This window comes from Chromobacterium fluminis (assembly GCF_011602385.1).
In the GTDB taxonomy this organism is placed as follows: Bacteria; Pseudomonadota; Gammaproteobacteria; order Burkholderiales; family Chromobacteriaceae; genus Chromobacterium; species Chromobacterium fluminis.
On the sequence record NZ_JAAOMA010000033.1, the window covers coordinates 1 to 57,671 of the forward strand.

Consider the following 57,671-nt stretch of genomic DNA (forward strand, 5'->3'; position numbering starts at 1 on the left):
TTCTGGCACGCAAGATCAAAGAAACATCAAGATATCTCTCGTCTTGCAGTGCAAGTGTTTGGTCATCGACCGAGCACTTACACCTATCGGTTATTCGTTTTGTTAAAGAGCGGTGCAGATCGCTGCGCTTCGTTTCCGCCGCTGCGTTGTCTGCTGAGGAGGCGAACTATACGTCACGCCCCTAAACCCGTCAACACCTTTTGCGAGAAAAACCTCAACAAAAGCGGGCCTCATAGGGCAAACCCTTGATGCGAAAACGAATATCCACAAAGGGTATTCACCGACACCCCATCCTCGCCCCGCCGAACCATGAAAAACGGGCCGGCGAAACGCCGGCCCGTACCGTTCCAGAGGCCTGAAATCGCTTATTCCTTCCTCACATCCAGCAGTTCTTGCAGCTGATTCAGCGTGGAGTCGTCCTTGACCACATGCAGCAGCCATTCTTCCAGGCTCATCTCGGCCCAGCGCGCCGCGCGTTCGGCCAATAAGGCCACCGGGCTATGCGGTTCGTTGCTGCGGAAGTAACGGGCAACTTCACTCAACATCTGCACCGCTTCCTGGCGGCTGCGGATCTGGCCGTTGAAAGCAACGGGCGCCGTCGACGCGGCGGCGGGGGTGGGCGCGCTATAACTTTGGGTCACGGCTTTTCTTTCCACGACGGGTCCGACGGGAGCCGGCGTAACGCCGGCCGGCGCGGTTTGTTGACGGTAACGCAATACCAGGTCTTGGCAGGCGTAAATGCCGTTGCGGATATCCGCCAGGCTGGGCGCTTCTCCGCCGAAGCGCTGGTCCACTTGCTCGTCCAATGCTTCATAGCGGCCCAATGCCAGCACCAGGGCTTCCGCCTGGCTCTGGAACCAGGCGTGACCGGACAGGGTGGCGCTCTTTTCAAACTCGTCGCCGGAGAGCTTGCCCTCGGCGATGGCGGCGGCTTTGGATTCGGCGTCTTTCAAACCCAGGTTTTCCACGTCGCGTGATTGCTGCCAGTCGTTCCAGCCGTAAGCGCCGAACTCCGGTTTCAGCAGCGGCACATTGCGGATGGCCAGGCCCAGTTGCTGATTCAGCCACTCCAGCTTGCCGACGCGTTCGTCCAGGTCGTGCGGGTCCAGCTCCGGATAACCGCTCTCCCAGTATTGGCGCAGCCAGCCGTCCAGCGCGGCCAGGCCCAGAGCCAAGCCGGGGATCCCGTTGGCCTGGACTTGGGCTTCCGCGTACCAGACCAGCAATTGCAGGTCTTTGCTGTTTTGACTCAGCGCGTCCTCGCACAAGCGAATGACTTTGGGCCATTCCGCCGTTTTGAGGGTTTGTTCCCAGTCGCCTTGCGACAAACCAGGGTCGTCGCTACGGCGGGCTTCGCGAATCTGGTCGAAAAGCGTGGAGTAAGCCAGGTCCTCCCCCGCCGGCCAGCCGCCGGGGATGGGGACTAGCAATTGCTCCACTGTTTGCTCGATGTTTTCCATGCTTTGTGGCTTCTATATAGAGAGGTGTTGCGATCAGCCCTTGCCGACTTCCGGCATGGTGGAGATCAGCGAGGCGCCGCAGCTGACTTTATGGCCTTCCAGCGCCACCGGCTTGCCGCCGACCACCCAGCTGGGGTCGCCTTCCACGATGGTGCAGTTGACGTGCCCTTGCTGCGGGCAGGTGACCGCGTCGCCCAGGCAGGCGACCTGCTTGCCGAACAAGGTGGTGCTGGATGCGGCGCTGACGACTTTGCCGCCATGATCGGTGGGGTCGCCCAAGCGGATCACGCGTTTCATGCTGTGGCCTCCTCGCGCGGCGGTCTGGCCATGGCCAGCGCCACATGATCGTTGCTGAATTGAGTAATGAGGGCCGGAGCGGCCAGGCGCGCGCTGTGGCTGACGGCGGCGGCGGCCAGCATGGCGTCGGCGGCGACGCCGACGTCGCCCCACTCCCGCGCCAGATTGCTGGCCTCGTCGATGGGGTGCAACTCCACCGCGTGGCGGTTCAAGGCGCTGGCGATGGCGGCCAGGCGCACGCCGCCGGCGTCTACGTCGCCGCCGTTGTGCACCAGCCAGCCCAGGCTGGCCGCCTTATCGTTTTCCGGCTTGGCGTCCTCAGGGCTGAACGGGTAGTCCAGCAGCGCGGCGTTGACCAAGGCGTTGTCCAGCACCGGTTGCAATTGCCGCGTCAGTTGCAAGGCGCGCTCCTGCGGCGCAGCGGCCGCGCTGGACTGGCCCAATTGGGCCAAGACCGGCAGCTCGGCCAGGCCGGCCTGATGACGGGCCGGCACCACGCCCCAACTGCCGCCCGCGCGGCTGAAGTCTTTTTCCCAATAAGGCTGATAAGGATCGGCGCCCTCGGCCACGGCGACGGGGCCCAAATCGGGCTCCGGCAATTGCTCGCGCAGAAACAGCAAGACGGCGACGGCCAGGCCCGGCTTGCCCAGCCAGCGCTGGCGCTCCGCCGTAGCGGGATCGCTCTCGTCCCACTGCTCTCCGCCCAACGTCAGCAAAGGCGCGTCGGCGCCCAGCATGATCACGCCCGGCAGATCCGGCTGCTGTTGCAGCAGCTGCCGTGCGCGGTCAGCCACCGTGCCGGTGCCGGCCCCCGCCAGGAAGCGAGCTTCCGGCGCCGGCCATTCGCCGTCGTCCAGCGTTTCAGCCATCGCTTCCGTCTGCCATTCCTTGACCGCGGCGATTTGCTCGATGCCGGATAGGCTGGGCACCACTTCCATCACCAGCGGCAGCCAGGCCGCGCCAGGCGCGACGGCGTAAAGCTCTCGCAGCGCCTCGGTCACATGAGGACGCAAGGCTTGCAGCGCTTCGTCGGCGTCGACGTCCGCCGCGTCCAGGCATGACCATAGACAACCGTCCGGCGCTTCCGCCAGCCAGCCAGGCTCGCCATTGGCCGGGACGGCGCGCGCCCACAGCCAGCGGCAGTCCACCACGGCCTGGCGTTCGCGCAGCTCGGCCAGATGTCGTTCGCGCGCGGCCTCGCGCGCGGACTGGCGCTCGGCCTCCGCCGCGGCCTCCTGACCCACCTCTTCCTGCTTGGCGCGCTTTTCCTTCAGATAAGCCCACAACTTGACGCCGGCGCTCAGCAGCATAGGCGGCCCCAGGTGCAGCAGCAGGATGGCCGACGGGCTGATGCGCTGCCAGCTCTGCGGCAACACCAGCCACAACAGCCCCCACCAGGCGACGGTGCTGACCCCGAACAGGCCCAACATTTTCCACATGGACGCGTTTCCTCAGCTCAGCCGCACTTTGACCTGCTCGCCCTTGAGCGAGACGGCGATCTTCTTCACCGGCTTGCCGCTGGCCATTCTCGCCAGCAAATCGCTGGAGATCTGCGCCAGCAGGGTGCGGGTCAGAATGGCGTCGGCGTTGCGCGCGCCGCTGTCCACGTCCAGGCAGCGCGCCGCCATCTGTTCCGCCAGCTCCTCCGGGAACTCCACTTGCGCGCCGTGGTTGTCGGCGATGCGCTGGCGGATCTTGTTCAGCTTGAGGCCGACGATGGCGCGCAGCACTTCGTCGCTGATCGGCAGATAGGGCACGATGGTCAGACGGCCGAGGAAGGCCGGCTTGAACACGCTTTGCAAGGTGGGCCGCAAAATCTCCACCAGGTCTTCCGGCGTCGGGTCGCGGGTTTCGCCTTCAACCGTAACGCCGTGCTCGCAGGCGCGCATCACCAGATCGGAGCCGGCGTTGGAGGTCAGCAGAATGATGGTGTTCTTGAAGTCGACTTCGCGGCCTTCGCTGTCTTCCAGCAAGCCTTTGTCGAAGACCTGGAAGAACAGCTCCATCACGTCCGGATGGGCTTTCTCCACCTCGTCCAGCAGCAGTACCGAGTAGGGCTTGCGACGCACCGCCTCGGTCAACACCCCGCCCTCGCCGTAGCCGACATAGCCCGGCGGCGAGCCCTTGAGGCCGGACACGCTGTGCGCTTCCTGGTATTCCGACATATTGATGGTGATCAGATTGCGCTCGCCGCCGTACAAGGCCTCGGCCAGCGCCAGCGCGGTTTCGGTCTTGCCCACGCCGGACGGCCCCACCAGCAGGAACACGCCCTTGGGCTTGCCCGGGTCTTCCAGATTGGCCTTGGCGATCTGCATCCGCTCGGCGATCTGCTCCAAGGCGTGATCCTGGCCGATGACGCGCGCGCCCAGCAGCGAGGCCAGCTTCTGCACCTGTTCCAGCTCATTGCTGACCATGCGGCCCAGCGGGATGCCGGTCCAGCCGGAAATCACGTCGGCGATCACGCTCTCGTCCACGCACTCGAAGGCCAACGGCTGGTGCTTCTGCAATTCGCGCAGTGCCTTGCGCTTGGTTTGCAGCGGGCTGAGCTTCTTGCCCTTGGCCGGCTTGGCCTCGGCCTTCCGCTGTTTGAGCTCGTCGATTTCCGCGACCAGTTTTTGCTGTTCGTCCCAGGCGGCATGCAGTTTCTCCAGATCCGCCTGCAGTTCGGCGCGCCGGGTTTCCAGCTCGGCGATGCGTTCGGCGTGGCCTTCTTCGCGCTGCAGCGCGGCCACTTCTCGGTCGATATTGTCTATCAGCACCGACACGTCCTCGATTGGCCCCGGCTTGCCGGCGCGCGACAGCGCCACGCGGGCGCAGGCGGTGTCGAGCACGCTGATGGCCTTGTCCGGCAGTTGGCGGCCTGCGATGTAGCGGCTGGACAGATGCACGGCGGCGGCCACCGCCTCATTGAGGATTTCCACCTTGTGGTGTTCGGCCATCGCCGGGGTCAGGCCGCGCACCATTTGCACGGCGATTTCCGGCGCCGGCTCTTCCACCTTCACCACCTGGAAGCGGCGCGCCAGCGCGGCGTCTTTTTCAAAGTACTTTTTGTACTCGGCCCAGGTGGTGGCGGCGATGGTGCGCAGCTCGCCGCGCGCCAGCGCCGGTTTCAGCAAGTTGGCCGCGTCGTTCTGGCCGGCCGCGCCGCCGGCGCCGATCAGGGTGTGGGCTTCGTCGATGAACAGGATGATGGGCACCGGGCTGGCCTTGACCTCGTCTATCACCTGACGCAGGCGGTTTTCAAACTCGCCCTTGACGCTGGCGCCGGCCTGCAACAGGCCCAGGTCCAGGGTGCGCAGAGTGACGCCGGCCAACACCGGCGGCACTTCTCCGTGCACGATCTTGCGCGCCAGGCCTTCCACCACCGCGGTCTTGCCCACGCCCGGCTCGCCGGTGAGGATGGGGTTGTTCTGCCGGCGACGCATCAGGATGTCTATCATCTGACGGATTTCGACGTCGCGCCCCAGGATGGGGTCGATCTTGCCGGCCTTGGCCTGGGCGGTCAGGTCTATCGTGTATTTATCCAACGCCGGGCTGCCGCGCTTGCCTGCCGCGGGCGCGGCCATCGTCGGCTCCGCGCCGGCTTCGGCGGCCGGCACGTTGGCCGAGGCCTCGCCGCCGTGCTGACGCAAGGCGGCGTAAGCGCCCTGCAGGCGGCCGGCGTCCTGGCGCGCCAGCGCGGCGGAGCCGGACTGCAACGCGCCGCGCAGCGCCTCGTCCTGCCACAGCGCCAACAGCAGGTCCAGGGTGGATACATCGTCCTGCCCCTGTTCCGCGCTGGCCAGCAGCCAGGCTTTTTCCAGCCACTTGGGCAGCCAGGCGGACAGCACCGGGTTGCGGGTATTGCCGCTGCGGAACGCGTCCAGCGCGGCTTCCAGCTCGCGCTCGATGCGCGGCAGGTCCGCGCCCAGCGCGTGCAGCGCCGCCAGCGCGGCGTTGTTGTCCTGGTCGAACATCGCCAGCAGCGCGTGTTCGATCTCGATTTCGAAATGCGTGCGCGCCAGCGCGCGGCTGGCCGCCTGCTCAATCGCCTGGCGGGCGGTGGGGGTCAGCCTGTCGATCAGGGCTTTCAGGGATACGGACATATCGTTCCAATACGCTCAAAATGAAAAGTCGATTTCGCTCGCGCCGCTCAATGCAGCAGCGCGTAGCGCATGTCTTCAGGATCTTGCTTCTGCGGGCCCAGCCAGCAATTGCCGCCCAGGCGCAGGTCCGCCGGGCCGCCCAGCTGCGCCGCCGGCACGTCGCGCTTGTCCAGCACCAGGCTGACGTCGGCCGCCAGATTGTGGCCGACGGCGAATTGCAGCAGCGCCTGCAAGGCCTGCGCGCCGGGGCCGCCGGGCAGCAGGGCTTCGAACTGGGCGCGGCGCATGCTGCCCAAGCGCAGCTGCAGCTTGGTCTGACGGTCCCAAACCCGAGCTCCGGCGAACAAGGACACGCCCAGTTCGCTCTCGCTGTCGCCCAGCCGGCTTTGCTCCGCCGCCGGCACCTGCATCCACTGGCCGACGAACTGCTGCAACGCGGCGTCCACGCCGAAAAAGCCCTGGATCAGCGTTTCCAGCGCCTGCGCCGACAAGGGCTTCTGGCTGAGCAGGCCGGCGTAATAGATGAACAGGTTTTCGTCCAGGCTCGCGTCCGGCCCCATCTGCTTGCGCAGCTGGGACAGGCCCAGGCCGCCCAGGTCCAGCAGATTGCGGGTGAAACCATCGCGCTCGCCGGCCTCCACTTCCAGCCAATAGCGGTATTTGCGCCAGGCGCCGAAGAACAAGGCGGTGGCGCGGTGGCTGAAGATGTCCAGGAAGGCGTGCAGCGATCCGTCCTTGTACTGCTGGCGGCGCTCCAGCAGCAGCTCGGTATAACTGGTGGGCAAGGCGCCGCTGGGCCCGGTCAGCCCGATGAAGCTCACCGTCATCTCGTCGGTGGCGTCCAGCTGCTCCGGCTCCTTGGCCGGCTGATAACGACACAGCTCGCTGGGCGGGAAGGACAGCGAGGCCAGCGAGCGGAAGCGCAAGCTGGCCGGCAACCGGCCGCGGCGCTCGCCGCGCTTGCGCGCGGACAGGCCCAGAATGCGCACCGCCTGGAAAAAGCCGAACTGGCTGGCGTCGCGCGCCAGCTCCAGTTTCAGATCACGAGGGCTTCGCCGGCTCGGGCTGGCCATGAGGCTACCTCCTCGTCTTGTTGAACCGCATGCACCCGCAGGCGGGTGAAACTATTGGGCGCGCAATACAGCGCGAAGAAACGCTCCAGCACCGCGGCGAACAGATAAACGCTGCCGCCGACGTAGTAATCCGGGTCCAGCGTCAGGCGGATTTCGCTGCCGCGGACAAAGCCGCTGAAATCGCGGCCGGACACGCGGGTCACCGCCGGCTGGCTTTCTATCCCCACCACGCCCTGGATCTGGCGCACGTTCACCGGGGAATCGGTCAGGTTGTACAAGGCCAGCATTTCCTGCAAGGCGGCGCAACCGGAATCCACGATGGACATGTAGTTAAGCGACAGATGCGACACCAGCCGCCACTGCACCGCGCGCCCCAGCGGACAACGCTGGCTGGCGCTGGGCTTGCGCAACAGGCGCACGCGCTTGACCACGGAATGGCCCGGCAGCGAGAAATCCGTCCGCTGGGTGGACTGGCTGCCGCCAAAGGGAATCTGCTCCGGCAGATCGCGGTTGCTGCACAGCAGCTCCAGGCTCAGCACCTCGGTGGCCGGCCGCACCGCGTTGAACTCCAGGTCCGCCAAGTGCAGCTCCAGATCCGTGCCCTTGTCGCTCTGGCGCGGCGAGGGCTCCCGGCTGGCGTGCCAATAAAAGCGCGGCGTCTTTTTTTCGCTGCCGTGGCGTATCGCGTAGAAGGACGGCACTTCCTCGCTGCTTTCGCCGTCCCCGGATTTCTCCACCCTCACCACGCGCTTGATCTGGATCGCCTCGTAAGCCTGCTGCTTGCGCGCGTCCACCAGCACCGGGTAACTGGCTTTCTGGTGGGTGACGCGGATGGGCTCGCCCGGCTGGGTGAACAGGTTGACGATGGGCGTGCAGCCCAGCTTCATGTGCTGGGCCTGCAACTGGGTCTGCAGCCGGTTGTGACGCTCGCTGTCCGGGTATTCGTCCAGCAAGATCCGCAGCACCAGCTTGTCGCCGTCCAGCCGCGCCACCGCCTTGTCCAAGCGCAGCAGATCGACGAAGAGGAATTTGTCCGGATAGCAGAAGTACTCGGTCAGCAGCCGGTAGCCCATGAAGGAGCGTTCGTCGTAGTCCAGCAGACCTTCCTCGCGGCCGAAGCCCACCGCCCGCAGGCTGTCCGCCGGCAGCTTGCGCGTGCGGGCCGGGTCTTCGCTGCCGTCGCCCACGCTGACGCTCAGGACATTGGACAGCAGCATTTCGTACAACAGATGCATCAGCGCCGGCTCGCCGTCCAGGAAGAAGCGCAGCGATTGCAGGCCGATGGCGTTGAGCGCCAGGCCGCCGTGAGTATGGAACTCCATCGTCAGCACCGCCGCCGCGTCCGGCGCCAGCTGGCGCAGATAGGGTGAGCCGCTGGTCAGCTCCAGCTTGGCCTCGGTCAGCGACAGCGGATACAGGTCCACCGGATAGGCGCTGCGGAATTTGCACACCACGCCCTGCATCGCCGGCGCGTGCACCGGCTGGCCGCGCTCCACCCGGTAGCGCTTGGCGATTTCCGGCCGCTGCGGATCGCATTCGAACTGCACGATGGTGGCGGAAGGAATCGGCTGCAGATAATGCGGATAGAGCACATTGAGGAAGCTGGCCGCCACCTCCGGATATTCGTCGTCCAGCTTCTTGTGGATGCGCGCGGCCAGGAAGGCGAAGGACTCGATCAGCCGCTCGGTGTGCGGGTCTTCGCACTGGTCGCCTTCCATTTGCAGACGGCCGGCGATCTTGGGATAGCGGCGCGCGAACTCGCCGGACAGCTGGCGCAGGTGTCCGAGTTCGCGTTCGTAATACGGCAATAAGGATTCAAGCATTAAGGCTCACGTCACATCTATTGTTGTCTGGTTGCGCCGGCGGGCTGGCCGCCGGCGGGAAACCGCTACTTCTTGGTTTTGAAATACTTTTCCAGGTCATGGTTCAGCGGCTCGCGCAGCAGCAAACCGCCATCCTCGCCCAGGCCGAAGATCAAGGAGGGAATCGCCGGCCGGCTCAGCCCCTGGTCGTCGACGGCGATGGCCAGCAAGCGGTCCGCGCGGCGCGCGGCCGGCACCTCCAGCCAGGTCCAGGCGTCGGCGCTGCCCTGACGCCGCAAGGCCACGCGGGTCCAGTCGTCGGCCTTGCCGTCCCAATCCAGGATCGCATCGCCGCTGGCCTGGCTGACCGCCTGTCCCAGCGTTTTGCCCGCCGCCTCGAAGCGGACCTCGATGCCGGCCGCCCCGCCCACGCGCGGCTGGCCGACGATGGCGATCAATTGCCGCGCCGTGGCCGGCTGGCGCACATTCATTTCCGCATCCGACATCAGGCGGTACTTGGGCGCCTGAGCAGGCAATTGCGCCTCCACCGTCACCAGGCCGTTGCTCACCCGCCAACGGCCCTCCAGATAATAAGCGCGGCTGGCCAACAAGGACCAGGAAGCCTGGCCGTCGGCCTGCAAAGCCAGCTCGGACTCCGTCCGGCTCTCCATCCGGTAATGCCCGGCCAATTGCGCCGCCGTCAGCGGACGGTCCAATTTGCGGTAGCGCAACACGGAGCGCACCGGAATCTCAGGGGCCGGCTTGGGCATCGTCAAGCCGCCGTCCGCCTGGATCTCCAGCTCCGCCTGGCGGAACAGGGGCTGCACCGCATCGGCGTTGCTCAGCTCGAAACCGGCCGCCCGCTCCGTCCTGCCGGCGGCGTCCACCTCGAACCACTGCCAAGCTTGCCCAGAGCCGGCCAGGCGCAGGCCCACCTTGCGCCACGCTCCCCATGCCTTAGGCTGCCAGGCGATCAGATAGCCCGGCGTCCGGGTGGCCTCGGCCTCCACTTGCCGGCCTTGATCGTCTTCCAGCAGAGCCTCCGTTCCCGCCACGCCCATGCGGCCGGCCGCCAGCACCGCCACCGTCATCATCGCCTCGTCGTAGCGGTCCGCGGCCATGAAGCGGCCGGAGGCATAGGGCAATTGCCGGTAGGCCGGCGCTTCGCCGCCTGCCGCCGCGCGCAGGACGATCCGTCCCCGCCCGCGCGTCCAATCGCCGCGCACCGTGCGCGCGCCGCTGCCCTTGATGAACCATTCAAACTGACCCGAAGGCAGCAGAACCAGGCTGCTGGGCAACCAGTCCTCGTCGGCCGGCACATAGGTGCCGGCCGCCTTGTCCGGCGCGGCGGCCTGCGCCGGCGCGCAGAGGCAGCCCAAAAGCAAAGCGGCGCAAACCCGCCAGGCTCGCTTGTTCATTCTTGAAACCCTCTCGCCATGAAGTCGATGCGCCGGGCTCAATGCCGGCCTCCCCCAATACGCTCGCCCCGCCGTTCCTCGGCCTGGCGTTGCTGCTCGCGCCGGATCTCCTGCGCGCGCGGCGCCTGGCAGATCGGCTTCTTATTGCTGTTGCCGTCGGTGAAGAACACGGTGCGGTAACGCAGATAAGTGCCGTGAGGTTCGCGCTTGCCCAGCGCGTAATGCATGAACCAGGCGCGGGAGTCGTGCACATGCTCGTCGTACAGCGCCATCAGCTTCTCGTCCTTGACCACCGCCGGGTACAAATCATTGCCATCCTCCCGCAGCATGACCAGTTCCGCCTGGCAATCGTCGCTGAACGGGCGGGACAAGCCGGTGAAGAAGGTGGCGAAGCCGCCAATCAGGTTGAAGGACAGCGAGGTTCGGCCCATGTAATCGTCGGCGAAGTCCTTGGCCCCTTCCCGCAACTGGGTCTGATCCATCACCGGCTCGTACTGCTTATTGAGGTTAGGTTTGAAGCCCTCCGAGACCTGGCTCGCTTCCGCCTCTTTTCCCTTAGGCTTCAGCGTCACCCCGGTGGCAACGCCTTTGCGGCGCTGCGCCTTCCACTCCGACTCCTGCGCGTTCACCAGCCACTTGGGCGTGTCCTGGGAGTTTTTGTAAAATTCGGCGTTGCGATAACCCGGCCCGCCTTTCTCGTCGACGCCGCCGGCGTAACGGGCGATGCGCCAGGCGGTGATCTGCGCGGTCTGCCACTGCAGCAGGTCTTCCAGCGACGCGCCGCTGCCGGCATGCTGACGCCAGGCTTCGAAGCGCAGGATCAACTCCTCGTTGAAAATAAATAATCGGCTTGTCACATCGCTCATGAAACGCCAGGGCTCGCGTCCTTCCAGCATGGCCAATTGCTCCGCGTCGGCATCCCCCAGCAAACTCTTATCCGCCTGCAAGGGCGCGCCGGCGTCAAAAGCCAGCCGGTACATATGCAGCAAGGGCAGTTGCGACAACAGCATGCCCTGCCCCTCGCGCGCCTTGCCCTGATCCTTGGGCGGATAACCGCCGCCCACGTCGCTATGCATGCCGGGGTAAACCCATTCACCCAACACGCAGCCGGGATAACTGCGGTTGGCGATGGCCACAGAGTCCAGCGGAAAGCACAGCCGCTGCTCGTGCGCGCTGACCAGATGCGCGCAGCGCTTCAGAAAGCCGGCCTCCGGCGGTAGCTTCATCGTGCCGTCTGCCCAGCCCATATGGCCCTCCGCCCCCGGCGCCAGCTCAGTCAGCCCCACCGAGGCCACAGTGTCGAACAGGCCGAGGAATTCCACCGCGACGGGGATGCCGCACAGCGTGCCGGCCTCGACGTCCATCAATTCGCGCAGCCGCCACAGAAAGGAACGCGCCTCGGCCGCGCCGCGCGAGAAGCCATAGATGTACAACTTGATGCGCAGGATTTCCGGCTTGTAGTCGGCTTCGCGCTTGGCGACAATCGGCGCCAGCACTTTCTGCATCACCGCGCGGCGTTGCGCCAGCGTGGTGCTGCTGCGTTTTTTGACGCCTTTGTCGTCTTCCTCATAGGTGTACTGCATGTCTTTGATCAGTTGGAGAGCTTGTGGCGCGTCTATCTTTTCCGCCTGTGCACTCATCGCCCGCGTGATGGCGTCTATCAGACGAGTCAGCCCCCATAAAATTCTATCCTCCCCCCCTGAGGCAAAACTCAAACCACTGCTGCTCGGCTCATCCTCGCCAATTTCCTTGAATACCGTGCCAACACCCTGGATGTAATAACTGTAATAGCCCCAGTCAAACCCTTTTCCATTACCAATTGAAGCATTGAACAAACGTCGCACATTGCTACTATTCACCGGGTCGGCACTATCGTCCGAGTCGCCGTGATTATTGGTACCGTCAAAGAACAGGCTGACATGCAGCACCTGCACACAAGGCGATGGCCGACCTTGCTCACGAGCTGCGCACCTTGCAGCATCTACTTCCTGCTGCTGGCTATTTCGCTGAGCAAGAATAGATTGAAAACGGGTAGGTAAATAACCTTCATCCGGGAACGAGGGAGCAATCATCGCTGGCATTTGGTTTTGCCTCCCAGGCGTCGAATCACCTCATCATCCCACCCCTGCGAACTCCTCCCTCTCAATCCGCCAAATACCCGACTCTGCTCCGCGGAATCAATCAACGGATACACCTCATCGCAAGGCAGGAACACCAGAACCAGGGAAGAAACTTTTTCATACTTGGGTACCGCCATCGTCACCTTACGGCGAACATAATTCGCTTCATGTTCCTCATGCCATTTACTACCTTCCGCCGTGATAGACCCATATTTGCCTCGGGGAGGTTGCTTAACTCCACCCGGATTCACCCCAGGACTCGGATCCTTCACCCACTCTATCGTCGCCGTCATGCCCGGCCGCCATTGCTCCGGCAGGCTGACGCAACACTCCTCGCCGCCGCCGCCGCCCATACCCTGGCCATTAAAGCGAGCATGCACAATTGTCATCCCAGACACGGTATTCACCACCCGCGCGCCAGCGCCTATAGTTTTGGACTGCGCCATGCTTTGACATCCAAGCAGGCTCAGGGTCAAGAACAGCCATGCACTAATAGAGAACCATTTCATCGTTTTCACCCTCAATGCTAAATTCCGATTTGCCGTTCCATTCCAAAACCATCGCCTGACAGGAACTGGCTCTAGCCGGGAATCATCCACCTCCCGAACACGTCTGCCGACCACCCAGCCGACGGATCATCTCCGGATAACGGTCTTCACGACCTCGCAAGCCGCCCAACACCCGGCCCTGCTCCGCCGAATCAATCAACGGATACACCTCATCGCAAGGCAGGAACACCAGAATCAGGGAAGACACTTTTTCATACTTGGGCACCGCCATCGTCACCTTGCGGCGAACATAATTTGCTTCATGCACCTCATACCATCTACTGCCTTCCGCCGTGATAGATCCATACTTGCTCCGGGGAGGTTGCCGAATCCCTCCAGGATTCACCCCTGGACTCGGATCCACCACCCACTCTATCGTCGCCGTCATGCCCGGCCGCCATTGCTCCGGCAGGCTGACACAACACTCCTCGCCTCCTCCACCGCCCATGCCCTGGCCATTGAAGCTGGCATGCACAATCGATGTGCCCGCCACGGTATTCACCACTCGCGCGCCGGCGCCTAGGGTTTTGGGCCGCTCCATGCTCCGGCACCCGGCCAGGGCCAGCAGCAGCAAACCAATCGTTAAAGCGATCCTCGTCATGGTGTTATCCTCCATGCGGAAATACGGATTGACTCAGTCACACTGCCAACACGCCAAACGCACATGGCCAAGCCCGTCGAATTCATCTACCTGCCGCACAGACCTTCCCTGCCCCCAAACGGCGAATGACTTCATCGTCCCACTCCGACGAAGCCAGCCCTCTCAGACCGCCAAACACCCGGCCCTGCTCCGCCGAATCAATCAATGGATACACCTCGTCGCAAGGCAGGAACACCAATACCAAGGAAGAGACGGTTTCATACCTGGGCACCGCCGTCGTCACCTTGCGGCGAACATAGTTCGCTTGATGCTCTTTCATCCAACGCTGCCACTCCGGCGGCGTCGTCCCATCCGGATTCCAAGGGGGCGCACGTCGCCCATCAGGATTAAGCTCCGGACTCGGATCCTTCACCCACTCTATCGTCGCCGTCATCCCCGGCCGCCATTGCTCCGGCAGGCTGACACAGCACTCCTCGCCTCCACCACCGCCCATGCTCTGGCCGTTAAAGCTGGCATGCACAATCGACGTGCCCGCCACGGTATTCACCACTCGCGCGCCAGCGCCTAGGGTTTTGGGCGGCGCGATGTTCTGGCAAGCCGCCAGCCCCAAAGCCAAGACGCCACAAGCGGCCCACGCCAGCCATGGCATGTGCACCGCAGCCATCTCGCCACGGTTTGGCGCTCGCATCACCATCCACCCTTGCCGGATTCCGCCGGCGCGTCGCAGCGCATGCGACCGCCCAGGCGTCGCGCCACTTCCTGCCCCCACTCGACCGAGGTTTTCTCGCGCAAACCGCTAAACACTTGCTGGCGCTGCCGGCAGTCAATCAGCGGATACACCTCATCGCAAGGCAAAAACACCAGGGACAAACCACAAGTATCCTCATAGGCCGGCACGGGGAGCGTAAGCCGATGGCGGACATAGTTAGCCTGGTGTTCCTTCAGCCAGTGGCGCCACTCCGGCGGCGTCGTTCCATCCGGATTCCAAGACGGTGCACGCCGCCCTCCTGGATTTACCCCAGGACTAGGATCCTTCACCCACTCTATCGTCGCCGTCATGCCCGGCCGCCACTGCGCCGGCAGGCTGATGCAACACTCTTCGCCGCCGGAACCGCCTATGGCCTGACCGTTAAAACTGGCATGTACAATCTCGGCGCCGGCCATGGTATTCACCACCCGCGCGCCGACGCCTATGGTTTTGGGCGGGCTCGCGCAGCCGGACAGCGCCAGCAGGAGCAGCCACCCGCAAGACCGCGCCCATGCCGCGGCCATGCTCACACCGGCTCCCGCAAACGGCGCTCGATCAAGGGCTGGCGTTCCGGCTCCGACCACAGCTTGGCCCGGTCCGCCGCCCGGTGCGCCGCCGCCAGCCGCGCCATCAGTTCTTCCTGCGAGCTCAGCCCGTACATCGACGGCGTCAGCAGATGATCCTGGCGCCAGCTTTCCGCCTGGTGCCAGACCATCAATTCGTCAATCTGCGACGGCGACAGGCTCAGGGTCTCCTCCTCCCACTGCGGCCAACTCCGCATCACGTCGACATCCGGCTCCAGACAGCGGGCGTTGCCGTCACGGTCCAGCCAGTGCCATTGCAAGGCAGGCTCCAACAGGAAACGCCGCTGCGCCGGCTCCAGCGCCTCGCTTACCGCGGCGAACACCCGCGGATCGTTGAAACGCAGCACGCCCTGTTGTCGGCCCTGGTCCCAGGAGGCTTGCAGACAGGCGCTCAGCCGCTCGGCCAAGGCGTCGAAATCCCAATCGCTCAACAGGGCCAGCAAGCGCGGCTCGCCCTGCCATTTATCCAGCTGCCGCGCCCATTTTTCCAATCCGCCCGGGGAATGCAGCGGCAAGCGCAGCAAGGCCGGGCCTTCGTCGGCGGCCTCGGCGTGCGGGGTATCCAACAGCAGGCTGCGCGGCATATGCATGGCAGGGGCGCGGCTCTGCCAAGCGTCGCCGATATCGCCCTGATCCACGATGAAGTCCAACCACTCCAACTCCACCCGCCGCGCTTGCTCCAACAGCCGTTCCAGCCACGCGGCCGAAGAAGGTTTGGTCAACAGCACGGCCGGGCTCATTTAGCCGCCACCAAGGGATTGGCCTGCTTGAAGCCTTGCGCCATGCAGGTCTTGCAGACAGTGTTGGGGAAGCGCGGGAACGGCGCGGTCATGCTGGCCGGCCCGCTCCAATCGTGGCTTCCGCCCTTGAAGCTGACGGTGCCGGGCGCGTGCAGCTCGATCTTGCCGTCCTTGATCCGCACATAAGCGCCGCCGCTGGTCAGCAGAATCTCCTTCTTGCCGTTCCACAGCTGCTGGCCCTTGATGGCGGTGATCTTGACGTCCTGATCGCCGGTGACCTCGATGCTGTCGCTCTGCGCCTGCATCTGAATCTTGCCCTTGGCGGCAATCAGCTTCAGCGCGATCTGGTCCTTGACCCCGGCGACGAACAGGCTGATGTGCTGGCCCACATTGTGCAGCCAGCGCCGACCGGAGGTTTGGTTGGTGTCGCGCTGCGCCACCAGGTCCAGATTGGTCCCCGCCGCCACGGTCTGGCTTTGCTGACTCAGGCTGGCGATGCCGGCCGGCGCGGACAGCACGATTAGCGGTTGTTGGCCGGCTTGGTCCTTGGCGGTTTTGCCGTCCTTGTCGGTGTTGCTGCCGGCCTCCCAGGCTTTCAAGGCCGCGGCCTGGTGTTGCAGGTGGCCTTCGGTTTTCTTGGCGGCTTTGGCGTTGTCCGGGCCGATTTCCTCCGGCCCGGTTTCCATGGTATCCGCTTGCTGGCCGCTGGCGGTGTCGCCCAGGCTTTGGCTCAGGCTGAGTGCCGCGTCCAGCTGGCTTTGCGCCTGTTCGCGCGCTAACTGTTTGCCGGACGCGCCGTTTTGCGCTTCGGTGCTCAGCAGCAGGCCGTGGCCGGCGCGGATGGCGCCGTGGTTGTCGGTGCGCAGTTCGAAGCCGTCGCCGCGCGGTTCGGCCTTGCCGTTGCTGCGCGGATGGGTGAGGAAGCCTTGGTTGAGCTGGGTTTTGCCGGGTTCGGAACTCAGTTTGGCTCTGACTTCGCCCGGGGTGTCGTCGAACAGCAGTTCGTTGTACTGGCCGCCCTGGTGTTCTTTGGATTTGATGCCGGACAGGGTTTTGTTGGCCGGCAAGGCGCCCGCGCCGCTGAAGTCCGGCGGCGGGTGGCTGCCGTTGTAGAGCACGCCGGTGATCACCGGGCGGTCGATATCGCCTTCGATGAAGTCGACCAGCACTTCCTGGCCGATGCGCGGGATGAATTGGTGGCCCCAGCCGGCGCCGGCGCTGGGCATGACCACCCGCAGCCAGCAGGAGGATTTGTCGTCCATCCCCGCGCCGATGCTCGGATGTTCGTCCGGCCGTTGCCAGTGGAATTGCACTTTGATGCGGCCGTGCTGGTCGGTGTGGACTTCTTCGCCCTGGGGGCCGACCACGGTGGCGGTCTGTACGCCGCGGGACTTGGGCTTGGCCAGTTCGGTGTGGGCGTAGGCCGGGGTCAGCGGCACGCCGCGACGCTGGGCGTCGAAGTCGGCGCGGAAGGGTTGAGCTTCCTTGCCATCCTGGAAGGCTTTGAGGTCCGCCGGTAGGTTGTTGCGCGCGCTTAAAGCTTGACGGGTGACGACGAATTCGCGCTGTTCGCTGCTGTCGCCCTCGTGGGCCGGGTGGTCGTCCAGGCGGAACCACTGGCCGGCGGCCAGGCCGCGCACCGAACCGCCGCCGCTGAATTGTTTGGCGTTCAGGTCATGCGCCTGTTGGCGCAGTTGGGCGTAATGGCTGAGCTGGTCGGCGTCGCCGGCGTAGTACAGCGATTGCGGGTCGTAGTCGTGCAGCGACGATTGCAGCGCCTTGCCGTTCTGGCCCTGGTCGATGCGGCTGTCGTCGCCGCTGTGCTGGGTCTGCACCGGCTGGTAGTCGAAGCTGGCCAAAGCCACCGCGCCGGGGACGATCTGGCGCTGGGCATTCCACTCGGTCAGGCCGTCTTCGGCCTCGGTGGCGTCGCTGCGGTGGAAGCGCACCCGCTCGACGCCGGCCGGCGGCAGGCTGTAAGGGTCGTCGAAGGCGACCAAGCGCACTTGTGGTGTGTCGCCGTCCAGATGGTCGAAACGCCAGGCGTAGCCCTCTTCGTGCAGCAGGCGCACGATGAAGTCGTAATCGCTCTCGCGGTATTGCAGACAGTAGCTGCGCGGGGAAGCGGCGCCGGTCTTGAACTCCAGCGTCTGCACCCGTGCGAATACCGGGTTGGCCTGCTGATGCTCGGCCAGGATCTGCGTGACGATGTCCGGCACCGACTGGTCCTGGAACACCCGCGAGCTGACGCGGTGGCGCAACAGCGCGAACGGCGGCTCGATGGTCAGCTGGTAGCGGCTGAAACCGCCGTCCGAGCCCAGGCTCTCCACCTTGGACACCACGCCGCAGCGCAGGCTCTCCGCGCCGGCGGCGTCGAAGATGCCGATGCGGGCCGGCAGGCCGAGCAGGGTCTTGAGTTCGATCGCGCCATCCGGAGACAAACAGGTGAGCTGGTAGGCGTAAGGCCGGGACACGCCTTCTTCGCCGGCCAAGCTCAAGGGCAGCAGTTGCTCGGCCGCCACGCTGCCGTCGCCCAGGCTGAGGGTGAGCAGGCGCTGGTCTTGGTTGAAGGCGGAGGCGAAGCTGGCGAGCAGGGTGCTGAGGTCCATGGCGTTAACCCAATTCAAATCGACTGCGCAATTGGCGAGTCCTTAAGCAAACACTGCGCTGCCGCGCCGGGTTTGCTTAAACACCCGAAAACGCCCGGCCGCCCGCTTGCGCATGGCGGCCCGGCGCCCAGATTCAGTTGGCGATCAAACGCACCGCGTGCAGCTGACGCTCGGTGTCGTAACGCACGGTGATTTTATTGGCCGGCACGCCGGCATCGGTCAGGAACTGCTTGACGGCGATGGCGCGGGTTTGCGCGGCGGCGCGAGCGTTGCCGATGTCGCCTCGGTAGCAATGGCCGCGCACCAGGATGGATTTGGCGGTCTTGAGCTTGGGCAGCAGCAGTTGCAATTGAGCCTCGCCCACTGGGGACAGTTTGGGACTCATTTTTTCAAACGGGATCAGGTTGGGGTCTATGGCCATATTGGCGGCCACGGCCTTGTCCAGCGCGGCCTTTTCTTCCGCCGCCTTGATCACGGCGGGGTCGTTGGAGGCTTGTTGAGCGTTAGGATTGGTCTTGCAGCCCACCAGCGACAAGGCGAGCGCGGCGACCATCAGCAAACGTTTCATAGCATTACTTCCCGGATTGACTTTAAACATGGCAAAGAACAGCCGGGAAACCGCTGCGCCGGGCCGGCGCGCGGCGGTTTCCCGGATGCCTAAAACCCGCCCGAACGACGGGCGGGTCAGCTTTCCAGCACCGCTAGGGAATTAGGCGATCGCTTTGTTGGCGGTCAGGTCCCAGCCGGAGCTGACGTTACCGCCGCCGGCGCCGTCAGCGCGTTTCTGCTGGGTGTAGGTCCACTTGATCTTGCCGTAAGTGAAGCTCACTTTTTCGCTGGGGAAGCCGTTGTCGTTGGCGGAACCGTGCGGCTCAACCTTGGCGATCAGGACTTGCTCCATCTTGATCTCCATGTACTTCACCTTGTCGCCACCGGCACGGCACAGTTCGATGGTGATTTCCTTGATGTGCTGGCCCTTGCAGCAGGCTTCGTAAATCTTCGGGCTGGCTTTGTCCAGGAAGTGAGTGATTTCGTAAGCGGCGTGGTTCACGCGCTCGGCGGTGGCGCCGCCGGCGGAGCTGGCGGTAGCCTGGGCCGGCTGTTCCAGTTTGTGGGCAAAGGACTGGATTTCGATCCAGTCTTTGTGCTTGTCGTCGCTGCTTTCGCCAGGAATACCGTCAATTTTCAGGAATGCATCAAAAGCCATTTACTTCTCCTTAAACAAAGGTCAAAAATCGGAGGCCAAGCCCCCCATTCCAAAAGACGCCCGCGCCCGCCGCCGCGCCGCAGCGCGGCGGACGCGCACGGACTCTCCAGCCTTAACCCGCCGGCTGGGGCAGTTCCGCCACCAAACGCAGGGAAATAGTCAATTCATCCAGCTGGAAATGCGGCCGCAGGAAGGCGGCGGCGCGATAGACGCCGGGCTTGCCCGGCACTTCCACCACGTCGACGCGCGCTTCGCGCAGCGGGTATTTGGCTTTGGCTTCCTGGCTGGCGGAGTCGTCCAGCAGCACGTATTGCGCCAGCCAGGTGTTCAGGAAGTCCTGCACGTTCTGGCGCGAGGCGAAGCTGCCGATCTTGTCGCGCATGATGGATTTCATGTAATGCGCGATGCGCGATACCGCGAAGATGTAGGGCAGCTGGGTGGACAGGCGCGCGTTGGCGTTGGCCGAATCCGTGTTGTAAGTCTTGGCCTTCTGCACCGATTGACCGCCGAAGAAGGCCGCGTAGTCGGTGTTCTTGCAGTGAACCAGCGAGATGAAGCCCAGATCGGACAGCAGTTTTTCGGTGCGGTCGGTGATCGCCACTTCGGTGGGGCACTTGAGCGCCACTTCGCCGTCGTCGGTCTTGAAGGTGTGGGCCGGCAGGCCTTCCACTAGGCCGCCGCCTTCCACGCCGCGGATGGCCGCCAGCCAGCCGTATTGGGCGAAGGCGGAGGTCAGGCGCGCGGCGTAGGCGTAGGAGGCGTTGGTCCACAGGTATTTTTCGTGGGTGCTGCCGTCCACGTTTTCCTCAAAGTCGAATTCCTCCACCGGCACGTTGTCGCGGCCGTAGGGCAGACGGCCCAGCACATGCGGCAAGACCAGGCCGACGTAGCGGGAGTCTTCGGATTCGCGGAAGGATTTCCACTTGGCGTATTCGACGGTGTCGAAGATCTTGGCCAGATCGCGCGGCTTGCCCACGTCGGTAAAGCTCTCCAGGCCGAACAGGCCGGAGGAAGCGGCGGTGATCAGCGGCGCGTGCGCGGAGGCGGCCACGTGGGACAGTTCGTCCAGCAGGTAGAAGTCTTCCGGGTGGCGGGTGAATTCGTAATCGCCCACCAAGCCGGCGTAAGGCGCGCCGCCGAAGGTGCCGTACTCTTCTTCGTAGATTTTCTTGAACAGCGCGCTCTGGTCGAACTCCGGCGCCGCCTTGAAGTCCTTGACCAGGTCTTTCTTGGAGGCATTGAGCACCTTGATCTTGAGCATGGTGCTGGTTTCGGACTCCATCACCAGATACTTCAGACCACGCCAGGAGGCTTCCAGCTTCTGGAAGTCGTTGTGGTGCATGATCTCGTTCAGCTGGGAGGAGATCAGCGCATCGATCTCGGCGATGCGCGCGTCAATGCTGGCGGACAGATCGCGCGATACGCTGACGCTGCCTTCCAGCACCTGGTCGACCAGTTCGCCGATCAGATCGCGAGTGTGGCCTTTTTCGTTGTCGTTGGTGGCGACGCGGCTTTGCTCGATGATGGAGTCGAGCAGGCTGCCTGCCGCCGCCGGGGCTGCGGCCGCGCCGGCCTCAAGTTGTTGTTCTGCGCTCATCTATCACTCTCCCGCTTTGTCCGGATGCGCGGCCTGGCTGATCGCCTTCAGCTTTTCCGTATCGCGCACCACTTCGTCCAGCAATTCTTCCAGCTTGTCGTTGCCCGCCATCTTGTTGCGCAGGTCGGCCAGGCGCTTGCGCGCGTCCAGCAGCTTTTTCAGCGGCTCGACCTGATCCACCACGTTCTGCGGCTCAAAGTCGGCCAGTTCGTCGAAGTTCAGCTCCATCGCCAGCTGGCTGCCGTCGTCTTTCAGCTTGTTGTCCACCTTGATGGCCAGGCGCGGCGCCATGCCCTTGAGCACTTCGTCGAAATTGTCGCGATCGATCTGAACAAACTTGCGTTCCTTCATCTTGGGCAGCGGCTCCTTGCTGTGGCCGGAGTAATCCCCCAGCACGCCCAGCACGAAGGGCAGTTCCTTGGTTTCGATAGCGTCGCCGATTTCAACGTCGTAAGTGATCTGCACGCGCGGCGGGCGTACCCGCGACAGTTTTTTCTGTGTGCTTTCTTTGGCCATGATGGTTCTCTCTCAAGTTCACAAAGCTCTGATTGGAGCGGCCTCTGCGGATGTCGCCGGCCGTTCCTTTGTTACGTCACTACTCAGGCCACGCTGCGCGACAGGCTGGACGCCACTTCGCGCAACTGCGCCACCGAAATGGACGGATCGTTCAGCCTCCGCCCCAGGATGTAAGCCGCTTCGGCGTAGGCCTGGTGGCTGCGCCACGGCGCCTGCGGCTCGGCCACGTCTACGATGAAGCGGGCGTCCAGCTGCCCTCCCCAGCACTGCGCGACGATCTGCTCGTTCAAGTCGCCCGGCAACAGGGCCAGGAAGCGGCCTTCCGGCCGCTGAATCAGCAGGCATTGCTCCGCTTGGCCGGCCTGGCCGGCGGTGGCCGCTTGGTACAGCGACAACCAAGTGGCCGCGGCCAACATGTCTTCGCCGTCGCTGTCCGGCAGCGGTAGCAGATAGGTCTGCGCCGTCAAGCTGCCCTGGAACTTGCGCAACAGCTGGTGGTGGAAGGTGAAGGCCAGCAGCACTGTTTCCAGATCCGGCAGGCCGCGGCCGCTCAGCAGCCGGCTCAGATGGGAAGCCGGCGTCACGCTCAGATGCCGCTCCAGCAGTTGCTGCGCCAGGTCCAGATCCGCCACGGAGGAGATGCCGAACAAGGACTGCTCCTCCAGAAACTGGCGGCAGGCCAACATTTCCACCGCGTTGTCGATGGCGCTGCTCAGTTGCTCCTTCAAGCCGGAGAAGAACAGCTCATTGGCCAGCATCAACACCGACAGCGGCGGCAAGGGCGCGTCACAAGGCATCAGCGAGGCCGCCACCAAGGGATAATTGCGGCCGCTTTCATCGCGACTGGGCTGCATCACGCCCAGCGACAGCCACATTTGGTCGCGGCTGCGCAGCACGAAGCTGGTGCCCGGCATCGCGCGGTAACGCTCCACCGCCTCCGAGCCGGATTCCAGCCCGCCCAGGCTTTGCGCCAGCAGCTGGTCCAGCTGGGTGGCCGCCGGGTGGGTGGCGTTGACGCGGACGAAGTCGCCGCGGCGCGGCAACTTGCCGAAAATGCAGAATTGCGGAGGCGTTTCCTGCGCCCGCTTGAAATTGAACGCCATGACTGTGTCTCCCTTATAGCGTCACGCGCTCAGGCAAGGTCAGCTTGTAAAGCTTATTCAGTTGCAGCGGATTGACGCCGCCAACCATGCGGAAATTGAATTTCACCGTCTGCGCCTCGCCGTCGGGCTTGCGCAGGTTCCAAGTGAGCTGGGCTGAGTCCGGGCTGTCCTGGCTGACCTTGGCGCTGGACAGCAAGCGCATCAGACCCATGCGTCCCGGCTGGTTGCCCACCACGCTGCTGGCGCCGCTATAGGACACCACCTGGATGCGGGCGCCGGCGTTCTGGCCGTTGCCCGGCCAGGTGAACGGCTGCCAGGCCTGCGGGCCGTTGCGGTAGCGCAGTTCCTGACCGTCCACCTCGAACACGATTTCGGACAGGCCCGGCGTCGGCGTGGGCTGCAGTTCGAAGCGGGTGTTTTCGCCGTCTTGCAACTGGGCGTTGGCCAGCGCGGACAGGCTGCTGACGCTGGACAAGAAGGCCGGGTTGAACTTGACCCCCATATTGCCCCAAGCGCGCGGCACCAATTGATCGCCCTTCTTCTGCACCAGGCCGTTCAGGTATTTGTTGATGAATTTGTCCAGCGTGCCGTCGTTGGCTTTGACAAAGCGGCTGATCTCCGCCACCGAGGCGCTGTTGCTGGAATCCGCGAACGGATATTTGCCGGCCAGTTGCTTCCACTGCGGCAGCACTTCGTTGGCCCAGGCCTGGTTGATGTCGTTGGCCACCGGCCCCAACAGAGCGTTGTAGGACTGGGTCAGCGGACGCACCAACATCGGGCGCACCATCTCGCCGGTTTCCGGCGTGACCTGGCTCAGCAGGGTGTTGTCTACGAAGGAGGCGGTGTCGCCCAGTTCCGAACCGGAGCCGCCCAGGGTCGCCTGCAAGGCGGCGCGGGCTTGCGGGCCGGGTTCGTCGGTGCTGGAGATCGCCGCCAGCTTGGCTTTCAGCTTGGCCAGCTGATCCAGGTAGGCGTTGATCGGCGGGTTGTCGCCCTTGACCAGTTGAGCGACGCCGGCGAACTGACGGCCCACTTCGCCGTACAGCTTGGTCTTGTCCGCCTGGGCCGACGAGCTGCCGCCCTTGAGGAATTCCGCGGTTTTTTCCAGCATCGACTGCTTGGCGTTTTCCAGCGAGCGGTTCAGTTCCGATGGGTTGTCCCAGGCGGTTTCCATCGCCGCGCGCGCCAGCACCAGCTTGATGGGCGAGCTTTGCTTGTCGGACAGCCGCGCCATCGCGGAGGCGGACTGGGCCGGATTGGTGAAGTCGCGAGTGGTGACGCCGATCAGGAATTTCTTCCAGGCGGCGGCGTATTGGCCCCGGTACAGGGCTTCCAGCGCGGCGCGGTTTTTCTCCACGTCGCCGTCCCGGCCCAGATTGTCCTGAGTGGACGAGGCCAGCACCCAGTCGTCGCTGCGGATTTCGCCCTTGCTGGCTTCGTCGATAGCGCCCTTAACGTAGCTGTTCCAGGCTTCGCGAGTGTAGGCGCCCTCTACCATCTGGCTGCCTGCCATCACGTCCAAATCGCGGTTGTCCAGAATCCGCGCCACGGTCAGCGGCGCGAAACGAGTGTTGGCCCGGGCCTTGATTTCGTTGAACACCCGCTCCTGGGCGGACAGGCGCTTGAAGGAGCCGCGCAGCACGTCGCGCGCTTCGCCCACCACCTTGGCGTTGTTGTCGATCAGCGGCAGGTCCGCTTCCTTGATCTGGCTAACGTAGAAAGCCACCAGCTTCTCGGCCACCGCCATCACTTCTTCGACCGAATACTGACCGCGCTGGCTTTCCAGATAGGGCCGCCAGTAGCGCGGCAACTGGTCGATCAGATGCGCTTCGTCCATGCGCTTCTGCTCGTGCAGCATCAGATAGGTTTTCAAGGCGTTGTAGCTGGCGTCCAGCTGCTGCGGATTGCGTTGCGCAGCGGCGGCCTCGCCTTGCGCCGCGGAGGCTTCCAGCTTGGCGGTGGTGGCGCGTTGCGGCCAATCCAGCGCGCTCAGGTTGATATTGGGCAGGCCGCCGCGCGGCGCGTGCTTTTTAGGCTTGGGTTTGAACGGAGCGGGTGCGGGCGCGGCCGGTTTGGGCGGTTCGCTCACTACCGGCGCGGGCGTCGGAGCGGGCGCTTCCGGCTTCAGCGCCACCAGCGTGGTTTCCAGATTGCGCTGCACCGGGCGCAGCATCACCTCCTTCAGGCCGGTGAAGTACTCGCGACGCAGCTGCGGCTCCAGTTCCTTGCCCTGGTACAGGCCCAGGCCCACTTGCCACGGCGCGCCGTTCTTGCGGTAGGACTGCAATTCCTCAAGGCGCTTCTGCAAGATCTGCAGCGAGCGCAGCTTGTCGTACAACTGCCCGCTGGCGGCCAGCTTTTGCGCCTGAGCGCGTTCGGCCTTCACCTCGTCCAGCAAATGCTGGTTGCCGATGAAGGACCAGGTCCAGAAGCTGGCCAGCGCGGCCAGCGACAAGACCCCGGCGGCCATGCCGAACAAACGCCAGCGGCTGCCGCTGGGTTTGGTCTGGCGCGAAATCAGGTGTTGATCCTGAAACAGCACGTCACGGAACAGATTGCGCAGGAAGTAGCTGTAAGACGCCGGCGCCTGCTTCATCTCCTGGCCGCCCTGGCTCAGGTCGAACTGGCCTTGCACGCGATTGGCGGCCACGATGCGCGGCACCCCCTCTTGCAGGGCGCTGGTGAAATAGAAACCGCGCAGCAAAGGCCGCGCGTGGTAAGGGTCTTCTTCGTGCAGCAGCTTGACGAATTTAACCACCGCCTCTTTCAGGCCGTGGAATTCAATGGGGAAGGCGAAGTGCGCCGGTTTGACCTGATCGCCGCGGTACTGGATCAGTTTTTCCTCGCCGGCCTGCACCAGGCCGCGATACAAGAGTTCGAACTGCTGGCCGGTCACATTGGCCACGTCGAAGCCCGTGCCCTGGTCCGCGCTCAGCGTCGCGCCCCAGACCCTGGCGCGGTCTTCGTCGCTGGCGTCCTGGAAGAACTGGGCGAAACCGCCCAAGAGGTCCAGCTTGGTGAACACCAGATAGATGGGCACCAAGAGGCCGAAGGTATTGCACACCTCGTGAATGCGCTCGCGAATCTGACGCGCGTACAGGGTGAAGCCTTCGCTATGGTGTTGCGCCAGTTCCGGCAGGCTGATGGCGATCAGGATGCCGTTGACCGGCGCTTTGGCGCGGTGCTTTTTTAGCAGCTTGAGGAATTCCAGCCACTCCACCCTATCTTCGCTCTGAGTCGCGTAGCGGCCGGCGGTGTCCAGCAGCACCCCTTCGGTGGAAAAGAACCAGTCGCAGTTGCGGGTGCCGCCCACGCCCTGAATGCCGCTCTTGTCGCTGAACGGAAAAGTCAGGCCGGATTGCAGAATGGCCGAGCTCTTACCCGCCGCCGGGTGGCCGATGATCATGTACCAAGGCAGCTCGTACAAAGCGGCGCTGCCGCTGGCGCTGCCCAGCTTGGATTTCTTCAAGGTGTCTATCGCGCCCAGCAGCCGCTGGCGCAGCAGGGTGACCTCGGCGCGCTTGTCGGAGCTGGCGTTGATCACCGCCTCGTCCGCCTGCTTGCGCAGCATGCGCTCCACCAGGCCGCCGGCGCGGCGCGCCAAAACCTGGCCCACCAGCAGGGTCAGCACCCATAACAACATGACGCCGATAATCCAGCCCAAACGGGCTTCCAGCGACTCCAGGCCCAACCACGGCCCCAGAAACCAGATCAGAGCGATCAGGATCAGGAACCCGATTGCCGAAGCCACTTTGGCGTGACGCAGCCAACCTTTCATAAACACCCACCACCTTCTTGAAAACCGTTATTTTTTGAGCAAGGACTTCAGCGAGCCTGAGCGCTCGATATGGCCGAAATCCTTGAAACTCCAGTTGCCGCCCCAAGTCAGGCCGGCCGCCGTCGCCTCTTCTCCCAGCGCGTTGTAAGCCTGCATCGCCCAGGGGTCGCGTTCCGATATCACTACCTTGCCTTCGCGAATGGGCGCCAGGTCCACCGCCAAACCGTATTGATGTTTGCTTTGCCCGCCCTTGGCCTTGGTCACCAGCGTGGCCTGCCCGGCCAGCGAATCCTGGCGCTCCGGACTGCGATAGCCTTCCAGCAGCACCATGGGGAAGCCCCTGGCCTTCATTTTTTCCATCACCCGCAGCACCACCTGCACGAACTCGGGATTCAGCTTGCTCCAGTCTCGATCCGCATGTCCCAGGCTGGGGCGCTCCGCTATGACATTGACAAAAGCCTCTGGCGGAAGCGGCGGCGGCGGCACTAGTTTTTCTTCAAGTAGCGTTTGTTTGATTCTTATGCCCTGAACATATTCGGCGGCCTCGAATTCCGGGCTGCGATGAAAACGGTTCAATTTCAGCGTGATGGCCACCGCCAGCGCCACCAGCAACAGCGACACCACCGGCAGCCACACCCGCCAATAACGCGCGGCGGCATTGGGCGCACGGCGCGACGCACGCAAAAAAGCGGCGCTTACCGCCCGCTTTTCATTTCGTTTTTCAGGTCTTCCGGCCGCAAGCCCGCCCAAGGCCTCCGCCCCAGTCAACACAGGCTTTGGAGAGCGGCTTCCTTCCAAGATGCGGGGCTGTCCCAGGAAGAATTTCCAGCCCAGCCAAGACAGGAGCAAAACGATGCCAAGCACCAGAATCGGCAATATATAGTTCAAATGCATTTTGACGCGAGACAATAAATGACATTACAATTTAAATCAATAGCTTGAGCTACCCGATCTCGAATTTTAACAACCGTACGCAAATCAATTTGCGGCAGGGCATGCATTCCAATTAAACCAAAAATTTGGGATACTTTCGATAGCAGATAGTCACAAATCCAATCGTTAGGAACCGCCGTCATGATGAAAAAACACCCCAACTGGCAACAGGCCCGCACCCTGTTTTACGCCATTGCCATAGCCTCTCTGACCGCTTGTTCCAGCACCAAGACCATCGACATCAAAGCTGAGGGCAGCCCCTCGCTAAACCGCGACGCCAAAGGCAAATCGCTGTCCGTAGTGGTGCACGTCTACCAGCTGAAAAACCAGCAGGCTTTCAACCGCCTGACCATGGAGGCGCTATCCAGCGGCAAACCTGAATCAGAACTGCTGGGCGACAGTCTGATCAGCAGTAAAGAACTGACCTTTTTGCCAGGTGGCAAAGTGACACTAGAAGACGTCACCATTGAAAAAGACGCTCAATTCATCGGCGTCGTCGGCTTTTTCCGCCGGCCGGACGCCCACTTCTGGCGTTTGTTGTACGACGCCGACACCGTCCGCAGCAAAGACCTGAGCTTCCGCGCCGCCGATTGCCACCTGGAAGCCATCAAGCCCAAGGCCTTGACCATGCCTGGCCAGCCCCCGTCCGCCAAGGCGGACTGCGCCGGCAGCCGAAACTGACGCCTGACGCGGCGCCGGGCCAAGGCTGAAAATTAACAAACGCTTTTGCATGACAAGGGCTGCGCTCTTGCTGCAAAATGTCGCGCATTTTAGCGATCGTGTACACAGTTTGAACAGGGTGTTATTACCGGATACGGGCCGCCTTAGCCATGACATGGCTCAAAGCCCGTTCGGTCCTTCGCCCATCGCGGCCTGGCTCGGCTGACAAGCCAATGAATTTTCAGGCGCAATTGAGATTGCAGTAGATTTCCAGACAAGGTGTATCAGTAATGCAACAAGCCAAACGAGTGCTCTGGGGCGAAGGCATGTTCCTGCGCCCGCAGCACTTTCAACAGCAAACCCTCTTGCTGGAGCAGCATGTCGCCGCGCGGCAGCAACTGAGCCAGCGCCACGCTTGGGGCCTGCAACACATTGCCTTGGACGAACAGGCGCTCAAGGGCGGCGCAGTCCGCATCGACGGGCTGTCCATCCTGTTCCGCGACGGCACGCTTTACCAAGCGCCGGCCAGTGCGCCGCTGCCGCTGTCCCGCGACCTGAACACCTTGCCGCAAGCCGGCATCAAGACCACGCTTTACGCCTGTCTCGCCCATATGCAGCCTTACGGCGGCAACACCCGCAACGGCGAAGTCATGTCCCGCCCCGCCCGCTTTCAAAGCGCCAGCGCGGAAGTGGCCGACCTCTACACCCAGGCTCTGGACGCCGATCTGTCCACGCTGGAGCTGGACGTGCGGCTGATGATCGAGGAAGAGAACCGCGACGGCTACGACGCCATTCCGCTGTGCCGCCTGGAGAAAGACGCCACCGGCCAATGGGGCTTGGGCGGCGGCTTCATCCCGCCGCTGGCCACGGTGGAAGGCTCGCGCGAGGTCAGCCACATGCTGCGCCGCCTGTTGGACATCCTGCTGGTCAAAAACCAGGCGCTGTCCGGCGGACAGCGCGAACGCGCCAAGAACGTGATGGAGTACAGCTCCAGCGACATCAGCTCCTTCTGGCTGCTGCACACCGTCAACCGCAACTTCGCCAAGCTGCGCCACCTGTCGCTGTCCAGCCCGCTGCACCCAGAAGAACTGTACCTGGCGCTGGCCGAATTCTGCGGCGAGCTGCAGACCTTCTCCACCCATTACACCCTGTCCGACATCCCGGCCTACCGCCACGACGACCTGCACGCCGTGCTGGCCGCGCTGGACACGCAGATCCGCGAACTGCTGGAAACCGTGATCTCCTCGCGTTACGCCATCATCCCGCTGCATTCGCCCAAGCCGTCCTTCTACATCGGCCGGCTGGAGAGCGACCGCCTGCTGGAGAACGTCGATTACTACCTGTCGGTGCAGAGCGAGTTGCCCGCCAGCCAGATCATTGACAGCGTGCCGCTGAAGATGAAAATCGGCGCGCCGGACGACGTGGAAAAAATCCTCAACTCCGCGATGCGCGGCGTGGCGCTCAGCCATGCGGCACAGACCCCGTCCGCCATTCCGGTGCGGGTGGGCAACCACTATTTCGCGCTGGAGCCGCACGGCGACATCTTCGGCCGCATGCTGCAATCGCGCAGCATCTGCATCTATATGCCGCAGACGCTCTCCAACCTGACGCTTGAACTGATCGCCGTATTCCGCTGAGGCCGCCATGAACCAAACCGCCGCAACCCTACAAGAACGCCCGCTGGCCGTGGCCTCCGCCTCGGCCCCCACCCTGCGCGAAATGCTGGAAGACGGCATCTATCTGCTATTCCTGCTCCGGGACGGCAACGCCCCCAGCAGCGCGGTGGAGTTCAACCGCCGCGTCGATCAGTTCCTGAACCAGTACGAGCGCAACGCACGCAACTTCGGCAAGGACCAGAACGCCATCAACCATTCCAAGTACGCGTTTTGCGCCTTGATGGACGAGATCATCCTGTCCTCCGAGTTCGATATCCGCGACGAATGGGAACGCATGCCGCTGCAACTGCGGCTGTTTGGCGAGCATCTGGCCGGCGAAGGCTTCTTCAACCGCCTGGAACAACTGCGCCTGGACCCAGCCGCCCATATCGAGCCGCTGGAAGTGTTCTACACCTGCTTGCTGCTGGGCTTCCAAGGCAAATACCTGCTGGAAGGCCAGGAAAAGCTGGGCTACCTGACCCATAAGCTGGGCCAGGAAATCCAGCAAGTGCGCGGCGGCAAGGCCGAATTCGCGCCCAACTGGCAGCTGCCGCAACGCTTCCAGGCCTTTGTCCGCCATGAACTGCCGCTATGGCTGTACTTCGCCCTGCTGGCGGTAGTGGGCGCCGGCATCTTCGTCGCCTACCGCTGGCTGCTGTCCAACCAGCTCCAATCCATTTTCGGCCTGTAAGCCATGCTGAGCAGCCGCCACGCCCAGATCCTGCCGTCGGTGCTGGACCGGCTGCTGGACGACCAGCCGGACAACAGCCACGGCGCGGAAACCATGTTGTACGAACTGCCGCAGATCAAGCGCTCGCTGGCGCGGGATCTGGAAGCGCTGCTGAACACCCGGCTCGCGCCCTTGCAAGAACTGTTCGACATGTACCCGCAGGCCCACGACAGCATGTTGAGCTTCGGCATTCCGGACCTGTCCGGCATCAGCCTGCTCAATCCGCAAGACCGGGAATTGCTGCGCGAACAGCTGCGCCGCGCCATCGAAGTGCACGAACCGCGGCTGTCCCGTGTGCGGGTGAATCTGGACGCGCCGCGCGAGATGGAGCGCCACCTGCGCTTCCGCGTCGACGCGGTGCTGAAAGTGCATCCGCACCGGCCGCCGGTCACCTTCGACGCCACCCTGCAACTCTCCTCCAACGTTTACAAGGTACAAGGCTGACCCAGCCTGACAGCGCCCCATGGACCTCAGCACCCTGCTCGCCAGCTTCGCCTCCGCCTTCAACCAAAACCAACGCCTGCTCACCCTCAGCCTGGGCGACGGCAGCGTGGCGGCCGAGCAATTGCTGCCGCTGAGCTTGGCCGGCGAAGAAGGCGTGTCCCGGCCTTACGCCTACCAGCTGGTGTGTTTATCTCCAGACGGCGCGATCGAACTCAAGACCCTGCTTGGCCTGCCCGCCCGCATCGGCATCCTCGACGCCGCCGGCGCGGAGAGCCTGCGTTGCGGCGTAGTGTCCAAGGTGGAGAGCCTGGGCTCGGACGGCGGTTTCAGCCGCTACCAGCTGACCATCGAGCCGCCGTTCGCCTTGCTGCGCCACCGCGTCAGCTCGCGGGTGTTCCAGGATCAGTCGGTGCCGGACATCGTCACGCAGATCCTGGCCGAGCATCAGCAGGCCAACCCGGTGTTCGCCCGGGTGCAAACGCTGGACTTCAAGACCGGCGTGGCTTCCCCGCGCAGCTACTGTCTGCAATACCGCGAGAGCGATTACGACTTCATCGTGCGGCTGCTGCACGAAGAGGGTTACGCCTGGCGTTTCGACCATCTGGACGGCGAGGTTCCTCAGGTACAACTGGTCGCCTTCGACGACCCCTACAGCCTGCCGCCGGCAACCGTTGAGCGCGTGCGCTTCCACCGCAGCGACGCCACCGAGGCCGAGGACGGCCTGACCGAGTGGAACGCCCAGCGCCAGATCGTGCCCGGCGCGGTGGCGCTGGCCAGCTTCGACTACCAGCCGGTGCAGACCCAGCACAGCGGCGACGACAGCCGCATCGACCAGGGCCAGAACGGCAAGGCGCTGCAATCGTCGCTGCACGACTACGACCCGCAATCGCTGTACTACGCCGGCGACGCCGACCAGCTCAGCCACTACGCCCAGCTGCGCCAGCAAGCGCATGATCTCAAGGCCAAGCAATTCAGCGGCGGCGGTTCGGTGCGCGGCCTGGCCGCCGGCCAATGGTTTCGCCTCGACGACCATCCGGCCCACGACGGCGACAGCAGCGAACAGCGCGAATTCGTCGTCACCCGCCAGACATTAAGTGCGCGCAACAACCTGCCGGCGGACCTCAAAGCCCTGGCAAAAGCGGAGGACGCCCAACCCTTCCGCGCCGACTTCGACGCCCAACGCCGCGGCGTGCCGCTGACCCCGGCCTACGCCCACACCGAACTGGCCAAGCCCAAGTCCCGCGGCGTACAAACCGCGACCGTGGTGGGACCGCAAGGAGAGGAAGTCCACACCGACCAGCACGGCCGAATCAAGGTGCAATTCCACTGGCAGCGGCCAGACGAACACCCGAGCATCGGCGCCAACCTGGACGACAAATCCTCCTGCTGGCTGCGCGTGGTCATGCCCAGCGCCGGCGCCGGCTGGGGCCACCAATTCATCCCACGCATCGGCCAGGAAGTGCTGGTCGACTTCATCGAAGGCGACATCGACCGCCCGGTGATCACCGGCGTGCTCTACAACGGCAGCCACCCCCCGCCGGACTTCAGCGGCGCGGGCGCCTTGCCGGCCAACAAGACCCAGTCCGGCATCAAGTCCAAGGAACACCAGGGCGGGCAGTACAACGAACTCTTGTTCGACGACACCCCGGGCGAAGTGCGCGCCAAACTGTCGAGCGAACCGGGCAAAACCCAACTCAACCAAGGCTTCCTCACCCACCCGCGCAGCAACGGCAAGGCCGAGCCGCGCGGCGACGGCTTTGAACTACGCACCGACAATCACGGCGCCATCCGCGCCGGCCACGGCCTGCTGCTGTCCACCGAAGCGCAGAACGGCGCGTCCGGCAAACAACTGGCGCGCGAACAAGCGCAAAGCCAGCTGGACGCGGCCTTGGCCCTGAGTCAAAGCCTGGGCGACACCGCCAGCGGCCAGCAGGCGGACACAATGGAAACCGGGCCGGAAGAAATCGGCCCGGACAACGCCAAGGCCGCCAAGAAAACCGAAGGCCACCTGCAACACCAGGCCGCCGCCTTGAAAGCCTGGGAAGCCGGTTCCAATACCGACAAGGACGGCAAGACCGCCAAGGACCAAGCCGGCCAACAACCGCTGATCGTGCTATCGGCCCCAGCCGGCATCGCCAGCCTGAGCCAGCAAAGCCAGACCGTGGCGGCGGGGACCAATCTGGATCTGGTGGCGCAGCGCGACACCAACCAAACCTCGGGCCGGCGCTGGATCCACAATGTGGGCCAGCACATCAGCCTGTTCGTGGCCGGGGTCAAGGACCAGATTGCGCTGAAGCTGATTGCCGCCAAGGGCAAGGTGCAGATGCAGGCGCAGAGCGACAGCATTGAGGTGACCGCGGATAAGGATGTGACCGTCACCGCCTGCAAGGGCAAGGTGGAAATCGCCGCCGGCCAGGAAATCCTGCTCACCAGCGGCGGCGGCTATATCCGGCTCAAGGGCGGCAATATCGAAGTGCACTGCCCGGGCGAAGTCAGCGTCAAGGGCGCCAGCCACGCGCTCAGCGGGCCGGCCAGCATGCAAATACCTCTTCCCGCTCTGCCAAATAAAGACAGTTCATGGGTCAAAATCACGTCACATTACGATGACGAATGGAAAACGACTTGGCCACTTAGAAATATGAAGCTTGATGTTGCCGGAACGACGATCAGTAAAACTCTAAAAATAGATGGGCGAAAGGCATAACATGGCTGATAGCAAAAACACGAACAACCCTAAGCACGTCTATGTACATAACGATGGTGCGGCGGAGCTAACGGCCAAGCCACAAATTACTGAAAAAGAAATACACGATGAACGTCAAATAATTATTCAAGGCTTAGATGCTGCTTATCTCAACCTCACAGACACCATGAAGCCATTCCAAAAAGAATGGGACACAAATCCGATAGGTTCTCTAGCTGATGCGGCGTTAGCAGGAGCCAAAGCAGGAGTAAGTGGCTGGGGGGAAGATTTTGCTGAGCTTTTCCAAGCCGATACATGGATATCCTTAGGGGGGAAAGTTAAAGATGCAGCAGGAAATGCTTATGACACTGCCAGTGTTTATTCAGTAGGTGTAAAGAACGACATATTCAATAGCGTTAATCGAACGGTTAAGCACATTGACAATCCAAGCGAGACTCTATTTAACTGGGCATGGTGGGAAGCCGAATTAGACAAAGAGAAAAAAAACATTACAACGCAAGCAGAAGTGCTAAAGGCACAAGCCGCATCCTATGCAAAAACTGCAAAAGATATTACGGATAAAACCAAAAAAATATATCAACACAGAAATGAAATATTAAACCTACCAAATCTAATTGCCGAAGGCGACCCCAAACCTATTCAGCGCTTTATTGACACTACATTAATGGATATTGATTCTGACTTAGCAAAGTCCATCAAAGATAGTGGCAATTTTCATATGGTCATAGAATTACTACAAGACCATGACAGCATCCTTTCCTACCTAACCTATGCCACTTTATGCTTCGAAGCAATACCACCGAATTTTTATGCATATCTAGCGGGAAAGGGAGCTGCGTATTTTCTAGCCGAGTTAATTCTGACTATTATTATGGCAATCTTTACACTCGGAGCGGGCTTGGCAGTTAGAGTCGCATCCCTTGTTGCACGAGTTGCCGCAAGCAGCGCCAAAGTGGCAAGCGCCATAAAAAAACTTGAGAATGCAAAAAAAGCCTTCGATGCTGTAATACGATTTATTGAAGATTTTTGTGATATCGCAGGACGACTACGTTCACTTGGTGACAAGCTAGTTGAAGCCAGATCACGTGGCGTTAAAGTAAAAGGCTCGACAAAGACTACTATCGAAGCAGAACGGAAAACCATAAAAAGAAATGGAAAGTGCGCATGCTGCCAAAGCGCATCACATCAAACACCTCGTGGAAGATTAGGAACAATTAATTATGCCTAATACAAATATGACAGGAAATATAAAGAAAGGAACCAAATATAGAGACTTGATGGCAAAAGAAACCGAAAAAAATAAAATGCCAAATCACCCTCGCCATTTTGGTATAAAAATGCAGGCCCATCACATAGTCTCTGCAGAGGGAATTAGTCGAAGTAAAATTGGCGACTTATTAGTAAAATTCGGCTACGACATCAACGATCTATCAAATTTAACTTATATCCCAAGCACTCTACAAGGAGCCTGCCACTTGAGCGTCCAACCTCATAGGGGTGACCATAAAGCCCCCCTTGGGGGTATTAGTGCATTAGAAAGAGATGATGATGATTCACATCCAGTCACATACCATGATGCCATTGCAATGCGCGTGCTGGAGTTAAAAAAATACATGCATGAAAATTGCCCAGGTAAAAACCCTTCTGCACGCTCCATCTTGAAAAAAGATATGGAGGGAATTAGCAAGAATATGCTATTTCTGATTCAGAATGCACCAGCCAAAGCCAGACTTACCAATATTGCTGACTTTTTCCAACCAGGAGGAGTTGGCTGCAAGGGGGTAGATAATGTTGGACGATTTAAAGATGCCAAATCTTGTGCCGTTCATAGAAATCACCAACAAACCCAGAGCAACTCTCAAGAAAAAGAAAATATAACTCTCACCAAACCAATACCAAGGTACAACCTAAAAACGGGCATGTAACCATGAACAATTACGACTCCGAATATTACTTCATAAGTTATAAAAGCACAGAAAGTCGTCCTATTCTTGCCGCAGATGCTGACACAGCAACTCTTGCATACACCTCAGAGGCACTGCCACTAGGTGGACGGCCATTAAAGTTCCACAATGGTGCAGCCACCAGCAAAAACAAGCATCTATTCAGCAAGAAACCTCCGGAAATTATATTTCACGGATCGGACATTGCAGTTGAAAATGAAATATATGAAAAACTATCTTCTATAGAAATACCTAATTTGGTTTTACAACCAGCCATTTACATTGACCACAATGATGTCTGGCATGAAAATTATTGGTTTTTAACATTCACAAAGAAATTAGATTGCTGGGATCGAGATAAGTCCCTTTACGCCCCAGACCCTTTGACTGGCTTTGGCGATATTCGTTATGAAGTCATTAGCTATCACCTCAAAAAATCAGTGCTTGACTTAATACCAATTTCAGAACGCAAACTTTTCAAAATGGGGGCGACCACTGAAGGCTGGCTTCTTGTACACAAAAGTATTGCAGGCCTGTTCAAAAAAACAGGAGCGGAACTGGTTCCTGTGAAGGAATTTGGTACAACTTTCTTCCCATAAGCCCCATGGCAAGGCGCAGTCTTGCGCCTTTTAACTGCGTCATAAGCTAACTACCCGTTCTTTAACAAAACAAACTGTTCAACGCAAATAATTCATACATCCAACATTATTGGAGACATGTTTTTAACGAATAGCAAACCCCTATTGCTACATGTTATTCAAACCAACTACCTCGCAGCCCCTTCCATTACAACTACGACAAAGCCGGCCGGCTGCAAACCCGCACCGACGCCAACGGCCACAGCCTGGCCTACAAATACGACAAGCTGGGCCGTCTGACCGCGCTGCGCAATGAAAACCACCGCCAGTATTTGTTCGAATACGATGCCGGCGGCCAGTTGATTTCGGAAACCGGTTTTGACGGCAGCCCCACCCGCTATCACTACAACTCTGCCGGCCAACTGGAAAAACAACAGGAAGGCGATGTCGCCACCCTCTACCGCTACGACGGCGCCGGCCGCCTGATCGAACGCAGCGCGCCGGGCAGCCTGGAAAGCTTCGGCTACGACCCCGCCGGCCGGCTGTACCAGGCCAAGAACCGCTACGCCAGCCTGCGCTGGATTTACGATCCGGTGGGCAATGTCATAGAAGAACACCACGGCTACAGCGTGGCCGGCGTCAAGGAAACCTACCGCTGGCAGCATGAACACGACCCGCTGGGCAACCGCGTCGCCAGCGTGCGTCCGGACGGCCGCCGCGTGGACATCCTCAGCTACGGCAGCGGCCACGTGCACGGCCTGCTGTTCAGCCAGCGCGACATCGTCAATCTGGAGCGCGACAAGCTGCACCGCGAAACCCAGCGCGTGCTGGGCAATGCGCTGCAACAGCATCAGAGCTACGACAAGGCCGGCCGCCTGGCCAGCCAGCGGCTGATGGGCAGCACCCAGTGGAACCGCCAATACCAGTACGACGCCGCCGGCCAGCTCACCGGCATCGCGGACAGCCGCGCCGGCCAGCTCAACTACCGCTACGACCCGGTGGGCCGCCTGCTGGAAGCCGCCACCCCCAAGGGCGTGGAAAGCTTCCGCTTCGACCCGGCCGGCAACCTGCTGGACAACGCCCCGGCCGCCGACGGCCACCAGGACAACAGCCTGTTGGGCAACCTGCTCAGCCAGTACGCCGGCCGCCATTACCGCTACGACACCCGCGGCAACCTGGTTGAAAAACGCGTCAACGGCGCGCTCACCAAGCTGGAATGGGACAGCCACAACCGTCTGTCCCGCCTGACCGCGCCGGACGGCCAGAACACCGACTACCACTACGACCCGCTGGGTCGCCGCATCGCCAAAACCCAGGCCGGCCAGACCACGCTTTACGGCTGGGACGGCGACGTGCTGGCCTTTGAAACCCGCGACGAACAAGCGGTGCACTATCTGTTTGAGCCGGACAGCTTCGTGCCGCTGGCCCAAGTCCACACCGAGGCGGTGCGCGGCGTCAAAGTACCAAACTGGAACCAGCACCGCCCCTACGACTCCGACCTGGACCCGCTGCGCAAACCCGCGCCGGAACCCAGCGAACCGACGGCGGTGTACTACTACCACACCGACCACCTGGGCACCCCGCAGGCGCTGACCGACGAACAAGGCGCGCTGGCACTAGAAATGGACTACCAGGCCTGGGGGCAAGCGCGCGAAATCATCGCCGACGCCGCCAACAAGGCCGGCATCCGCAACCCCTTCCGTTTCCAGGGCCAGTACCAAGATGAAGAGTCCGGGCTGCACTACAACCGCCATCGCTACTATGATCCGGAGATCGGGCGCTTTATTTCTCGGGATCCGATTGGGTTAAAGGGTGGTCATAATCTTCATAACTACGCGATCAATCCTATTGAATGGATTGACCCCAATGGGCTAACCTCTAGAAAACAAGCCAAAAAACCTAATCAGCAATGCAAAAAGGAATGCAGAAAAGAGTGGGAAGTTAATAAATTTGACAAAATTTGCGAAGGTCGTTTAAACGGAAAAGTCGTAAAATACATGAGAGATCCTAGCACCAAGCTTTGGTGGTCAAAGGACACGGAAAATCACGGCGGATCCGCGTGAAAAGTAATGAAGCAAGAGGGAAAACAGTTAAAGCACCAAGCTGATGCTGATGTTTTTGGCGACTACATGACTGACAAGCACAAAGGCGACACAGGGAAAGTCATGGACATGAAAAACATGAAATGTAAGGATGCTTAAATGAAGACATCAAGAATAAAAGAAATTTTTGGAGACAACTGTTTTTCGAGTGCCGTTTTCTACAAATACAAAGACAGCTTACGTTTCGAAATAAGTCAAAGAGACAGTAGACTTAATCAGTTTGCAACCGCATACGAAAATGCCAAAACCATATTGCACTCCATTTTCGAAAAGGATAATGAAGTTTACTGCTCACTTAGTTTATCCGGCGAAAATTTATTACCTGCCCGATCTCAAATCAAAGAGCTACAACAAGGTGGGTTCACGATTCCAAGCCAAAGACTTATCGATTACGACATTGATGAAGACGAAAAAATTGCAAGAATAATCTTCCAAACAAGCAAAGAAGAATGCACCAAATTACTTTGGATGAAAATCGCACACGAGCTTGGCATAAGCCCATCCACTTGGCTTGATTTACACATCTTCAGCATTGAAAATAAAATATTAGCACACCCTTACGATGAGCGCGGAATTGATGTCATTGGGGAAAAAAGCACACTCAAGACTGCTTTCAATAAATTACATCACCTGCTCATTAATTATGATATAGAAAAAATGGAAAGCAGTTTTAAATAGTAAGACACGCAATCATCACCCTATTTGCAAAACACAGAATAAAAGCCCAAAGCCCCATTCGGGGCTTTGGTTTTTGGGGAGGATTAAGCCAGTTCCTGCATTTGCATCGTGGTCTGCTGCAAGCGGCGGGCGAAGGGTTCCAGCAGGCAATACAGCTGCTCGCACTCCAGCGTGTCCAAGTTGGGTTGGTCCAGCATGGCCACCAGCGCGCTCAAGGCATGGCTGACCTGGCTGAGCTCCAGATAGATCAGGTGGGCGCTGTGATCGAAATGCCTGCTGTATTCGTCCAGCTGCCGCAATAGCGGGTCAATCGACTGTAGTGAGGCATCCTGCTGGCGCAAGCTTTTCAGGTGCATCAGCAAGGTAGACAGCGATGGGATAGGGAGGGGCGGGAAAGGGATGGCGCTAGTCATGGCGACTCCTTGATAAGCATTATGCCCGCCGTCCGACGCTAATCGGGGGCGGCGGGAACATGGCAGGATTAGCGTTACCGGCATCAAGGACCCGGCGCGTGCAAGCACGCTCCCACCATGACCCGCCTGAGAGTAGACGCATCTATGGTGTACCCGGACATGAGATGCCGCATGTGCGGCTGTCCGCCTTGATATTCGGAACGCTAATTCCGGTGCTGAGGCACAGCACGGCTGGATTATCACGCGCTTGGGGCTAGGAGGCAAGACGCTGGCGCCTTCTGCGGCCCCCCCTTGGCCGATGCCGAATCCATGCGTGCCGTCAAAGTGCCTGTAGGAAGCAACATGAGGCCAACCGTTCAGACTCTGGCCTACTGCACAAAGCCACAACGGTGCACTACTATCTCTCCAACCATCTGCTCACCCCGTCGGCGCTGAGCAACTAAACCAGCCCAACAAGCGTGCGACCATGAACGACTACGATTCTGAGTATTGCTTCATAAGCTATAAAAGCACGGAAAGCCGCCCTATCCTTTCAGCTGATGCTGAAACAGCAGCTCTTGCATACACCTCAGAAGCACTACCATTAAGTAGCCTGCCATTGAAATTCAAAAATGGCGCGGCAAACGATAAAAACAAGCATATATTTAGCGAAGAGCCCCCGGAAATATTATTCCACGGCTCAGACATTGCCGTTAAGGCAGAAACATTTAAACAACTTACTTCCATTGAAATACCCAACTTAGCATTACAACCGGCAATTTACATAGACCAGAATAATGTACACCATGGCAACTATTGGTTTTTGACCTTCACAAACAAGCTGGACTGCTGGGACCGAAATAAATCTCTTTATGCCCCAGAACCCTTAACTGGTTTTAATGACATCCGTTATGAAGTGATTAGCTATCATCTCGACAAAGCCACTCTTGACTCAATGCCACTCACAGAACGCAGGCTCTTCAAAATGGGAGCAACGACTGAAGGTTGGCTACTTGTGCACAACAGCATTGCAAGCTTATTTAAAAAAACCGGAGTCGAGCTCGTCCCCATTAAAGACTTTGGAATAACGTTCTTTCCATAAGCCGAATAAACAGAGCATGCCGCCACACCTTCAAAATATCTTGCAAAAGCTTAATGGCCGGCACCCGCCAGCCCCTCCCCCATCTGTCACACCAGCATGAAGTCTGCTACGCTGCCTATCCATTTCGACTCTGCGTCCTGCAGGATTTCATCATGCTCAAGTTTGATGTTCTGATCATCGGCAGCGGTCTGGCCGGGATGACCCTGGCCTTGCACCTGGCGGAAAGCCGCAAGGTGGGCCTGATTACCAAGCGAGATTTGCTGGAGGGCAGCTCCACTTACGCTCAGGGCGGCATCGCCGCAGTGCTGGACACCGAGGATTCGGTGGAGGAACACATCCGCGATACGCTGATCGCCGGCGCGGGCCTGTGCAATGAGGAGACTACGCGCTTCATCGTCGAACATTCCAAGGAAGCCATTGATTGGCTGATTGCGCTGGGCGTGCCCTTCACCAAGGATGAAACCCACCGCACCGGTTATCACCTGACCCGCGAGGGCGGCCACAGCCACCGCCGCATCATCCACGCCGCGGACGCCACCGGCGCGGCGGTGACCAGCACGCTGGGGCAGAAGATCAAGGCCCACCCCAATATCACGGAGCTGGAAGAGCATATCGCCATCGATCTGATCACCTCGCGCAAGCTGGGCCTGCCCGGCAACCGCGCCTACGGGGTGTACGCGCTGGACAAGCTGGCGGATCAGGTGGTGACCATCGCCGCCAAGCACACCATCCTGGCCTCCGGCGGCGCCGGCAAGGTTTACCTGTACACCACCAACCCGGACACCGCCACCGGCGACGGCATCGCCATGGGCTGGCGCGCCGGCTGCCGGGTGGGAAATATGGAATTCATGCAGTTCCACCCCACTTGCCTGTATCACCCGCACAGCAAGTCCTTCCTGATCACCGAGGCGGTGCGCGGCGAAGGCGGCATCCTGAAGCTGCCGGACGGCACCCGCTTCATGCCGGAGCACGATCCGCGCGCCGAGCTGGCGCCGCGCGACGTGGTGGCGCGCGCCATCGACTTCGAGATGAAGAAGCACGGCCTGGACTGCATCTACCTGGACATTTCCTACAAGCCGGCCCATTTCATCCGCGAACATTTCCCCAATATCTACGCCCATTGCCTGGAGCTGGGCATAGACATCACCCAGCAGCCCATCCCGGTGGTGCCGGCGGTGCATTTCACCTGCGGCGGCCTGGTTACGGACCTGACCGGCCACACCGATGTGGACGCGCTGTACGCGGTGGGAGAAGTGGCCTGCACCGGCCTGCACGGGGCAAACCGGCTGGCCAGCAATTCCTTGCTGGAATGTCTGGTGATAGGCAAGGCGGCGGCGGAGGACATCCTGGCCGCGCCGGAGATCAAGCTGCCCAAGATCCCGGACTGGGACGACAGCCAGGTGACGGACCCGGACGAGGAGGTGGTGATTTCCCACAACTGGGACGAGCTGCGCCGGGCGATGTGGGACTATGTGGGCATTGTGCGCACCAATAAGCGGCTGATGCGGGCGCAAAACCGCATCCGCCTGCTGTCCGAGGAGATCAACGAGTATTACCGCCATTTCCACGTCAGCAACGATCTGATCGAGCTGCGCAATCTGGTGCAGACTTCGGAATTGATCGTGCGTTCAGCGCTGCTGCGCAAGGAGAGCCGCGGCCTGCACTACAGCCGCGACTATCCGGAGAAGCTGGAGCTGGCGCAGGAGACCATCCTGACGCCGGACGGGCCGGCCGCCGGCGGCTGAGCGGCGGCGGCCCCCAAGACTTAGAACGTGTTTACGATCTCGCGAGCTAAGGCGAGACAAGGCGGAAACGAGCGAAAAAGCGGAATGTACACGTGGTACATGAGCATTTTGAGTTGGTACTCACCGTGTAACGCTCCACGACGCGCAGCAGATCGTAAACAGGTTCTTACACGCCGCCCAAGTAATCCATCTTGCCCAGCGCCACGCCGTTGTGGCGCAGGATGGCGTAGGCGGCGGTGAGGTGGAAGTAGAAGTTGGGCAGCACAAAGCCCAGCAGATAGTTCTGTCCGCTGAAGCGGATCTCGTCGCCGCGCACTTTCAGCACCACTTCCCGCGTCTCGCTGCCGTCGATCTGCCCGGCGTTAAAACCCTGCAAAAACGCCACGGTCTTGGCGATGCGCTGTTGCAAATCGGCAAAGCTGGCTTCGTCGTCGGCGTAGCTGGGCACGTCGACGCCCGCCAGCCGCGCGGCGCAGCCTTTGGCGCTGTCGCTGGCGATCTGCACCTGGCGCGTCAGCGCGAACATGTCCGGCGCCAGCCGGGCGTTCAGCAGCACGTCCGGCGCGATATGGCGCGCGGCGGCGTCGGCGGCGGCCTTGTCCAGGATGGCGGACAGATTGTTCAGGCCCCGGATCAGCGCCGGGACGGAGGCTTGGTACATGGAAACGGACATGGCGGGCTCCTATCAGATTAGGAAAGGCGGGCGCGGCGGACGTTCCGGCGCGCCGCCACAGCATAAGCCAATCCGGCGGCGTCGGGGAAAATGCCCGCGCCCGGCCACGGCCAGTCAAGGACGGCCCGCTATCCGCGGGCCGCGGCCTGATTCACACCGCCTCCGCTCACGGGCAAGGGGTGTGGATGCTTTTCGAACCCGCGTAAATATTTTTGCAAGACGCTTTGGAGCCGATGCCGTCCAGGGTGAAATGCGAATCGCTCTTCTGATGGCAGCCTTTGGACACATTCAACTGGCAGGCCGACTTGTCGATCATTTCCTTCAAGGCATCGCTTTTATTGCGCAGATAGGTGGTGGCCTCGGCTTGGGTATAGGTTTTCACGTCGCTGTTGGCGGGATCGTTCCAGCCCTTCTTGAATGTGATCGCCGCATTGGCGGCCCCCATCGTCAAGGTGGCCAGCAGGCCTGCCAGCATGCACATCGCGCTTATTGGTTTCATGAGTGATCTCCTGCCTGAGTGAAGGGATGCGCGGCGCTGGCGGGCGACGCGCGTCGGTCCAGGCCTCATGACAAACAATAGTTATTGAGGCGCCCGCCGTTCACCTGACCCATTAGCCACTTGTCATTTCCTCGACCGGACTCAAGGGCTCATTTGGCCAGCGGCAGGGTAAACCAAAACGCGCAGCCGCCGGCCACGGTGCTGTTGGCGCCGAATTCGCCGCGGTGGAATTCCACGATGGAGCGGCAGATGTTCAGGCCTATGCCCATGCCTTCCGGCTTGGTGGAGTAGAACGGAGTGAACAGATTGCTCTTCATCGCCTCGGACAGGCCGGGGCCGTTGTCCACCACTTCCACCCGCCAGAAGGCGGTGCCGATGGAGGTGCGCACTTTGACCCTGGGCCGCTTGGTCTGGGCTTCTTGCATCGCTTCGACGGCGTTTTTCATCAGATTGAGCAGCACTTGTTCAATCAGCACCGGGTCCATGTCCAGCAGGCAGGCTGCCGGGTCTTGCTCCACCTGCAGCTTGACCCCGGCCTTGACGGCCAGGCCTTCCGCCAGGCCGACGGCGCGCAGGACCACCGGCCCCGGTTCCACCCGCTGCAATTGCGGCTCGTGTTTTTTGACGAAGGCGCGGATGCTGCTGACGATCTGGGCGGCGCGCTTGGCCTGCCCAGCGATTTCCTGGATCGCCTCGCGCACGCCGGCCGGCAGTTCCAGTTCCGCCGGCAGCCGTCGGCTGACGCCGGCGGCATAGGTGTTGATGGCGGTCAGCGGCTGGTTCAGTTCGTGCGCCAGCGAAGAGGCCATTTCGCCCATGGCGATCAGGCGCGAGGTGTTTTGCAGCCGTTCCTGCTGCGCCAGCTCCCGCCCTTCCCGCGCCTTGTCTTCGCTGACGTCGGCCAGGATGGCCAGCCAGGCGGATTCGCCGTTCACCCAATCTATACGGCGGCGGTGCATCTGGAACCAGCTGTCGCCGCCGTCGGTGGTGAACTCCAGGCCGTATTCGTCTTGTTCCGGCTGGTCCTGCAGGCCGGGCAGCAGCACGCAGCAGGGGCCGTCCGGTTCTTCCGCCAGCCATAGCCGGGCAAACGCAGGGTTGGCGTACAGCAGCAGGCCGCCGCTTTCTTCCATCACGCAGACGCCGGCCACCAGGCCGTTGAGCACGGTGAGGAAGCGCTGGTGGGAGGCGTTGAGCGCCAGCCGCTGCCGCTTGCGCTCGGTGATGTCGAACAGGGAGGCGATCCAGCCGCGCTGGCTGCCGTCGGCTTCCACCAGCGGGGTGGCGTAGAGCCGCACTTCGATGAATTCGCCGTTCTTGCGCGCGAAGCGCAGTTCGAAGCCTTGCTCCGGCTGGCGGTTGTCGCGCACCGCGGCGATCGCCGCTGTCATGGCGTCATGGTCGTCCGCCGGCCAGAACGGATGGGGCGGCGCCTGGCCCACTAGTTCATCCGCGCTGAAACCCAGCATGTCGCAGAAGGCGCGGTTGACGCGCACGATGCGCCCTTCGTCCTCCAAGGCCACCAGGCCGCTTTTCATGCAGTCTTCTATCGCTTGGCGCAAGGACACTTCCTTGGCCAGCGCCTGCTCGGCGTGCGCGCGTTCGCGCACGTGGCGGCGGATGCGCCAGGCGGCGTACAAGAGCGCGCTGACCAGCAACGCGATCAGGCCGGACAGCACCGGCAGGGTCAGCCCCAGGCCGGCGCGGTAGCTGGTCGCGTGCAGATAGAGGCCGTAGCCGGGCGGGTCGAAGCTGGTCTGATGCGAGAGGGTGCCGGGACGCTCCGCCGGGTCGAACTTGCTGGCCAGGATTTTGCCGCTCAAATCCTGGATGCTGATGTAGTTCTTGGAGGCGATCCACCACGGCACTTGGTTAAACAGCAGCAGGTCCATCTGGTAGGACAACCGCAAGCCGCCCAGGGCCTTGCCGTCGTGGACGATGGGCACGGCCAGATCGAAACGATATTTGCCGTCGCTGCCCTGATAAGGCGCGCCGTAGCTGGGGCGCAACAATCGGTTGGCGCGCCACAACGCGTCGAAGGTTTCGCCGGACAGCACGCTGCCGTCGCGGCGGGTGCCGTGCTGGTCGCGCAGCACCTTGCCGTCCGGATCTACCTGTTCGATGTTCAGCAATTCCGGGTTGCCCCGCAGGTAAAACGCGGCCTGGCGGGCAAAACGCTGGCTGTCGATATTGCCGCTCTCGATTTCCCGGCCCAGGTTTTCAGCCCATTCCTGTTGCCCTTCCAGGTACATGCGCAAGGACTGCTCCAGCCACAGCACTTCCTGGATCAGGTTGTCTTGTTGCTCGTCGCGCCAGTCGCGGTATACCAGATAGAACAGGCTACCCAGCGCCAACAGCAGGGCCAATAGCAAGGCGCTGACGCTGAGCCAGAGCATACGGGGAGAGCGGCGGGAGAACGTGGTTTTTATCTGCATGGAATGCTAGGGAAAATCCTGATGCTGAAGTCCCTAATGGCCGGGAGAAGAAACTGCTCCTACTTTACACTGTAAAACTCGACTGTCCAGAAGGATGGCATAACAGAGCGCGAAGCCGGCGGCACAATATAGTGGCCATTGCACAACGCGCCATCACACCTAAACGCAATACAGCTTTTGGAGAGAGAGATGAAACTGCAAATCGCCGCCTTGGCCATCCTGGCCGGCAGTCTGTCCGGCGTCGCCTGCGCCGCCGGGGAAATCGTCATCAAGTTCAGCCATGTCGTCGCTCAGGACACCCCCAAGGGCAAGGCCGCCGAGTACTTCAAGAAGCTGGCGGAGGAACGCACCAAGGGCAAGGTCAAGGTGCAAGTTTACCCCAACAGCCAATTGTACAAGGACAAGGAAGAGCTGGAGGCGCTGCAATTGGGCGCGGTGCAGATGCTAGCGCCCAGCCTGGCCAAGTTCGGCCCGCTGGGGGTCAAGGAGTTCGAAGTTTTCGACCTGCCCTACATCTTCGACAACTACGACGAGTTGCACAAAGTCACCCAGGGTCCGGTGGGCCAGCAGTTGCTGGGCAAGCTGGACAGCAAGGGCATCAAGGGGCTGGCATTCTGGGACAACGGCTTCAAACATTTTTCCGCCAATAAGCCGCTCAAATCCCCGGCCGACCTCAAAGGCCTGAAAATGCGCATTCAGTCGTCCAAGGTGCTGGACGAGCAAATGCGCGCTCTAGGCGCGCTGCCGCAGGTGATGGCCTTCTCCGAGGTGTATCAGGCACTGCAGACCGGCGTGGTGGACGGCACCGAAAACCCGCCTTCCAATATGTACACCCAGAAAATGTACGAGGTCCAGAAACATATGACCACCACTGCCCATGGTTATCTGGGCTACGCGGTGATCGTCAACAAGCGCTTCTGGGACGGCCTGCCCGCCGACGTGCGCAGCCAACTGGACAGCGCGATACGAGACGCGACCAAGTACGCCAACGACATCGCCAAGAAAGAAAACGACGCCGACTTGGCCAAGATCGCCAAATCCGGCAAGACAGCCATCTACAACCCCACTCCGACCGAACGCGAGGCGTTCAAGAAGGCCATGCTCCCCGTCCACACCAAGATGGCGGAGCGGGTCGGCCCGGCGTTGATCAAGACCATCTACCAGCAAACCGGCTTCTCCGCCAACTAATACCGCTGCGACTGAGACGCCGCCCTGCGGCTGCGCGCCCCCCGCGCCGTCGCGGCGGTCGGCGCGCAGCCGTCCGTCCTTCTTTTCCCGGAGACGCCCGATGCTGAAATTCCTGGATCACCTCGAAGAGTGGTTGATTGCGAGCTTCATGGCCGCCGCCACCCTCATCACCTTTGTCGCGGTGACGCACCGCTACGCCGCAGGCACCGAGCTGCTACACCCGCTGGTCAGCCACATCAATCTGGCCTGGTCGCAAGAGCTGACCATTTACCTATTCGTGTGGATGGCCAAGTTCGGCGCGGCCTACGGCGTGCGCACCGGTATCCATGTCGGCGTGGACGTGTTGATCAACCAGCTGCAAGACAAGAACCGCGCTCGCTTCATCGTGTTCGGCTTGCTGGCCGGCGCGCTGTTCACCGCCATCGTCGGCACCTTGGGCGCCGCCTTCGTCTGGGAGATCGCCCACACGGACCAAACCTCAGCCGACCTTGAAATGCCGATGTGGATCGTGTACCTGGCGGTGCCTTGCGGCTCGCTGCTGATGTGCTTTCGCTTCCTGCAAGTAGCCTGGGCCTTCGTCAAAACCGGCATCCTCCCCAAGCACGACCACGCCCACGTGGAAGGCATGGACGATGAGGGCGGGGTGGACAACTGGTACGCCCTGGACGACAACCTCCATCCGCACGACATCTCCCGTCGAGGAGACAAGAAATGAACGCGCTCATCATTTTCAGCCTGCTGCTCGTCCTGATGCTCTCCGGCATGCCCATCTCGATTTCCCTGGGCCTGACGGTGCTGACCTTTCTGTTCACCATGACCCAGGTACCGATTGAGGCGGTGGCGCTCAAGCTGTTCACCGGCATCGAAAAGTTCGAGATCATGGCGATTCCGTTCTTCATCCTGGCCGGCAACTTTCTGACCCATGGCGGCGTGGCCAAACGCATGATCAATTTCGCCACCAGCCTGGTGGGCCATTGGCACGGCGGCCTGGGCCTGGCGGGGGTGCTGGCCTGCGCGCTATTCGCCGCGGTCTCCGGCTCCAGCCCGGCCACGGTGGTGGCCATCGGCTCCATCCTGTTGCCCGCCATGGTCAAGCAGGGCTTTCCCAACCGTTTCGGCGCCGGGGTGATCACTACCTCCGGCGCGCTGGGCATCCTGATCCCGCCTTCCATTGTGATGGTGATGTATTCCGTGGCCACCAACACCTCGGTGGGACAGTTGTTCATGGCCGGCGTCGTGCCTGGCCTGATGCTGGCCACTCTACTGGGCTTCACAACCTGGTACCGCGCGCGCAAATTCGGCTATCCGCGCCTGGCCAAAGCCAGCTGGGGCCAGCGCTGGCGCGCCTTCCGCAAATCCATGTGGGGCCTCTTCCTGATCGTGGTGGTGATAGGCGGCATCTACAGCGGCATCTTCACGCCCACCGAGGCCGCCGCCATGTCCGCGGTCTACGCCTTCATCGTGGCCGTCTTCGTCTACAAGGATATGACGCTGAAGCAGGTGCCCAAGGTGTTGCTGGATTCGGCCAGCATGTCCGCCATGCTGCTCTACATCATCACCAACGCGGTGCTGTTCTCCTTCCTGATGACCAGCGAGGGCATCCCCCAAGCCATGGCCGGCTGGCTGATCGACGCCGGTCTCGGCCCCATCGCCTTCCTGCTGGTCGTCAACATCCTCCTGCTTTTGGCCGGCAATGTGATGGAACCTTCCTCTATCGTCTTGATCTTGGCCCCCATTCTGTTCCCGGTGGCCTCCGCGCTGGGCATCAATCCGGTTCACTTCGGCATTCTCATCGTCGTCAACATGGAGGTGGGCATGTGCCATCCGCCGGTGGGATTGAACCTTTACGTCGCTTCCGGGATCACCAAGATGGGCATCACCGAACTGACGGTGGCAGTATGGCCCTGGTTGCTGACCATGCTGGGCTTCCTCGTTGCGGTGACTTATGTGCCGGAAATCTCGCTGTGGCTGCCGCGCGCGTTGGGTATGCTGAATTAGCGGCGTCCGACGGACATGAAAACGCGATGGCCGACGCCATCGCGTTTTTTGTCCGACAAGGCGATAGCCCCGCCCGCCCTTAAGCCCGTATAATGTGTAGTTACTCTCTTACACCAACCAACCACCTAAAGATCAACCTCAGGAGTCCCAGAGAATGGACGAGCAATTGCGCCAGAGCGCACTGGAATACCACCAGTACCCCAACCCGGGCAAAATCCAGGTTGCCCCGACCAAGCCTCTCACCACCCAACGCGATCTCGCCCTGGCCTACTCCCCCGGAGTGGCGGCCGCCTGCGACGCCATCGTGGAAGATCCGCTGAACGCCTACAAATACACCGCGCGCGGCAATCTGGTGGCTGTGATTTCCAACGGCACCGCGGTGCTGGGCCTCGGCAATATCGGCGCGCTGGCCGGCAAGCCGGTGATGGAAGGCAAGGGCGTGCTGTTCAAGAAGTTCGCCGGCATCGATGTGTTCGACATCGAGGTCAACGAGCTGGACCCGGACAAGCTGGTGGACATCATCTGTTCGCTGGAACCCACCTTCGGCGGCATCAACCTTGAGGACATCAAGGCGCCCGAGTGCTTCTATATCGAGAAGAAGTGCCGCGAACGCATGAACATTCCGGTATTCCACGACGACCAGCACGGCACCGCCATCGTGGCCGCCGCCGCCGTGCTCAACGGCCTGCGCCTGGTGGAGAAGGACATCGCCAAAGTGCGCGTGGTGGCTTCCGGCGCCGGCGCCGCCGCCATCGCCTGCCTGGACCTGTTGGTGGCTCTGGGCGTGAAGCGCGAGAACATCACCGTCTGCGACTCCAAGGGCGTGATCTACGAAGGCCGCGACGAGAAGCTGGACGACTCCAAGAAACGCTACGCGATCAAGGACAACGGCCAGCGCAAGCTCGCCGACGCCATGGCCGGCGCCGACATCTTCATGGGCCTGTCCGGCCCCAGGCTGGTGTCCCAGGACATGGTCAAATCCATGGCCCGCTCGCCGCTGATCCTGGCCATGGCCAATCCGGAGCCGGAAATCCTGCCGCCGCTGGTGAAGGAAGTGCGCCCGGACGCCATCATCGGCACCGGCCGTTCGGACTACCCGAACCAGGTCAACAACGTGTTGTGCTTCCCCTTCATCTTCCGCGGCGCGCTGGATGTGGGCGCCACCACCATCAATGAAGAGATGAAGCTGGCCACCGTGCGCGCAATCGCCGACCTGGCGCTGGCCGAACAGAACGACGTGGTGGCCACCGCCTACGGCGACCAGGAACTGTCCTTCGGTCCGGAATACGTGATTCCGAAACCGTTCGACCCGCGTCTGATCGTCAAGATCGCCCCCGCCGTGGCCAAGGCCGCGATGGATTCCGGCGTGGCCACCCGCCCGATCCAGGACTTCGACGCCTACGCCGATCAACTGGCCCAGTTCGTGTACAAGACCAATTTGTTCATGAAGCCGGTGTTCGCTCAGGCCAAGAAAGAACAGAAGCGCGTGGTGCTGACCGAGGGCGAGGACGAGCGCGTACTGCACGCCACTCAGGAAATCGTCACCCAAGGCCTGGCCAAGCCCATCCTGATCGGCCGCCCCAGCGTCATCGACATGCGCATCCAGAAGCTGGGCCTGAAGCTGGTGGCCGGCAAGGACTTCGAGATCGTCAACAACGAATCCGACCCGCGCTTCGCCGAGTACTGGAAAGAGTACTACCAGCTGACCAAGCGCAAGGGCGTGTCCCAGGAGCAGGCTCGCCGCCGCGTGATCGGCAACACCACGCTGATCGGCGCGATGATGGTGCGCCGCGGCGACGCCGACGCGATGATCTGCGGCACCTACGGGCCGTACCGCCAGCACTTCGACATCGTTGAAACCGTGCTCGGCTACAACAACCCGGAGCAAGTGGCCGGCGCGATGAACGCGCTGATCCTGCCCACCGGCAACATCTTCATCGCCGACACCTACGTCAACGCCGACCCGAGCGCCGAGCAATTGGCCAGCATCACCCGCATGGCCAGCGAATCGATCAAGCGCTTCGGCATCGCGCCCAAGGCCGCGCTGCTGTCCAACTCCAGCTTCGGCACGCTGAACAGCGCGTCGGCGCAGAAGATGCGCGCGGCCTTCGACCAGATCCGCTCCGCGCAGCCGGACCTGGAAATCGACGGCGAGATGCAGGGCGACGCCGCGCTGGTGGAAAGCATCCGCAACCAGGCAATGCCGGACAGCACGCTGAAAGGCTCCGCCAACCTGCTGATCATGCCGAACGTGGAAGCCGCCAACATCAGCTACAACCTGTTGCGCGTCTCCGCCTCCGACGGCGTGACCATCGGCCCCATCCTGATGGGCATGAGCAAGCCGGCTCACATCCTGACCCCGATCGCCTCGGTTCGCCGCATCGTCAACATGGTGGCCCTGGCCGCCGTGGACGCACAGAACAGCAAGTAAGCGTCGGCCTGGATTTAAAGGCATATACTGAACGGGCAAGCGCAGCTTGCCCGTTTTTTCTTCGCCGAGGGAGCAGCCCATGAGCAACGAATTCAACCCCAACGATCCCTTCGCCCTATTCCGCCAGTTCTGGCAAACCGCCACCCCGCCGGGCATGCAGCCCTTTCTCCCGCCAATGAGCGAGGAAGAAATAGACCGCAAACTGGCTGAGTTGCGCGTGGTGGAAAGCTGGCTGACCATGAATATGGGCATGTTGAGCATGCAGATCAAAGCCCTGGAAATGCAGAAGTCCGCGCTGCACTCGATGCGGCCGAAAGACCCGCCGCCCAATTGAGGCCGCCCTCGTCCCCAAGCGGCCGAGCTCAAGTTTGCTTGAAGCGCAAACAACGCTACACTCTACCATCCGGCCGCGGACCTTCCTGGCAGAAGCCCGTGGCCGCTAAGCATTAGCCTGATGAACGGGACGGCGCGTCCTCCCCCTTTCCCATAACAATTAACGACAACTTTTCCGCGGACTCCATGCGTTTTTCCACTCCTTACGCCGCGCAGCCCGCAGATTCCGGCCTGCCGTCCATCCCCGCCTGGCTGTTCTTGCTCATCGCCGTCGCCTGGCTGCTGCCCGGCCTGGTGGGTCATGAGCCCTGGAAGCCGGACGAAGCCTATACCTTTGGCCTGATCCGCCATATCGCTCAGACCGGCGACTGGGTCGTGCCGACGCTGGCCGGCGAGCCCTTCATGGAAAAGCCGCCGCTGTTCTTCATCAGCGCCGCCTTCACCATGCAATTGTTCAGCGGCTGGCTCAGCGCGCCGGACGCCGCGCGGCTGGCCGCCGGCGGCTGGATGGCGCTGGCCCTGGCCGGCACCGCCGTCTCCGCCGGCGCCTTGTACGGCCGGCGCGCCGCGGCCTGGGGCGCCTTGCTGCTGCTGGGCTGCCTGGGCCTGCCGATGCGCGCCCATCAAATGATCACCGACACCGCTCTGCTGGCCGGCGTCGCCTGGGGTCTGGCCGGGCTGGTGCTGCTGCGCCGGCGCGCCTGGCTCGGCGGCGCGCTGCTGGGCCTGGGCGGCGGCGTCGCCTTCCTGAGCAAGGGCCTGCTGGGCCCCGGCTGCCTGGGCCTGACCGCCTTGCTGCTGCCGCTGCATCCCGATTACCGCAGCCGCCGTTACGCCGGCGGCCTGTTGCTCGCCGCGCTGATAGGCTTGCCGCTGACCGCGCTGTGGGGCCTAAGCCTGTACTTGCGCGATCCCGCCCTATTCCAGCTCTGGTTCAAAGTGAACAACTTCGGCCGCTTCGACGGCAGCGCCCACCTGGGTCCCAAGGCGCCGCGTCTGTTCTACGGCCGCACCCTGCCCTGGTACGGCATCCCGGTGTTGCCGCTGGCCTTGTGGGGGTTGTGGCACGGCCGCTGGCAATGGACCCGCGCCTGGCCCGCCGCGCCGGCCCTGCTCTGGCTGGTGACGCTGGCGGTCTTGTCGCTGGCGGGCGACGCCCGCGAACTGTATGCGATGCCCCTCCTGCTGCCGCTGGCGCTGCTGGCCATCACAGGCTTGCGCGCCGGCGAAGCCCACCGCGGCTGGCGCGCGCTGTCCGGCTTCAGCCTTCTGCTCTGCCTGACGCTGAGCGCCGTCGTGCTAGCTATCGCCTGGGTACTCTCCACCGGCGAGCCCGCGCAATTCGCCCGCCACCTGCTGCACCGCAAATTCACCGACTGGCATCCGCAATGGCACCCGTGGACCTGGCTGGCCTTCAGCCTGATTGCCGGCGGCGTGGTCTGCTTATGGCGACGTTTCCCGTCAAACACGGCTCCCGGCTTCGCCTGGCGCTGGAGCCTGACCATCATGCTGTTGTGGGGCGGCCTAGCCACTTTGTGGCTACCCGCGCTGGATCACGGCATGCGCTATCGCGAAACCTTCGCTCCGCTGCGCCCCATCCTCGCCGACATCGGCCGGCAGGGCGAATGCGTCGCCAGCGTCGGCCTCGGCGAGCCCCAACGAGCCTTGCTGGACTACTACGCCAACTACCGCACTCAGCGGCTGGAAAGCACGCCGCAAGCCAAAAACTGCCGCTGGCTGCTGGTCCAGTCCCTGCATGACCAGTTGCCGCCCTACTTGACCGGCCTGGCGCCGCTAGAGAGCTTCCAGCGTCCGGGCGACTCGAAAGAACGCTTCCGCCTTTATCGGTTGGAACAACCGCTGGGCCAGTTATTGGGTGCGGCAAAATAATTACAACGTATTTAATTTGCGATCAAATTGTCACAATTCGTCACAGTTTGCCCAATATTCCTTAACAATCACAGCGCCGGGATAACGTAGCCTTAACCCTTTTTTTCTTGAGGTTATGGTATGTCGGCGCTGAACGCGGTGGATTTGTTCTGGTCCCTGGCCAGCGGGCGCTTCTCCCGCGAGGATGGATTCGACGAAGGGAAGAACCGCTGTAAGTTCGCGCTGCGCGGATTGCTGACCTTGCCCTGGACACTGCGCTGGCTGGACAGCTGGGGTCAACCCGCGCTGCGCCGCCACCTGCAAGCCAATCCTAGGCTGGCCTGCAAGCTGCATCGCCCCTACCTGTACCGTTCTCTTGGCCCAAGCGGCAAGCTGGCGGCCTTGCGCGAACACTATCAGACGCTGACCGAGCGGGTGTCTCCCGCCGCCTACCGCAGCCTCCTCTCCGATGCCGGCTTGACGCTGGCCGAATTGCTCGGCAAAAACGAGGCCGCGATCACGGCGGTGCTGACGCACCGCCACAGCTTCGACAAAGAAGGCGAACTGTCCTTGCAGATCTGCTCGGAGGAAGGGATCGCCATCGCCACGCTGACCTTCACCATCACCCGCCATCAAGGTGAAGCCGCCATCATCATCGGCGGCCTGCAAGGCCCGCGCAAACCCCATGGCGCGGAAGCCGTGCACCAGCTGACCAAACAAAGCCACGGTCTGTTTCCCAAGCGTTTGGCGGTTGAGGCCTTGGTCGCGCTGGCCCAGGAAATAGGCGCTAGCCAGGTGCTGGCCGTCAGCAAATGGCAGCATATCTACAGCTCCTGGCGCTATCGTCGCCAGCTCTTCGCCGATTACGACAGCTTCTGGGATACCTTCGACGCCCAGCCCACCGCTTGCAAACGCTTCTTCAGCCTGCCGCTGCAATTGCCGCGCAAGCCCCTGAGCGAGATCGCCAGCAAGAAGCGCGCGGAATATCAGCGGCGCTACGCGCTGCTGGACGAACTGATCAGCCAAAGCCGCCGCGCCGTCACGCTCCCGGTCGCCGTAAACTGAAGGCGGGTTCCGCGCGGCTGAACTCGTCGCCGCCCAGCTTGCCCACCAAGGCCAGGGCCTCGCCCGACACGCAGCCGTCCCGCCACGCCTCATCCGCCACATACACGTGGCGCACCTCGCCCAACACCAGGTTGCCGGCGCCCGCGCCGTCGCCCAAGGTCAGGCACTGGCTCAACACGCACTCGAAGCGCAGCGGCGCCAGCTCCACGCCCGGCGCCCTTACCTGCCGGCTGCGCGCCTTGGCCACGCCGGCCAGATCGAACTCATCCACTTCCGGCGCATAAGGGCCGCAGCTGAGGTTCATCTCTTCCGCCAAGCGCTCCGGCACCACGTTGACCACAAACTCGCCGGTGGCGCGAATATTGGTCAAGGTATCCTTCTCCCCGCCGTCGGCAGGCGTCAGAATGCTCAGCGCCAACACCGGCGGCTTCACGCTGGCCACGGTGAAAAAGGAAAACGGCGCCAAGTTGGCCACGCCCCGCAAGTCCTGGGTGCTGACCCAGGCGATGGGCCGGGGCAGCACGCCGCCCACCAGCAAGGGATACACCGCCTCGGGCGGCAGCGTCTTGATGTCGCAGTCCATATTGACTCCTCCCTGATGCCATCATTCTAATGCTGCAAAGCAGCAAAATACCAGCGCGTCAAATGCGCCCGGCGATGGTGTCGCAACCGCTCGGCAGGTAAAATGGCGCGATGAACTCACCTCGTTTTATTCATCTGCGCCTCCACTCGGAGTTCTCCATCACCGACGGCATCGTGCGCCTGGATGACGCCATCAAGCGCGCCATCAAGGACAATATGCCTGCGGTGGGCATGTCCGATCTGATGAACCTCTTCGGCATGGTCAAGTTCTACAAGGGCTGCCGGGACAAAGGCGTCAAGCCCATCGTGTCCTGCGATGTCTGGCTGGAAAACGAGGAAGACCGCGACAAACCTTATCGCCTGATGCTGACGGTAAAGAACCGCCAGGGCTACGGACGCTTGTGCGAACTGCTGGCCGACGCTTATACCCACAACCAGTACCGCGGCCGCGCCGAACTCAAGCGCGCCTGGCTGGAAAACGGCGACAACAGCGGCCTGATCTGCCTATCCGGCGCTCACCTGGGCGACGTTGGCCAGGCCTTGCTGATGGGGCAGCGCGACGAAGCGCGCCGCCGCGCCGAATATTGGGAACGCTGCTTCCCGGACAATTTCTACCTGGAACTGCAACGTCTGGACAACCCGCAGGTGGAAAACGCATTGCAAGCCTCGCTGTGGCTGGCCGGCGAGATCGGCCTGCCTGTAGTGGCCACCCACCCTATCCAGTTCATGGACCCGGACGATTTCAAGGCCCACGAGGCCCGCGTCTGCATCGCCGAGGGCTTCACCCTGGGCGACAAACGCCGGCCGCGCAGCTTCGAGGAAAACCAGTACTTCCTGTCCACGGAACAAATGCTGGAGCGCTTCGCCGACATTCCCGAGGCGCTGGAAAACTCGGTGGAAATTGCCCGCCGCTGCAATATCAGCGTGCAACTGGGCAAAAACTATCTGCCGCAATTCCCCACCCCGGACGGCATGACGTTGGACGACTACCTGGTGCATCTGTCCCAGGAAGGACTGGAAGAACGGCTGGCCAAGCTCTACCCCGACCCGGAAGTGCGCCTCCAAGAACGAGCGCGCTACGATGAGCGTTTGAAGATCGAGTGCGACACCATCGTCCAGATGGGCTTCCCCGGCTACTTCCTGATCGTGGCGGACTTCATCAACTGGGCCAAAAACAACGGCTGCCCGGTGGGACCGGGCCGCGGCTCCGGCGCCGGCTCGCTCGTGGCCTACAGCATAGGCATCACCGATATCGATCCGCTGGCCTACGCGCTGCTGTTCGAACGCTTCCTCAACCCCGAGCGGGTATCGATGCCCGACTTCGACATCGACTTCTGCCAGGACAACCGTTACCGCGTGATCGAATACGTGCGCCAGAAATACGGCGCCGAGGCGGTATCGCAAATCGCTACCTTCGGCACCATGGCCGCCAAGGCGGTGGTGCGCGACGTTGGCCGGGTGCTGGACCTGCCCTATATGTTCTGCGACGGCGTATCCAAGCTGATTCCGGCCGCGCCCGGCAAGCAGTACTCGCTGGACGACGCGGTGGAAATGGAGCCGGTGCTGCGCGAACGACTGGAGAACGAGGAAGAGCTGCGCGAGCTGTGGGTGCTGGCCAAAAAGCTGGAAGGCCTGACCCGCAACATCGGCATGCACGCCGGCGGCGTCTTGATCGCGCCGGGCAAGATCACCGACTTCTGCCCGATGTACCAAGCCAGCGCCGACGGCGCGGTGCCGGTATCGATGCTAGACAAGGACGATGTGGAAAAAGTCGGCCTGGTGAAGTTTGACTTCCTGGGCCTGCGCAACCTGACCATTATCGAACTGGCGGTCAACTACATCAAAAACCTGGATCCCAGCTTCGACACCGATCTCAATCTGCTCGAGTTCACCGACGCCGCCGCCTACAAAGTGCTGCAGCAGGCCAACACCACCGCCGTATTCCAGCTTGAATCGGACGGCATGAAACGGCTGCTGGAAAAACTGAAGCCAGACCGTTTCGAAGACATCATCGCTGTGCTGGCCCTGTATCGTCCGGGCCCGCTTGGCTCCGGCATGGTGGACGACTTCATCCTGCGCAAGGCCGGCAAGCAGGAGGTCGACTACTACCACCCGGACCTGCAAGCCTGCCTGGACCCCACTTACGGCGTGATCGTGTATCAGGAACAGGTGATGCAGATCTCGCAGATCATCGGCGGCTACACCCTGGGCGGCGCCGACATGCTGCGCCGGGCGATGGGCAAGAAGAAGCCCGAGGAAATGGCCGAACACCGCGGCAAGATCGCCCAAGGCGCGGCCACCAAGGGCTACGACCCCAAGCTGGCCGAGATGCTGTTCGACCTGATGGCCAAGTTCGCCGAGTACGGCTTCAACAAGTCGCACACCGCCGCCTACGCCGTGGTGTCCTACCAGACCGCCTGGCTCAAGGCCCACCACACCGCGGCCTTCATGGCGGCCACCATGTCCTCTGAATTGGACAACACCGACCAGCTCAAAGTCTTCTACGACGACAGCGTGGACGGCAAAAACGGCCTGATCTTCCTGCCGCCGGACGTCAACCAGAGCTACTACCGCTTCGTGCCGGTGGACCGCAAGCACATCCGCTACGCCTTGGGCGCGATCAAGGGCACCGGCGAAGCCGCCGTC

The 57,671-nt window shown here is 61.8% G+C and carries 48 protein-coding genes (1 of these 48 running past the window's edge); 22 read left to right on the top strand and 26 right to left on the bottom strand.

Going from position 1 to position 57,671, the window contains the following annotated elements:
* Positions 1-185 (top strand): hypothetical protein (locus HA052_RS27420; protein ID WP_206118965.1); only part of this gene is annotated, 185 nt, incomplete at its 5' end.
* 180 nt (positions 186-365) lie between these two features.
* Here the strand turns inward: HA052_RS27420 and tssA are convergent.
* From tssA to HA052_RS19315, 21 genes are all read right to left on the bottom strand, one after another.
* Positions 366-1,460, bottom strand: a complete 1,095-nt coding sequence (tssA, locus tag HA052_RS19215) for a type VI secretion system protein TssA (protein WP_166453143.1) — start codon at positions 1,458-1,460, stop codon at positions 366-368.
* A 33-nt stretch (positions 1,461-1,493) separates the two neighbouring features.
* Positions 1,494-1,757: a PAAR domain-containing protein gene (locus tag HA052_RS19220; protein WP_043641377.1), complete on the bottom strand. Its 264-nt coding sequence runs from the start codon at positions 1,755-1,757 to the stop codon at positions 1,494-1,496.
* The gene (locus tag HA052_RS19225; RefSeq protein WP_166453144.1) at positions 1,754-3,196 is read right to left on the bottom strand and encodes a hypothetical protein; all 1,443 of its coding nucleotides are present in this window, start codon (positions 3,194-3,196) and stop codon (positions 1,754-1,756) included. Before HA052_RS19225 ends, HA052_RS19220 begins: the two co-directional genes overlap by 4 nt.
* Positions 3,197-3,208: 12 nt before the next feature.
* Positions 3,209-5,842: a type VI secretion system ATPase TssH gene (gene tssH / locus HA052_RS19230; protein ID WP_166453145.1), complete on the bottom strand. Its 2,634-nt coding sequence runs from the start codon at positions 5,840-5,842 to the stop codon at positions 3,209-3,211.
* A gap of 47 nt (positions 5,843-5,889) precedes the next feature.
* Positions 5,890-6,915 carry a type VI secretion system baseplate subunit TssG gene (gene tssG, locus HA052_RS19235; protein ID WP_166453146.1) on the bottom strand — a complete coding sequence of 342 codons (1,026 nt, stop codon included), beginning with the start codon at positions 6,913-6,915 and terminating at the stop codon, positions 5,890-5,892.
* Positions 6,879-8,738, bottom strand: a complete 1,860-nt coding sequence (gene tssF, locus HA052_RS19240) for a type VI secretion system baseplate subunit TssF (protein WP_166453147.1) — start codon at positions 8,736-8,738, stop codon at positions 6,879-6,881. Before tssF ends, tssG begins: the two co-directional genes overlap by 37 nt.
* A 65-nt stretch (positions 8,739-8,803) precedes the next feature.
* Entirely contained in the window at positions 8,804-10,135 is a 1,332-nt protein-coding gene (locus HA052_RS19245) for a hypothetical protein (protein WP_166453148.1), read from the bottom strand.
* Between the two features lie 38 nt (positions 10,136-10,173).
* A complete protein-coding gene (locus HA052_RS19250; protein WP_166453149.1) occupies positions 10,174-12,069 on the bottom strand; it encodes a T6SS phospholipase effector Tle1-like catalytic domain-containing protein in 1,896 nt (631 codons plus the stop codon).
* Positions 12,070-12,203: 134 nt separating this feature from the next.
* On the bottom strand, positions 12,204-12,764 hold the full coding sequence (locus tag HA052_RS19255; RefSeq protein WP_166453150.1) for a DUF3304 domain-containing protein: 561 nt from the start codon (positions 12,762-12,764) through the stop codon (positions 12,204-12,206).
* 82 nt (positions 12,765-12,846) lie between these two features.
* Positions 12,847-13,404 carry a DUF3304 domain-containing protein gene (locus tag HA052_RS19260; protein ID WP_166453151.1) on the bottom strand — a complete coding sequence of 186 codons (558 nt, stop codon included), beginning with the start codon at positions 13,402-13,404 and terminating at the stop codon, positions 12,847-12,849.
* An 82-nt stretch (positions 13,405-13,486) separates the two neighbouring features.
* On the bottom strand, positions 13,487-14,098 hold the full coding sequence (locus tag HA052_RS19265) for a DUF3304 domain-containing protein (RefSeq protein ID WP_166453152.1): 612 nt from the start codon (positions 14,096-14,098) through the stop codon (positions 13,487-13,489).
* Positions 14,092-14,676, bottom strand: a complete 585-nt coding sequence (locus tag HA052_RS19270) for a DUF3304 domain-containing protein (RefSeq protein ID WP_166453153.1) — start codon at positions 14,674-14,676, stop codon at positions 14,092-14,094. The genes HA052_RS19265 and HA052_RS19270 overlap by 7 nt, the downstream gene beginning before the upstream one ends.
* Before the next feature lie 2 nt (positions 14,677-14,678).
* Positions 14,679-15,476 carry a toxin Tle1 chaperone Tla1 gene (gene tla1 / locus HA052_RS19275; protein WP_166453154.1) on the bottom strand — a complete coding sequence of 266 codons (798 nt, stop codon included), beginning with the start codon at positions 15,474-15,476 and terminating at the stop codon, positions 14,679-14,681.
* Positions 15,473-18,085 carry a type VI secretion system Vgr family protein gene (locus HA052_RS19280; RefSeq protein ID WP_166453155.1) on the bottom strand — a complete coding sequence of 871 codons (2,613 nt, stop codon included), beginning with the start codon at positions 18,083-18,085 and terminating at the stop codon, positions 15,473-15,475. The genes tla1 and HA052_RS19280 overlap by 4 nt, the downstream gene beginning before the upstream one ends.
* A 133-nt stretch (positions 18,086-18,218) precedes the next feature.
* On the bottom strand, positions 18,219-18,653 hold the full coding sequence (locus HA052_RS19285; protein WP_019100066.1) for an OmpA family protein: 435 nt from the start codon (positions 18,651-18,653) through the stop codon (positions 18,219-18,221).
* A 141-nt stretch (positions 18,654-18,794) separates the two neighbouring features.
* On the bottom strand, positions 18,795-19,292 hold the full coding sequence (locus HA052_RS19290) for an Hcp family type VI secretion system effector (protein WP_043640831.1): 498 nt from the start codon (positions 19,290-19,292) through the stop codon (positions 18,795-18,797).
* 112 nt (positions 19,293-19,404) lie between these two features.
* Positions 19,405-20,889 (bottom strand): type VI secretion system contractile sheath large subunit, encoded by a 1,485-nt coding sequence (gene tssC / locus HA052_RS19295; RefSeq protein WP_107798026.1) that lies wholly within the window; start codon positions 20,887-20,889, stop codon positions 19,405-19,407.
* 3 nt (positions 20,890-20,892) lie between these two features.
* Positions 20,893-21,405 carry a type VI secretion system contractile sheath small subunit gene (tssB, locus tag HA052_RS19300; protein WP_107798025.1) on the bottom strand — a complete coding sequence of 171 codons (513 nt, stop codon included), beginning with the start codon at positions 21,403-21,405 and terminating at the stop codon, positions 20,893-20,895.
* 83 nt (positions 21,406-21,488) lie between these two features.
* The gene (tagF, locus tag HA052_RS19305) at positions 21,489-22,508 is read right to left on the bottom strand and encodes a type VI secretion system-associated protein TagF (RefSeq protein ID WP_166453156.1); all 1,020 of its coding nucleotides are present in this window, start codon (positions 22,506-22,508) and stop codon (positions 21,489-21,491) included.
* 13 nt (positions 22,509-22,521) lie between these two features.
* Positions 22,522-26,286, bottom strand: a complete 3,765-nt coding sequence (tssM, locus tag HA052_RS19310; RefSeq protein WP_206118966.1) for a type VI secretion system membrane subunit TssM — start codon at positions 26,284-26,286, stop codon at positions 22,522-22,524.
* Positions 26,287-26,313: 27 nt separating this feature from the next.
* Positions 26,314-26,970: a M15 family metallopeptidase gene (locus HA052_RS19315; RefSeq protein WP_240937424.1), complete on the bottom strand. Its 657-nt coding sequence runs from the start codon at positions 26,968-26,970 to the stop codon at positions 26,314-26,316.
* Positions 26,971-27,360: 390 nt separating this feature from the next.
* Here HA052_RS19315 and tssJ point away from each other — a divergent pair, with 390 nt between their 5' ends.
* From tssJ to HA052_RS19365, 11 genes are all read left to right on the top strand, one after another.
* Complete coding sequence (gene tssJ / locus HA052_RS19320; RefSeq protein ID WP_166453158.1) at positions 27,361-27,900, top strand: type VI secretion system lipoprotein TssJ; 540 nt, start codon at positions 27,361-27,363, stop codon at positions 27,898-27,900.
* 269 nt (positions 27,901-28,169) lie between these two features.
* The gene (tssK, locus tag HA052_RS19325) at positions 28,170-29,516 is read left to right on the top strand and encodes a type VI secretion system baseplate subunit TssK (protein ID WP_166453159.1); all 1,347 of its coding nucleotides are present in this window, start codon (positions 28,170-28,172) and stop codon (positions 29,514-29,516) included.
* 7 nt (positions 29,517-29,523) lie between these two features.
* On the top strand, positions 29,524-30,225 hold the full coding sequence (gene icmH / locus HA052_RS19330; protein ID WP_081548565.1) for a type IVB secretion system protein IcmH/DotU: 702 nt from the start codon (positions 29,524-29,526) through the stop codon (positions 30,223-30,225).
* 3 nt (positions 30,226-30,228) lie between these two features.
* Positions 30,229-30,708 carry a type VI secretion system baseplate subunit TssE gene (gene tssE / locus HA052_RS19335; RefSeq protein WP_166453160.1) on the top strand — a complete coding sequence of 160 codons (480 nt, stop codon included), beginning with the start codon at positions 30,229-30,231 and terminating at the stop codon, positions 30,706-30,708.
* 19 nt (positions 30,709-30,727) lie between these two features.
* On the top strand, positions 30,728-33,412 hold the full coding sequence (locus HA052_RS19340) for a type VI secretion system Vgr family protein (RefSeq protein ID WP_166453161.1): 2,685 nt from the start codon (positions 30,728-30,730) through the stop codon (positions 33,410-33,412).
* A 1-nt stretch (position 33,413) separates the two neighbouring features.
* Positions 33,414-34,640 (top strand): hypothetical protein, encoded by a 1,227-nt coding sequence (locus HA052_RS19345; RefSeq protein WP_166453162.1) that lies wholly within the window; start codon positions 33,414-33,416, stop codon positions 34,638-34,640.
* Complete coding sequence (locus tag HA052_RS19350; RefSeq protein WP_166453163.1) at positions 34,633-35,337, top strand: AHH domain-containing protein; 705 nt, start codon at positions 34,633-34,635, stop codon at positions 35,335-35,337. Before HA052_RS19345 ends, HA052_RS19350 begins: the two co-directional genes overlap by 8 nt.
* A 2-nt stretch (positions 35,338-35,339) precedes the next feature.
* On the top strand, positions 35,340-35,954 hold the full coding sequence (locus tag HA052_RS19355) for a hypothetical protein (protein WP_166453164.1): 615 nt from the start codon (positions 35,340-35,342) through the stop codon (positions 35,952-35,954).
* Positions 35,955-36,097: 143 nt separating this feature from the next.
* Positions 36,098-37,996, top strand: a complete 1,899-nt coding sequence (locus tag HA052_RS28155; RefSeq protein ID WP_346774576.1) for an RHS repeat-associated core domain-containing protein — start codon at positions 36,098-36,100, stop codon at positions 37,994-37,996.
* A 6-nt stretch (positions 37,997-38,002) separates the two neighbouring features.
* Positions 38,003-38,134: a hypothetical protein gene (locus HA052_RS28015; RefSeq protein WP_277345118.1), complete on the top strand. Its 132-nt coding sequence runs from the start codon at positions 38,003-38,005 to the stop codon at positions 38,132-38,134.
* Positions 38,135-38,713 carry a DUF3885 domain-containing protein gene (locus tag HA052_RS19365; protein WP_166453166.1) on the top strand — a complete coding sequence of 193 codons (579 nt, stop codon included), beginning with the start codon at positions 38,135-38,137 and terminating at the stop codon, positions 38,711-38,713.
* 83 nt (positions 38,714-38,796) lie between these two features.
* Here the strand turns inward: HA052_RS19365 and HA052_RS19370 are convergent, their stop codons facing one another.
* A complete protein-coding gene (locus HA052_RS19370; protein WP_166453167.1) occupies positions 38,797-39,126 on the bottom strand; it encodes a DUF1484 family protein in 330 nt (109 codons plus the stop codon).
* A 466-nt stretch (positions 39,127-39,592) separates the two neighbouring features.
* Between HA052_RS19370 and HA052_RS19375 the strand changes: the two genes are divergently transcribed.
* Both HA052_RS19375 and nadB read left to right on the top strand, forming a co-directional pair.
* The gene (locus tag HA052_RS19375) at positions 39,593-40,207 is read left to right on the top strand and encodes a hypothetical protein (RefSeq protein ID WP_166453168.1); all 615 of its coding nucleotides are present in this window, start codon (positions 39,593-39,595) and stop codon (positions 40,205-40,207) included.
* Between the two features lie 152 nt (positions 40,208-40,359).
* Positions 40,360-41,952 (top strand): L-aspartate oxidase, encoded by a 1,593-nt coding sequence (nadB, locus tag HA052_RS19380; RefSeq protein WP_166453169.1) that lies wholly within the window; start codon positions 40,360-40,362, stop codon positions 41,950-41,952.
* 166 nt (positions 41,953-42,118) lie between these two features.
* Here the strand turns inward: nadB and HA052_RS19385 are convergent, their stop codons facing one another.
* From HA052_RS19385 to HA052_RS19395, 3 genes are all read right to left on the bottom strand, one after another.
* Entirely contained in the window at positions 42,119-42,625 is a 507-nt protein-coding gene (locus HA052_RS19385; RefSeq protein WP_166453170.1) for a DUF1993 domain-containing protein, read from the bottom strand.
* 166 nt (positions 42,626-42,791) lie between these two features.
* Complete coding sequence (locus tag HA052_RS19390; RefSeq protein ID WP_166453171.1) at positions 42,792-43,124, bottom strand: hypothetical protein; 333 nt, start codon at positions 43,122-43,124, stop codon at positions 42,792-42,794.
* A 149-nt stretch (positions 43,125-43,273) separates the two neighbouring features.
* Positions 43,274-45,559 (bottom strand): PAS domain S-box protein, encoded by a 2,286-nt coding sequence (locus HA052_RS19395; RefSeq protein WP_166453172.1) that lies wholly within the window; start codon positions 45,557-45,559, stop codon positions 43,274-43,276.
* 189 nt (positions 45,560-45,748) lie between these two features.
* Between HA052_RS19395 and HA052_RS19400 the strand changes: the two genes are divergently transcribed.
* The 7 genes from HA052_RS19400 (at position 45,749) to HA052_RS19430 (ending at position 54,443) form a co-directional block, all read left to right on the top strand.
* Positions 45,749-46,747 (top strand): TRAP transporter substrate-binding protein, encoded by a 999-nt coding sequence (locus HA052_RS19400; RefSeq protein WP_166453173.1) that lies wholly within the window; start codon positions 45,749-45,751, stop codon positions 46,745-46,747.
* 100 nt (positions 46,748-46,847) lie between these two features.
* Entirely contained in the window at positions 46,848-47,462 is a 615-nt protein-coding gene (locus HA052_RS19405; RefSeq protein ID WP_043594301.1) for a TRAP transporter small permease, read from the top strand.
* Positions 47,459-48,745, top strand: a complete 1,287-nt coding sequence (locus tag HA052_RS19410; RefSeq protein ID WP_166453174.1) for a TRAP transporter large permease — start codon at positions 47,459-47,461, stop codon at positions 48,743-48,745. The genes HA052_RS19405 and HA052_RS19410 overlap by 4 nt, the downstream gene beginning before the upstream one ends.
* A gap of 154 nt (positions 48,746-48,899) precedes the next feature.
* Positions 48,900-51,176, top strand: coding sequence for an NADP-dependent malic enzyme (locus HA052_RS19415; protein ID WP_081548521.1), 2,277 nt, complete (start codon positions 48,900-48,902; stop codon positions 51,174-51,176).
* 79 nt (positions 51,177-51,255) lie between these two features.
* The gene (locus tag HA052_RS19420; protein WP_081548519.1) at positions 51,256-51,510 is read left to right on the top strand and encodes a PhaM family polyhydroxyalkanoate granule multifunctional regulatory protein; all 255 of its coding nucleotides are present in this window, start codon (positions 51,256-51,258) and stop codon (positions 51,508-51,510) included.
* A gap of 185 nt (positions 51,511-51,695) precedes the next feature.
* Positions 51,696-53,399, top strand: coding sequence for an ArnT family glycosyltransferase (locus HA052_RS19425; protein ID WP_166453175.1), 1,704 nt, complete (start codon positions 51,696-51,698; stop codon positions 53,397-53,399).
* 120 nt (positions 53,400-53,519) lie between these two features.
* Positions 53,520-54,443, top strand: coding sequence for a VirK/YbjX family protein (locus tag HA052_RS19430; protein WP_166453176.1), 924 nt, complete (start codon positions 53,520-53,522; stop codon positions 54,441-54,443).
* On the opposite strand, the gene HA052_RS19435 is transcribed toward HA052_RS19430, so the two are convergent.
* Positions 54,418-55,026, bottom strand: coding sequence for a flavin reductase family protein (locus tag HA052_RS19435; protein ID WP_166453177.1), 609 nt, complete (start codon positions 55,024-55,026; stop codon positions 54,418-54,420). The two genes, HA052_RS19430 and HA052_RS19435, sit on opposite strands and share 26 nt — an antisense overlap.
* A gap of 110 nt (positions 55,027-55,136) precedes the next feature.
* Between HA052_RS19435 and dnaE the strand changes: the two genes are divergently transcribed.
* A protein-coding gene (gene dnaE / locus HA052_RS19440) for a DNA polymerase III subunit alpha (RefSeq protein ID WP_166453178.1) crosses the window boundary here: on the top strand, positions 55,137-57,671 show its 5' portion. Its footprint extends 915 nt past the window's final position; the window shows 2,535 of its 3,450 coding nt (coding positions 1-2,535); its start codon is at positions 55,137-55,139; its stop codon lies off the right edge, out of view.

What these genes read in the sequence shown, in the direction of transcription:
- tagF (WP_166453156.1), bottom strand. Translation starts at nt 22,508, where the DNA reads ATGGCGTTCAATTTCAAGCGGGCGCAGGAAACGCCTCCGCAATTCTGC.
- HA052_RS19290 (WP_043640831.1), bottom strand. Translation starts at nt 19,292, where the DNA reads ATGGCTTTTGATGCATTCCTGAAAATTGACGGTATTCCTGGCGAAAGC.
- HA052_RS28015 (WP_277345118.1), top strand. Translation starts at nt 38,003, where the DNA reads ATGAAGCAAGAGGGAAAACAGTTAAAGCACCAAGCTGATGCTGATGTT.
- HA052_RS19415 (WP_081548521.1), top strand. Translation starts at nt 48,900, where the DNA reads ATGGACGAGCAATTGCGCCAGAGCGCACTGGAATACCACCAGTACCCC.
- HA052_RS19400 (WP_166453173.1), top strand. Translation starts at nt 45,749, where the DNA reads ATGAAACTGCAAATCGCCGCCTTGGCCATCCTGGCCGGCAGTCTGTCC.
- HA052_RS19390 (WP_166453171.1), bottom strand. Translation starts at nt 43,124, where the DNA reads ATGAAACCAATAAGCGCGATGTGCATGCTGGCAGGCCTGCTGGCCACC.
- HA052_RS19420 (WP_081548519.1), top strand. Translation starts at nt 51,256, where the DNA reads ATGAGCAACGAATTCAACCCCAACGATCCCTTCGCCCTATTCCGCCAG.
- tla1 (WP_166453154.1), bottom strand. Translation starts at nt 15,476, where the DNA reads ATGAGCCCGGCCGTGCTGTTGACCAAACCTTCTTCGGCCGCGTGGCTG.
- HA052_RS19395 (WP_166453172.1), bottom strand. Translation starts at nt 45,559, where the DNA reads ATGCAGATAAAAACCACGTTCTCCCGCCGCTCTCCCCGTATGCTCTGG.
- HA052_RS19350 (WP_166453163.1), top strand. Translation starts at nt 34,633, where the DNA reads ATGCCTAATACAAATATGACAGGAAATATAAAGAAAGGAACCAAATAT.
- HA052_RS19220 (WP_043641377.1), bottom strand. Translation starts at nt 1,757, where the DNA reads ATGAAACGCGTGATCCGCTTGGGCGACCCCACCGATCATGGCGGCAAA.
- tssC (WP_107798026.1), bottom strand. Translation starts at nt 20,889, where the DNA reads ATGAGCGCAGAACAACAACTTGAGGCCGGCGCGGCCGCAGCCCCGGCG.
- HA052_RS19435 (WP_166453177.1), bottom strand. Translation starts at nt 55,026, where the DNA reads ATGGACTGCGACATCAAGACGCTGCCGCCCGAGGCGGTGTATCCCTTG.
- HA052_RS19280 (WP_166453155.1), bottom strand. Translation starts at nt 18,085, where the DNA reads ATGGACCTCAGCACCCTGCTCGCCAGCTTCGCCTCCGCCTTCAACCAA.
- HA052_RS19265 (WP_166453152.1), bottom strand. Translation starts at nt 14,098, where the DNA reads ATGGTGATGCGAGCGCCAAACCGTGGCGAGATGGCTGCGGTGCACATG.
- HA052_RS19405 (WP_043594301.1), top strand. Translation starts at nt 46,848, where the DNA reads ATGCTGAAATTCCTGGATCACCTCGAAGAGTGGTTGATTGCGAGCTTC.
- tssG (WP_166453146.1), bottom strand. Translation starts at nt 6,915, where the DNA reads ATGGCCAGCCCGAGCCGGCGAAGCCCTCGTGATCTGAAACTGGAGCTG.
- HA052_RS19375 (WP_166453168.1), top strand. Translation starts at nt 39,593, where the DNA reads ATGAACGACTACGATTCTGAGTATTGCTTCATAAGCTATAAAAGCACG.
- HA052_RS19260 (WP_166453151.1), bottom strand. Translation starts at nt 13,404, where the DNA reads ATGACGAGGATCGCTTTAACGATTGGTTTGCTGCTGCTGGCCCTGGCC.
- HA052_RS19425 (WP_166453175.1), top strand. Translation starts at nt 51,696, where the DNA reads ATGCGTTTTTCCACTCCTTACGCCGCGCAGCCCGCAGATTCCGGCCTG.
- tssK (WP_166453159.1), top strand. Translation starts at nt 28,170, where the DNA reads ATGCAACAAGCCAAACGAGTGCTCTGGGGCGAAGGCATGTTCCTGCGC.
- tssJ (WP_166453158.1), top strand. Translation starts at nt 27,361, where the DNA reads ATGATGAAAAAACACCCCAACTGGCAACAGGCCCGCACCCTGTTTTAC.
- tssE (WP_166453160.1), top strand. Translation starts at nt 30,229, where the DNA reads ATGCTGAGCAGCCGCCACGCCCAGATCCTGCCGTCGGTGCTGGACCGG.
- tssB (WP_107798025.1), bottom strand. Translation starts at nt 21,405, where the DNA reads ATGGCCAAAGAAAGCACACAGAAAAAACTGTCGCGGGTACGCCCGCCG.
- HA052_RS19340 (WP_166453161.1), top strand. Translation starts at nt 30,728, where the DNA reads ATGGACCTCAGCACCCTGCTCGCCAGCTTCGCCTCCGCCTTCAACCAA.
- tssA (WP_166453143.1), bottom strand. Translation starts at nt 1,460, where the DNA reads ATGGAAAACATCGAGCAAACAGTGGAGCAATTGCTAGTCCCCATCCCC.
- HA052_RS19255 (WP_166453150.1), bottom strand. Translation starts at nt 12,764, where the DNA reads ATGAAATGGTTCTCTATTAGTGCATGGCTGTTCTTGACCCTGAGCCTG.
- HA052_RS19285 (WP_019100066.1), bottom strand. Translation starts at nt 18,653, where the DNA reads ATGAAACGTTTGCTGATGGTCGCCGCGCTCGCCTTGTCGCTGGTGGGC.
- HA052_RS19345 (WP_166453162.1), top strand. Translation starts at nt 33,414, where the DNA reads ATGGCTGATAGCAAAAACACGAACAACCCTAAGCACGTCTATGTACAT.
- HA052_RS19370 (WP_166453167.1), bottom strand. Translation starts at nt 39,126, where the DNA reads ATGACTAGCGCCATCCCTTTCCCGCCCCTCCCTATCCCATCGCTGTCT.
- HA052_RS19365 (WP_166453166.1), top strand. Translation starts at nt 38,135, where the DNA reads ATGAAGACATCAAGAATAAAAGAAATTTTTGGAGACAACTGTTTTTCG.
- HA052_RS19270 (WP_166453153.1), bottom strand. Translation starts at nt 14,676, where the DNA reads ATGGCCGCGGCATGGGCGCGGTCTTGCGGGTGGCTGCTCCTGCTGGCG.
- tssH (WP_166453145.1), bottom strand. Translation starts at nt 5,842, where the DNA reads ATGTCCGTATCCCTGAAAGCCCTGATCGACAGGCTGACCCCCACCGCC.
- HA052_RS19410 (WP_166453174.1), top strand. Translation starts at nt 47,459, where the DNA reads ATGAACGCGCTCATCATTTTCAGCCTGCTGCTCGTCCTGATGCTCTCC.
- HA052_RS19225 (WP_166453144.1), bottom strand. Translation starts at nt 3,196, where the DNA reads ATGTGGAAAATGTTGGGCCTGTTCGGGGTCAGCACCGTCGCCTGGTGG.
- tssM (WP_206118966.1), bottom strand. Translation starts at nt 26,286, where the DNA reads ATGAAAGGTTGGCTGCGTCACGCCAAAGTGGCTTCGGCAATCGGGTTC.
- HA052_RS19385 (WP_166453170.1), bottom strand. Translation starts at nt 42,625, where the DNA reads ATGTCCGTTTCCATGTACCAAGCCTCCGTCCCGGCGCTGATCCGGGGC.
- HA052_RS19245 (WP_166453148.1), bottom strand. Translation starts at nt 10,135, where the DNA reads ATGAACAAGCGAGCCTGGCGGGTTTGCGCCGCTTTGCTTTTGGGCTGC.
- nadB (WP_166453169.1), top strand. Translation starts at nt 40,360, where the DNA reads ATGCTCAAGTTTGATGTTCTGATCATCGGCAGCGGTCTGGCCGGGATG.
- icmH (WP_081548565.1), top strand. Translation starts at nt 29,524, where the DNA reads ATGAACCAAACCGCCGCAACCCTACAAGAACGCCCGCTGGCCGTGGCC.
- tssF (WP_166453147.1), bottom strand. Translation starts at nt 8,738, where the DNA reads ATGCTTGAATCCTTATTGCCGTATTACGAACGCGAACTCGGACACCTG.
- HA052_RS19430 (WP_166453176.1), top strand. Translation starts at nt 53,520, where the DNA reads ATGTCGGCGCTGAACGCGGTGGATTTGTTCTGGTCCCTGGCCAGCGGG.
- HA052_RS19355 (WP_166453164.1), top strand. Translation starts at nt 35,340, where the DNA reads ATGAACAATTACGACTCCGAATATTACTTCATAAGTTATAAAAGCACA.